Source organism: Nocardia sp. NPDC050717 (assembly GCF_040654275.1).
Taxonomy (GTDB): domain Bacteria; phylum Actinomycetota; class Actinomycetes; order Mycobacteriales; family Mycobacteriaceae; genus Nocardia.
Window position 1 is genome coordinate 1 of record NZ_JBFAHR010000023.1, and the last position, 55947, is coordinate 55947.

General features: G+C 71.1%; 56 protein-coding genes and 1 tRNA gene (1 of these 57 only partly in view). 22 read left to right on the plus strand and 35 right to left on the minus strand.

The features are described 5' to 3' along the window. Positions 1-105: 105 nt before the first annotated feature. Positions 106-192: transfer RNA gene (locus tag AB0H56_RS29745), tRNA-Leu, on the minus strand. Positions 193-819: 627 nt separating this feature from the next. Here AB0H56_RS29745 and AB0H56_RS29750 point away from each other — a divergent pair. Then, entirely contained in the window at positions 820-1434 is a 615-nt protein-coding gene (locus tag AB0H56_RS29750; protein WP_357169420.1) for a low molecular weight phosphatase family protein, read from the plus strand. Positions 1435-1567: 133 nt separating this feature from the next. Continuing rightward, positions 1568-1936 (plus strand): hypothetical protein, encoded by a 369-nt coding sequence (locus AB0H56_RS29755; RefSeq protein WP_357169423.1) that lies wholly within the window; start codon positions 1568-1570, stop codon positions 1934-1936. A gap of 24 nt (positions 1937-1960) precedes the next feature. Here AB0H56_RS29755 and AB0H56_RS29760 read toward each other — a convergent pair whose 3' ends face one another. The 11 genes from AB0H56_RS29760 to AB0H56_RS29810 form a co-directional block, all read right to left on the minus strand. Then, complete coding sequence (locus AB0H56_RS29760) at positions 1961-2830, minus strand: acyl-CoA thioesterase II (RefSeq protein WP_357169620.1); 870 nt, start codon at positions 2828-2830, stop codon at positions 1961-1963. Between the two features lie 41 nt (positions 2831-2871). Further along, positions 2872-4290, minus strand: coding sequence for a pyruvate kinase (pyk, locus tag AB0H56_RS29765; protein ID WP_110040408.1), 1419 nt, complete (start codon positions 4288-4290; stop codon positions 2872-2874). 146 nt (positions 4291-4436) lie between these two features. After that, a complete protein-coding gene (locus tag AB0H56_RS29770) occupies positions 4437-5108 on the minus strand; it encodes an amino acid ABC transporter permease (RefSeq protein ID WP_357169426.1) in 672 nt (223 codons plus the stop codon). A 3-nt stretch (positions 5109-5111) separates the two neighbouring features. Then, on the minus strand, positions 5112-5864 hold the full coding sequence (locus AB0H56_RS29775; protein WP_357169429.1) for an amino acid ABC transporter substrate-binding protein: 753 nt from the start codon (positions 5862-5864) through the stop codon (positions 5112-5114). A gap of 171 nt (positions 5865-6035) precedes the next feature. Beyond that, positions 6036-6572, minus strand: coding sequence for a TM2 domain-containing protein (locus AB0H56_RS29780; RefSeq protein WP_280217108.1), 537 nt, complete (start codon positions 6570-6572; stop codon positions 6036-6038). 135 nt (positions 6573-6707) lie between these two features. Beyond that, the gene (lgt, locus tag AB0H56_RS29785; RefSeq protein WP_357169622.1) at positions 6708-7832 is read right to left on the minus strand and encodes a prolipoprotein diacylglyceryl transferase; all 1125 of its coding nucleotides are present in this window, start codon (positions 7830-7832) and stop codon (positions 6708-6710) included. 109 nt (positions 7833-7941) lie between these two features. Next, a complete protein-coding gene (gene trpA / locus AB0H56_RS29790) occupies positions 7942-8742 on the minus strand; it encodes a tryptophan synthase subunit alpha (RefSeq protein ID WP_357169432.1) in 801 nt (266 codons plus the stop codon). Then, positions 8739-9998 (minus strand): tryptophan synthase subunit beta, encoded by a 1260-nt coding sequence (trpB, locus tag AB0H56_RS29795; protein ID WP_357169435.1) that lies wholly within the window; start codon positions 9996-9998, stop codon positions 8739-8741. Before trpB ends, trpA begins: the two co-directional genes overlap by 4 nt. Next, positions 9995-10816 (minus strand): indole-3-glycerol phosphate synthase TrpC, encoded by an 822-nt coding sequence (trpC, locus tag AB0H56_RS29800; RefSeq protein ID WP_110040403.1) that lies wholly within the window; start codon positions 10814-10816, stop codon positions 9995-9997. The genes trpB and trpC overlap by 4 nt, the downstream gene beginning before the upstream one ends. Before the next feature lie 172 nt (positions 10817-10988). Beyond that, positions 10989-11699 carry a TIGR02234 family membrane protein gene (locus tag AB0H56_RS29805; RefSeq protein WP_357169438.1) on the minus strand — a complete coding sequence of 237 codons (711 nt, stop codon included), beginning with the start codon at positions 11697-11699 and terminating at the stop codon, positions 10989-10991. Next, on the minus strand, positions 11696-13234 hold the full coding sequence (locus AB0H56_RS29810; RefSeq protein WP_357169441.1) for an anthranilate synthase component I: 1539 nt from the start codon (positions 13232-13234) through the stop codon (positions 11696-11698). The genes AB0H56_RS29805 and AB0H56_RS29810 overlap by 4 nt, the downstream gene beginning before the upstream one ends. Before the next feature lie 134 nt (positions 13235-13368). Here AB0H56_RS29810 and AB0H56_RS29815 point away from each other — a divergent pair, with 134 nt between their 5' ends. From AB0H56_RS29815 to AB0H56_RS29830, 4 genes are all read left to right on the plus strand, one after another. Further along, a complete protein-coding gene (locus AB0H56_RS29815) occupies positions 13369-13644 on the plus strand; it encodes a hypothetical protein (RefSeq protein ID WP_110040400.1) in 276 nt (91 codons plus the stop codon). Positions 13645-13751: 107 nt separating this feature from the next. Continuing rightward, positions 13752-14222 carry a peroxiredoxin gene (locus AB0H56_RS29820; RefSeq protein WP_110040543.1) on the plus strand — a complete coding sequence of 157 codons (471 nt, stop codon included), beginning with the start codon at positions 13752-13754 and terminating at the stop codon, positions 14220-14222. Positions 14223-14292: 70 nt separating this feature from the next. Further along, on the plus strand, positions 14293-14853 hold the full coding sequence (locus AB0H56_RS29825) for a permease (RefSeq protein WP_280221105.1): 561 nt from the start codon (positions 14293-14295) through the stop codon (positions 14851-14853). A 207-nt stretch (positions 14854-15060) separates the two neighbouring features. Then, positions 15061-15471 carry a MarR family transcriptional regulator gene (locus tag AB0H56_RS29830; RefSeq protein ID WP_357169625.1) on the plus strand — a complete coding sequence of 137 codons (411 nt, stop codon included), beginning with the start codon at positions 15061-15063 and terminating at the stop codon, positions 15469-15471. Here AB0H56_RS29830 and hisI read toward each other — a convergent pair. Further along, positions 15468-15812 (minus strand): phosphoribosyl-AMP cyclohydrolase, encoded by a 345-nt coding sequence (gene hisI / locus AB0H56_RS29835; protein ID WP_357169446.1) that lies wholly within the window; start codon positions 15810-15812, stop codon positions 15468-15470. The genes AB0H56_RS29830 and hisI overlap by 4 nt on opposite strands. Then, positions 15809-17110 (minus strand): helix-turn-helix domain-containing protein, encoded by a 1302-nt coding sequence (locus AB0H56_RS29840; protein ID WP_357169449.1) that lies wholly within the window; start codon positions 17108-17110, stop codon positions 15809-15811. The genes hisI and AB0H56_RS29840 overlap by 4 nt, the downstream gene beginning before the upstream one ends. Before the next feature lie 148 nt (positions 17111-17258). Between AB0H56_RS29840 and AB0H56_RS29845 the strand changes: the two genes are divergently transcribed. From AB0H56_RS29845 to AB0H56_RS29875, 7 genes are all read left to right on the plus strand, one after another. Next, the gene (locus tag AB0H56_RS29845) at positions 17259-18017 is read left to right on the plus strand and encodes an ABC transporter ATP-binding protein (RefSeq protein ID WP_357169452.1); all 759 of its coding nucleotides are present in this window, start codon (positions 17259-17261) and stop codon (positions 18015-18017) included. Continuing rightward, positions 18014-18739, plus strand: a complete 726-nt coding sequence (locus AB0H56_RS29850; RefSeq protein ID WP_357169454.1) for an ABC transporter ATP-binding protein — start codon at positions 18014-18016, stop codon at positions 18737-18739. The genes AB0H56_RS29845 and AB0H56_RS29850 overlap by 4 nt, the downstream gene beginning before the upstream one ends. After that, entirely contained in the window at positions 18736-19614 is an 879-nt protein-coding gene (locus AB0H56_RS29855; RefSeq protein WP_357169457.1) for a branched-chain amino acid ABC transporter permease, read from the plus strand. Before AB0H56_RS29850 ends, AB0H56_RS29855 begins: the two co-directional genes overlap by 4 nt. Then, positions 19611-20657: a branched-chain amino acid ABC transporter permease gene (locus tag AB0H56_RS29860; protein WP_357169460.1), complete on the plus strand. Its 1047-nt coding sequence runs from the start codon at positions 19611-19613 to the stop codon at positions 20655-20657. Before AB0H56_RS29855 ends, AB0H56_RS29860 begins: the two co-directional genes overlap by 4 nt. Then, positions 20647-21897, plus strand: coding sequence for an ABC transporter substrate-binding protein (locus AB0H56_RS29865; RefSeq protein ID WP_357169463.1), 1251 nt, complete (start codon positions 20647-20649; stop codon positions 21895-21897). The genes AB0H56_RS29860 and AB0H56_RS29865 overlap by 11 nt, the downstream gene beginning before the upstream one ends. Before the next feature lie 38 nt (positions 21898-21935). Further along, positions 21936-22688: a hypothetical protein gene (locus tag AB0H56_RS29870; RefSeq protein WP_357169466.1), complete on the plus strand. Its 753-nt coding sequence runs from the start codon at positions 21936-21938 to the stop codon at positions 22686-22688. An 85-nt stretch (positions 22689-22773) separates the two neighbouring features. Then, positions 22774-23916 (plus strand): acyl-CoA dehydrogenase family protein, encoded by a 1143-nt coding sequence (locus AB0H56_RS29875; protein WP_357169469.1) that lies wholly within the window; start codon positions 22774-22776, stop codon positions 23914-23916. Here the strand turns inward: AB0H56_RS29875 and AB0H56_RS29880 are convergent, their stop codons facing one another. Continuing rightward, positions 23917-24855 carry a TIGR03564 family F420-dependent LLM class oxidoreductase gene (locus tag AB0H56_RS29880; RefSeq protein ID WP_357169472.1) on the minus strand — a complete coding sequence of 313 codons (939 nt, stop codon included), beginning with the start codon at positions 24853-24855 and terminating at the stop codon, positions 23917-23919. Between the two features lie 146 nt (positions 24856-25001). On the opposite strand from AB0H56_RS29880, the gene AB0H56_RS29885 reads away from it, so the two are divergent. Beyond that, a complete protein-coding gene (locus AB0H56_RS29885; protein WP_357169475.1) occupies positions 25002-25580 on the plus strand; it encodes a hypothetical protein in 579 nt (192 codons plus the stop codon). Positions 25581-25586: 6 nt separating this feature from the next. Here the strand turns inward: AB0H56_RS29885 and hisF are convergent, their stop codons facing one another. The 4 genes from hisF to AB0H56_RS29905 form a co-directional block, all read right to left on the minus strand. Further along, positions 25587-26390: an imidazole glycerol phosphate synthase subunit HisF gene (hisF, locus tag AB0H56_RS29890; RefSeq protein ID WP_357169478.1), complete on the minus strand. Its 804-nt coding sequence runs from the start codon at positions 26388-26390 to the stop codon at positions 25587-25589. Between the two features lie 5 nt (positions 26391-26395). Beyond that, positions 26396-27217, minus strand: coding sequence for an inositol monophosphatase (locus AB0H56_RS29895; protein WP_357169481.1), 822 nt, complete (start codon positions 27215-27217; stop codon positions 26396-26398). Positions 27218-27225: 8 nt separating this feature from the next. Beyond that, positions 27226-27957, minus strand: coding sequence for a bifunctional 1-(5-phosphoribosyl)-5-((5-phosphoribosylamino)methylideneamino)imidazole-4-carboxamide isomerase/phosphoribosylanthranilate isomerase PriA (gene priA, locus AB0H56_RS29900; RefSeq protein ID WP_110040385.1), 732 nt, complete (start codon positions 27955-27957; stop codon positions 27226-27228). 77 nt (positions 27958-28034) lie between these two features. Beyond that, positions 28035-28637, minus strand: coding sequence for a maleylpyruvate isomerase family mycothiol-dependent enzyme (locus AB0H56_RS29905; RefSeq protein WP_357169484.1), 603 nt, complete (start codon positions 28635-28637; stop codon positions 28035-28037). 222 nt (positions 28638-28859) lie between these two features. Here AB0H56_RS29905 and AB0H56_RS29910 point away from each other — a divergent pair, with 222 nt between their 5' ends. From AB0H56_RS29910 to AB0H56_RS29930, 5 genes are all read left to right on the plus strand, one after another. Then, complete coding sequence (locus AB0H56_RS29910; protein ID WP_357169487.1) at positions 28860-30107, plus strand: DUF2786 domain-containing protein; 1248 nt, start codon at positions 28860-28862, stop codon at positions 30105-30107. Positions 30108-30396: 289 nt separating this feature from the next. Then, positions 30397-30786: a hypothetical protein gene (locus tag AB0H56_RS29915; protein ID WP_357169490.1), complete on the plus strand. Its 390-nt coding sequence runs from the start codon at positions 30397-30399 to the stop codon at positions 30784-30786. A 214-nt stretch (positions 30787-31000) separates the two neighbouring features. Continuing rightward, positions 31001-31786 carry a helix-turn-helix domain-containing protein gene (locus tag AB0H56_RS29920; RefSeq protein ID WP_357169493.1) on the plus strand — a complete coding sequence of 262 codons (786 nt, stop codon included), beginning with the start codon at positions 31001-31003 and terminating at the stop codon, positions 31784-31786. Positions 31787-31837: 51 nt separating this feature from the next. Beyond that, entirely contained in the window at positions 31838-32809 is a 972-nt protein-coding gene (locus AB0H56_RS29925) for an alpha/beta hydrolase (RefSeq protein WP_357169496.1), read from the plus strand. Beyond that, positions 32802-33155, plus strand: coding sequence for a cupin domain-containing protein (locus AB0H56_RS29930; RefSeq protein WP_357169499.1), 354 nt, complete (start codon positions 32802-32804; stop codon positions 33153-33155). The genes AB0H56_RS29925 and AB0H56_RS29930 overlap by 8 nt, the downstream gene beginning before the upstream one ends. An 18-nt stretch (positions 33156-33173) precedes the next feature. Here AB0H56_RS29930 and AB0H56_RS29935 read toward each other — a convergent pair whose 3' ends face one another. From AB0H56_RS29935 to AB0H56_RS29985, 11 genes are all read right to left on the minus strand, one after another. Beyond that, the gene (locus AB0H56_RS29935) at positions 33174-33665 is read right to left on the minus strand and encodes a nitroreductase family deazaflavin-dependent oxidoreductase (protein WP_357169502.1); all 492 of its coding nucleotides are present in this window, start codon (positions 33663-33665) and stop codon (positions 33174-33176) included. 52 nt (positions 33666-33717) lie between these two features. After that, complete coding sequence (gene hisH / locus AB0H56_RS29940) at positions 33718-34347, minus strand: imidazole glycerol phosphate synthase subunit HisH (protein WP_357169505.1); 630 nt, start codon at positions 34345-34347, stop codon at positions 33718-33720. After that, positions 34344-34958, minus strand: a complete 615-nt coding sequence (hisB, locus tag AB0H56_RS29945) for an imidazoleglycerol-phosphate dehydratase HisB (RefSeq protein ID WP_110040540.1) — start codon at positions 34956-34958, stop codon at positions 34344-34346. The genes hisH and hisB overlap by 4 nt, the downstream gene beginning before the upstream one ends. A 26-nt stretch (positions 34959-34984) precedes the next feature. Continuing rightward, a complete protein-coding gene (locus AB0H56_RS29950) occupies positions 34985-36112 on the minus strand; it encodes a histidinol-phosphate transaminase (RefSeq protein ID WP_357169508.1) in 1128 nt (375 codons plus the stop codon). Further along, positions 36109-37446: a histidinol dehydrogenase gene (gene hisD, locus AB0H56_RS29955; RefSeq protein ID WP_357169511.1), complete on the minus strand. Its 1338-nt coding sequence runs from the start codon at positions 37444-37446 to the stop codon at positions 36109-36111. The genes AB0H56_RS29950 and hisD overlap by 4 nt, the downstream gene beginning before the upstream one ends. 162 nt (positions 37447-37608) lie before the next feature. Then, complete coding sequence (locus tag AB0H56_RS29960; RefSeq protein WP_357169514.1) at positions 37609-39216, minus strand: serine/threonine-protein kinase; 1608 nt, start codon at positions 39214-39216, stop codon at positions 37609-37611. An 88-nt stretch (positions 39217-39304) separates the two neighbouring features. After that, positions 39305-41047: a penicillin-binding transpeptidase domain-containing protein gene (locus tag AB0H56_RS29965; protein WP_357169517.1), complete on the minus strand. Its 1743-nt coding sequence runs from the start codon at positions 41045-41047 to the stop codon at positions 39305-39307. Between the two features lie 44 nt (positions 41048-41091). Beyond that, positions 41092-43167 (minus strand): acyltransferase family protein, encoded by a 2076-nt coding sequence (locus tag AB0H56_RS29970; RefSeq protein ID WP_357169520.1) that lies wholly within the window; start codon positions 43165-43167, stop codon positions 41092-41094. A gap of 130 nt (positions 43168-43297) precedes the next feature. Then, complete coding sequence (locus AB0H56_RS29975) at positions 43298-44170, minus strand: arylamine N-acetyltransferase (RefSeq protein ID WP_357169523.1); 873 nt, start codon at positions 44168-44170, stop codon at positions 43298-43300. A 136-nt stretch (positions 44171-44306) separates the two neighbouring features. Next, positions 44307-45296: a TAXI family TRAP transporter solute-binding subunit gene (locus AB0H56_RS29980; RefSeq protein ID WP_357169526.1), complete on the minus strand. Its 990-nt coding sequence runs from the start codon at positions 45294-45296 to the stop codon at positions 44307-44309. Between the two features lie 50 nt (positions 45297-45346). Continuing rightward, on the minus strand, positions 45347-47452 hold the full coding sequence (locus tag AB0H56_RS29985) for a TRAP transporter fused permease subunit (RefSeq protein WP_357169529.1): 2106 nt from the start codon (positions 47450-47452) through the stop codon (positions 45347-45349). A 115-nt stretch (positions 47453-47567) separates the two neighbouring features. Here AB0H56_RS29985 and AB0H56_RS29990 point away from each other — a divergent pair, with 115 nt between their 5' ends. Both AB0H56_RS29990 and AB0H56_RS29995 read left to right on the plus strand, forming a co-directional pair. Further along, a complete protein-coding gene (locus tag AB0H56_RS29990; protein WP_357169628.1) occupies positions 47568-48119 on the plus strand; it encodes a hypothetical protein in 552 nt (183 codons plus the stop codon). Positions 48120-48198: 79 nt separating this feature from the next. Further along, positions 48199-49380: a winged helix DNA-binding domain-containing protein gene (locus AB0H56_RS29995; protein ID WP_357169532.1), complete on the plus strand. Its 1182-nt coding sequence runs from the start codon at positions 48199-48201 to the stop codon at positions 49378-49380. Between the two features lie 71 nt (positions 49381-49451). On the opposite strand, the gene AB0H56_RS30000 is transcribed toward AB0H56_RS29995, so the two are convergent. Both AB0H56_RS30000 and AB0H56_RS30005 read right to left on the minus strand, forming a co-directional pair. Beyond that, positions 49452-50210, minus strand: coding sequence for a DeoR/GlpR family DNA-binding transcription regulator (locus tag AB0H56_RS30000; RefSeq protein ID WP_357169535.1), 759 nt, complete (start codon positions 50208-50210; stop codon positions 49452-49454). 4 nt (positions 50211-50214) lie between these two features. Then, positions 50215-52176 (minus strand): PTS mannitol transporter subunit IICBA, encoded by a 1962-nt coding sequence (locus tag AB0H56_RS30005; protein WP_357169538.1) that lies wholly within the window; start codon positions 52174-52176, stop codon positions 50215-50217. Between the two features lie 198 nt (positions 52177-52374). Here AB0H56_RS30005 and AB0H56_RS30010 point away from each other — a divergent pair, with 198 nt between their 5' ends. Next, positions 52375-53433 carry a zinc-dependent dehydrogenase gene (locus AB0H56_RS30010; protein WP_357169541.1) on the plus strand — a complete coding sequence of 353 codons (1059 nt, stop codon included), beginning with the start codon at positions 52375-52377 and terminating at the stop codon, positions 53431-53433. Positions 53434-53443: 10 nt separating this feature from the next. Here the strand turns inward: AB0H56_RS30010 and AB0H56_RS30015 are convergent, their stop codons facing one another. The 3 genes from AB0H56_RS30015 to AB0H56_RS30025 form a co-directional block, all read right to left on the minus strand. Continuing rightward, positions 53444-54211 carry a phosphotransferase gene (locus tag AB0H56_RS30015; RefSeq protein WP_357169544.1) on the minus strand — a complete coding sequence of 256 codons (768 nt, stop codon included), beginning with the start codon at positions 54209-54211 and terminating at the stop codon, positions 53444-53446. A gap of 95 nt (positions 54212-54306) precedes the next feature. Then, complete coding sequence (gene nadC, locus AB0H56_RS30020) at positions 54307-55167, minus strand: carboxylating nicotinate-nucleotide diphosphorylase (RefSeq protein WP_357169547.1); 861 nt, start codon at positions 55165-55167, stop codon at positions 54307-54309. 190 nt (positions 55168-55357) lie between these two features. Further along, on the minus strand, positions 55358-55947 hold the 3' portion of the coding sequence (locus tag AB0H56_RS30025; RefSeq protein ID WP_357169550.1) for an L-aspartate oxidase. 1150 nt of this gene lie beyond the right edge of the window; 590 of the gene's 1740 nt are visible here — the last part of the coding sequence; its start codon lies beyond the right edge, outside the window; the stop codon is at positions 55358-55360.

The window sequence follows — 55947 nt, forward strand, 5'->3', positions numbered from 1 at the left end:
AGATACAAATTTCCCTCCCCGCGGTTCAACCCGACAAGACCTTGGCGCCCACCCCCCGCCACCTAACCCCCCCCGCGGCGCGCCCCCGTGGCCGCCCCACCGCCGTGGTGCCGAGTGTGGGACTCGAACCCACACGTCCTTTCGGACAACGGTTTTTGAGACCGTCGCGTCTGCCAGTTCCGCCAACCCGGCGCACCGCGGTCACTATAGCGTCTCGGCGCGCCGCGAAGCGAACCGCCCGGCCTGCGGCGACCGCCCGGCTCCGGGCCACGGCTCCGGCACCCCCGCACCCCGCCCCCGACGGGCTGTCGCGGCACGACGAACAGGCCCCGGTCCATGCCGTCCCCGCAGGGTGCGCGCCGGTACCCGAGAGGTCTCGATCACCCCGGCCGCCGATACCGCTCCGAGAATGGCCCGCAATTCCGCGCGATGACGGCGGCACCGTTTCCGGGGCGAGCGCGATTTCCGGCCCCGGCGGAATCGACTCGGTCCGCGACGACAGACCTCACAGGCGGGCCGCCGCCACCTCGCCCGGCCACATCCGCACGTGGGCCGGACGGCCTCCACCCGAGGTCCGCACACGGCGAGTGCCCGCAGTTATTACCGAATCGAATTATTACGCCGCGAATGAGTGACAATGGACACAGAACGCGAAGAGGTTTCCATTCCTATCTCGCGGGTATCACGGTCACGCACAACGGATTTCCTCGTTGTGATTCATGTACGGCATTCAACCGAGAGGTGAATAAGTAGCACCGCGCCTGTGATCGTTCCAAGCAAGGCCTATTGCGCGACAATCGACCCGATTACGGTGTCGGTATGCACGTGCTGTTCGTCTGCAACTCCAATGTCTGCCGCTCGGTGATCGCCGAACGGCTCACCCGGGCGTTCGCGGCGGACAACGGGTTGCCGGGCCTCACCGCCGAGAGTGCGGGCACGCGTGCGCTGGTCGGCTTTCCCCCGGAACCGCTGGCCGCGGAGACCATCGCGGGACTCGGCGGCGACACCACCGGTTTCACGGCGCGCAAGCTGAAGCCGGAAATGGTCGATCGCGCCGATCTGGTGCTCGCCATGACCGAGTCCCTGCGCGATCAGGTCGCCGAACTCGCCTTCGGCGCCGCGCCGCGGACCTTCACCCTCATCGAGGCGCACCGCATCGCCCGGGTCACCGGTGCGAAATCCATTGCCGCGCTGCACCAGGCACGCAACAACCTGGCCTACGTCGGCCGGGAGAACATCGCCGACCCGATCGGGCTGTCCGCCGACGCCTTCCTCGAGGTCGGCGACCGCATCGCCGAGCTGCTGTTCCCACTGCTCGCCGCGCTGGCCCCACACGAGCAGACCAAGCTCAACGACGACGGACCCGGCCTGGTCATCGAACCGGCTCCGGCGCGCCCGCTGTCGGCGTTTCTGGCCGCCCAGCGGCGGCGCTGAACCCAAGCCCTGTTCGCCACGGCCGCGCGGCGATACACTTCGGCGCGGACATGTTGCTTCCCTTGCTGGTTCGACACACGACAGGACGAGAGACTTGCCGAAACGCATTTCGGATGTTTCGCTCCATGTGTACGTGACCCCGGAAACCCGCGACCGTGTCGTCGCCAGCGTCCGGCGGGTGCTCGACGACCATCTGCAGGACCGCGACGTCTTCGCGTGGCGGTTCACCCTGCCCACCGAGGCCGCCGATCCGGTCCACCTGGACCTCGAATCACAGTGGCGCGCCACGCATCCCGGCACCGAACCGAGCACAGAGGCCACCTTCGAGATCGCGCTCAGCCTGGTCGGCGATCCGGTCGACCTTACCGACGACGAGATCGCCGACCTCGAGCACGGCCTGGTGCTGGCGGTGTACGGCGCGGCCAGCCACGCCGTCCCGTTCCGGCTGCGCGCCCATCAGCGCACCGACCTGGAACTCGAACTCGACCACGAGCACCACTGACTCCCCGGCGCCGAAGCGCCGGGATCAGCGAGCCGGGAAGTGCCGGATGACGCCTTCCTGGACGGTGGTCGCGAGCAATTCGCCGCTGCGCGAATAGAACCGGCCGGTCGCCAGCCCGCGCGAACCCGCGGCCACCGGCGACTCGGTCGCGTACAGCGTCCAGTCGTCGAAGCGGAACGGCCGGTGGAACCAGATCGAATGGTTCACCGTCGCCGCGAGGATCCGGTCCAGGCCCCACGACAAACCGTGCGTGGTGATGATCGAATCGAGCACGGTGGTGTCGGAGGAGTAGCCGAGCGCGGCCACGTGCAGCAGCGGATCGTCGGGCAGGGTGCCGTCGGTACGCATCCACACACGATTGTGGTTGAGCTTCTCGCCGGTGCCCTTGAGGATCCACGCCGGATCGTTGGTGTAGCGCATGTCGATCGGGTGCGGCGCGTTGATGAACATCTCCAGCTTGTCCTCGAAGCCGGCGAAGCTCTCCTCGATCCGCGGCAGCGTCTCCGGATCGGGCACCTGGGGGCCCTCGTGCGCGTGCTCGAGGCCCTTGCCCCAGTCCTGGAACGCCGCCAGCATGACGAACAGCTCCTGGCCGTCCTGGCTGGCGGTCACCGTGCGGTTGGCCAGCGCCCGACCGTCACGGTGCCGCTCCACGTGGTATTCGATCGGCTTCTTCACGTCACCGCCGCGCACGAAGTGCGCGTTGATCGCGTGCAGCGGCCGTTCTCCGGCGGTGCGACCCGCGGCGACGATCGCCTGCGACACCAACTGCCCGCCGAAGGTGCGGCTCCACACCTTCTCGGGATGGTTGCCGACGAAGACGTCCTCGCCGACCGATTCGAGATCGAGCAGGTCGAGCAGCACCCGCAGATCGGGTGACTGCTGCCCTGACACGGTATCGACCTCGATCGATCCGCCCGCCGAACTACTCACGACTAGTGGTCCTCCTCGCCGATGCGATGCACGTGGATCAGGTTGGTGGAACCGACGGTACCCGGCGGGGAACCGGCCACGATGACCACCAGGTCACCCTTGCGGTACCGATCCAGCGACAGCAGCGCCTGATCGACCTGATGGATCATCGCGTCGGTGGTCTCCACCATCGGCACGATGAAGGTCTCGGTGCCCCAGGTGAGGGTCAGCTGGCTGCGCACCTCCGGGAGCGGGGTGAAGGCCAGCAGCGGCAGCGGGGTGTGCAGCCGCGCCAGCCGGCGCACGGTGTCACCGGACTGGGTGAAGGCCACCAGCGCCTTGGCGTTGAGGCGCTCGCCGATGTCGCGGGCGGCGTAGGAGATCACGCCGCGCTTGGTGCGCGGGACGTGGGTCAGCGGAGGCACCCGGTTCGTCTCGGACTCCACGGCGGTGACGATGCGGGCCATCGTGCGCACCGCGTCGATCGGCCACGCGCCGACCGAGGTCTCACCGGACAGCATCACCGCGTCGGCGCCGTCGAGCACCGCGTTGGCGACGTCGGAGGCCTCCGCGCGGGTCGGGCGCGAGTTCTCGATCATCGACTCCAGCATCTGGGTGGCGACGATGACCGGCTTGGCGTTCTCGCGCGCCATCTGGATGGCCCGCTTCTGCACCAGCGGCACCTGCTCGAGCGGCAGCTCGACACCGAGATCGCCGCGGGCGACCATCACCGCGTCGAAGGCGAGCACGATCGCCTCGAGGTTGTCGATCGCCTCCGGCTTCTCCAGCTTGGCGATGACCGGCACCCGGCGGCCGACCTTGTCCATGATGTCGTGCACGAGTTCGATGTCGGAGGGCGAACGCACGAACGACAGCGCGATGAAGTCCACGCCCAGCTTCAGCGCGAATTCGAGGTCCTCGATGTCCTTCTCGGACAGGGCGGGCACCGACACGTCCATGCCGGGCAGCGACAGGCCCTTGTTGTTGCTCACCGGGCCGCCCTCGGTGACCCGGCAGACGACGTCGTTGCCGTCGATGCTCTCGACCGTCAGGCCGACCTTGCCGTCGTCGACGAGCAGACGGTCGCCCGCCTTGGCGTCCTGCGCGAGCTGCTTGTAGGTGGTCGAGACGCGGTCGTGGGTACCGTCGACCTCGTCGACCGTGATCCGCACCTGCTCGCCGTTGGCCCAGGTGGTGCGGCCCTCGGTGAACCGGCCGAGCCGGATCTTGGGGCCCTGCAGATCGGCGAGGATGCCGACCGCGCGGCCGGTCTCGTCCGAGGCCGCGCGGACCATCTTGTAGTTGTCGGCGTGGTCGGCATGCTCGCCGTGGCTGAAGTTCAGCCGGGCCACATCCATGCCGCTTTCGACGAGTTCCCGAATACGGTCCTGGGTGGCAGTGGCCGGCCCGAGGGTGCACACAATCTTCGTCCGTCGCATCACGACAGCAAGCCTAGTACTGTCCCGCCGCTCCGCGTACTTCGCCGGGCGGGGGGTGTAAGGCCCCTACTCGACCGGACCGGCGGATATCGACGGGACACGGGCCGGGCGTTCCCGGCGAGTTACCCAGGTGTTCACGAAATCCGTTGTCACCGAACGGCGACGTGCTTCGACAGCCGGGTCTCCAGGCGCGTCTGGCCGACGCCGAGGATCAGGCAGATCACCCAGTAGTACAGGGCGGCGACGCCGTAGAGGGCGAAGAAGTCGAAGGTGGGCGCGGCCGCCAGCTGGGCGGTGCGCAGCAACTCGGTGACCAGGATGGTCGAGGCCAGCGAGGTGTCCTTGACCAGCGAGATGAGCGTGTTCGACAGCGGCGGCACCGCGATCCGCGCGGCCTGCGGGAACACCACGTACCAGAGCGTCTGCGGATAGGTCATGCCCAGCGATGCCGCGGCCTCCCACTGCCCGTGGGCGACGCTCAGGATCGCCGAGCGCACCACCTCGGCCGCGTATCCACCGACATTGAGGCTGAACGCGATCACCGCCGCCGGGAACGGGTCGATGACGATCCCGAACTGCGGCAGCGCGTAGAACACGATGAACAGCTGCACCAGCAGCGGCGTGCCGCGGATGATCGAGATGTAGAAGCGGGCGGGCGCCGACAGCACCCGCTTCGCCGACATCCGCGCCAGCGCGACGCCCACCGCGATCGCCAGGCCGATGACGAAGCTGATCGCCGTCAGCGGCAGCGTCGCGGTGACGGTGGCCTTCAGCATCGGCCACAGGTTGTGCCAGATCAGCTCCCTGGTCGCGGCATCCATCCGCTATTTGCTGACGTCGGTGCCGAAGTACTTCTCCGACAGCCGGGCCAGGGTGCCGTCGGCGCGCAGCTGCTCGAGCGCCTTGTCGATGTCGGCGATGAGCGCGGCGTCGTCCTTGCGCGCGGCGAAGGCCTGCTTGCTGGTCTCGCCGGTCTTGCCGGCGATCTTGATGCCGGTGTCGCCGGTCTTCTTGGTGTACTCACCGACGGCGAGCGTGTCGTTGACGGTGGCGTCGACCCGGCCGGACTTCAGCAACTGCACCGCTTGCACGAAGCCTTCGACCGCTTCCACCTTCGCGCCCGCGTCCTTGGCGACCTGGCCCCAGTTGCTGGTCGCCGACTGGGCGGTGGTCTTGCCCGCGAGGTCGGCCAGCGTGGTGATGGTGGTGTTGTCGGACTTGGTGACGATCACGCCCTCGGAGGTCGTGTACGGCTGCGACAGCGAGTACTTCGCGGTGCGTTCGGGATTGACGGTCACCTGGTTGGCGACCAGGTCGAACCGCTGGGACTCGAGGCCGGCGAAGATCGAATCCCACGGGGTCTGCACGAATTCCACCCGCTTGCCGAGCTTCTCGCCGACGGCCTGCGCGACCTCGACGTCGTAGCCGGTGAGGGTGCCGTTGTCCTGGTAGCTGAACGGCGCGTACGTGCCCTCGGTGCCGACCTTCAGCACGTTCGGGTCGTCGGCGGACGAGCAGGCCGACAGGCCCGTCGCGGCGACGACAGCGAGTACGGCGGCGGCAAGCAGTTTGCGCACGTTCCATCCCTTTCTCCGCTGCGCGTATCGGGCACGCGCAGGCCACGCGACGCTACGGCGCCGCGGCAGACCGACACAGAGTATCGCTCATCGTGATCGCAATTCCGGTGGGGAAACGCGAAACGGGTGCCCCGCTACCCGGCGGGACACCCGTGACAGGCGTGTGGACGATCAGTCGCGCAGCGGACGGCCCTGCGCGTCGGGCACCTTGCCGGTGAGCATCATGATGCCGTCGATCAGCGGCCAGATGGCGCCGATGCCACAGGTCAGCCAGACCACCGCGATCTGGGCGATGCCGAGGCCGGTGTAGCCGAGGTAGAAGCGGCCGACACCGAAGCTGCCGAGGAAGATCTCCAGCAGGCCGGCCATCAGCTTCTGCTTGTCCGAGAACGGCACGCCGTACATGTCGCGGCCGTACGGCGCTTCCGGGTCGGCCGGGTTGTAGCCCTGCGGCATGGCACCGTAGGGCGCGGCGCCGTAGGCGGGCTGCGGCTGACCGTACGGGTCGGCGGGCTGGCCGTACTGCGGCTGCGGCTGGCCGTACTGCGGCTGACCGTACCCGGGCTGCTGGCCGTAGCCCGGCTGCTGCGCGTACGGGTCCGAGGGCTGACCGTACGCGGGCTGACCGTACTGGGGCTGCGAACCGGAGTCCTGCGGCTTGTTCAGGTCAGGGCCGTACTGCGGGTTGGGGTTGTAGGGGTCGGTCACTCATGTCCTCCATCATTCGTGCGGGTACCCGTCGTGGCCCCCGGCGCACCGACAGCGCGCGACACTCACTCGATTTATCGCGACGGGCGTCGGGAATGTTGCCCGACGCCCGCCGATTTCGCCACCCCGTGGTGGTCAGGACTTCTTCAGTACCGTGGCGGCGTCGTCCTTGTCGCCGGACTCGGCCTCGCTGACGGCCTCGTCCTCACCCGTGCCCGGTGCCTCGTCCGCGGAACCGGCCGACGCCGTCGCGGAATCGCTCTCGGCGGGTTCGGCGGCGGCTTCGTCCGTCGAATCCGCCTGCGTGGCGGCGGGTTCGGCCGCCGCGGCGTTGTCGGCCGCACCGGCGGCGCGCAGCGCCGAGAACTGCCACGGCCACGGGCGCGGTTCGCCGTCGGGCTGCAGCTGGGCGGGGGTCTCGCGGCCCTTGGTAGCCAGCGCGAAATACGCCATCGCGCACAGGAAGACGATGGCCGAGGTGAAGGAGTTGATCCGGATGCCGAGGATGTGGGTGGCCTCGTCGCTGCGCATCAGCTCGACGAAGAACCGGCCGAAGCTGTAGCCGGCCACGTAGAGCGCGAACAGGCGGCCGTGGCCGATCTTGAAGCGCTTGTCCAGCTGCACCAGCAGGATCACCACCAGCACGTTCCAGACCAGCTCGTAGAGGAACGTGGGGTGCACGACCTCGAGCACCCGGCCGGTGGAGACGCCGTTCATCATGTCGCGCGCGCCGGTCTCGGCGTCGAAGCGCTCGTAGATCTCGAGACCCCAGGGGACCTCGGTGGTGCGGCCGTAGAGCTCCTGGTTGAAGTAGTTGCCGAGGCGGCCGATCGCCTGCGCGAGCAGCACGGCGGGCGCGATGGCGTCGCCGAGCGCGGGCAGCGGGATCTTGTAGATCCGGCAGCCGATCCAGGCGCCGACGCCGCCGAGGAACACCGCGCCCCAGATGCCGAGGCCGCCCTGCCAGATGTAGAGCGCCTCGATCGGATGCTTGCCGGGGCCGAAGTACTTCTGCCAGTCGGTGGCCACGTGGTAAAGCCGCCCGCCCACCAGGCCGAACGGCACGGCGAACATGGCGACGTCGAGGACCGCGCCCGGCTTGCCGCCGCGCTGTTGCCACCGGCGTTCGCCCCACCAGATGGCGACGACGATGCCGAGGATGATGAACAGCGCGTACGCCCGCAGCGGGAAGGGTCCGAGCTGCCAGACGCCCTGCGGCGGACTCGGAATGTAGGCCAGGACTGAGTTCACGGCCACCAGGCTAGTGGACGGGCTTACGGCCGCGTGGCCGCGACCCTGACGGCGGATGCCGGGACGGTGACAGCGGAGAGCCCGCCCCGCTTGTCGGCGGGACGGGCTCGCGGCGCGACTAGGAGCGGACGGTCGCCGAGCGCACGCCCTCGGCGAGCTCCGAGGTCAGCGCGCGCACCGCGTCCAGGCCCTCGGCGGCGGCCGTGACCAGGGCCGAGCCGACGATCACGCCGTCGGCGTAGGCGGCGATCTCGGCGGCCTGGGCGCCCGAGCGGACACCGAGGCCGACGCCGATCGGGATGTCGGAGTGCGCGCGGATGCGGGCACACAGCGCCGGGGCGGCCGAGGAGACCGCGTCGCGCGCGCCGGTGACGCCCATGGTGGAGGCGGCGTAGATGAATCCGCGCGAGGCCTCGAGCGTCTTCACCAGGCGTTCCTCGGTGGAGGACGGCGCGACGAGGAAGATGCGGTCCAGGTTGTGCGTGGCCGAGGCGACGAACCAGTCGTCGGCCTCGTCGGGGATCAGGTTGGGCGTGATGATCCCGGCGCCACCGGCCGCGGCCAGGTCGCGGGCGAAGGTGTCGACGCCGTACTTGAGCACCGGGTTCCAGTAGCTCATCACCACGGCCTGCCCGCCGGCGGCGGTGATCGCCTCGACGACGGAGAACACGTCGCGCACCCGCACGCCGCCGCGCAGCGCCTGCTCGGCGGCGGCCTGGATGGTCGGGCCGTCCATCACCGGATCGGAGTAGGCGACGCCGACCTCGATGATGTCGCAGCCCGCGTCGACCATGGTCCGGCAGACCTCGATCGACCCGGCCAGGTCGGGATAGCCCGCGGGCAGGTAGCCGATCAGGGCGGCCCTGCCCTCGCCGCGCGCCGCCGCGAACGTGTTCGCGAGACGAGACTGCTGACTCACTGCGCGTGCTCCTCGGCGTCGTCGTCGAACAGGCCGAACCAGCGGCCCGCGGTGTCCATGTCCTTGTCGCCGCGACCGGACAGGTTGACCAGGATGATCGCGCCCGCGCCGAGCTCCTTGCCCAGCTTCAGCGCGCCGGCCACCGCGTGCGCGGACTCGATCGCCGGGATGATGCCCTCCGAGCGCGACAGCAGCAGCAGCGCGTCCATCGCCTCGGTGTCGGTGATCGGCGCGTATTCGGCGCGGCCGATGTCCTTGAGGTGGGCGTGCTCGGGGCCGACGCCCGGGTAGTCGAGGCCGGCCGAGATCGAATGCGATTCGATGGTCTGGCCGTCCTCGTCCTGGAGCAGGTACGAGTACGCGCCCTGGAAGGCGCCGGGGGTGCCGCCGGTGAAGGTGGCCGCGTGCCGTCCGGTCTCGACGCCGTCACCGGCCGCCTCGTAGCCGATCAGCCGGACACCCGCGTCGGGGATGAAGGCGTGGAAGATGCCGATGGCGTTGGAGCCGCCGCCGACGCAGGCCACGACCGCGTCGGGCAGCCTGCCCGCGCGCTCGGTGATCTGCTCGCGCGCCTCGATCCCGATGATGCGCTGGAAATCGCGCACCATCAGCGGGAACGGGTGCGGGCCCGCGGCGGTGCCGAAGCAGTAGTAGGTGTCGTCGGCGTTCGAGACCCAGTCGCGCAGCGCCTCGTTGATGGCGTCCTTGAGGGTCTGCGAGCCGGTGGTCACCGAGACGACCTCGGCGCCGAGCAGCCGCATCCTGGCCACGTTCAGCGCCTGGCGGGCGGTGTCGACGGCGCCCATGTAGATGACGCAGTCCAGGCCGAGCAGCGCGCACGCGGTCGCGGTGGCGACGCCGTGCTGACCGGCGCCGGTCTCGGCGATGACGCGGGTCTTGCCCATCCGCTTGGCCAGCAGCGCCTGCCCGAGCACGTTGTTGATCTTGTGCGAGCCGGTGTGGTTGAGGTCCTCGCGCTTGAGGAAGATCCGCGCTCCCCCGGCGTGTTCGGCCAGGTTGGCGCACTCGAAGACCGGGGACGGGCGGCCGGTGTAGTCGCGCTGCAGCCGGTCGAGTTCGTCGAGGAAGCCGTGGTCGGTGCGGACCTTGTCGTACTCGGCGGTGACCTCCTCGATCACCGCCATCAGCGCCTCGGGGACGTGCCGTCCGCCGTAGACGCCGAAGTGGCCGCCCGCGTCGGGCTCGTAGTCGCTGTGCTGGGCGACGCCGGCGCTGGCCTGGGGCAGGGCGCTCACCGGATGCTCCGCCGGGCCGGCTTCGGGCAGGACGGGTGGGTACCGGCGGTCACCAGCTCCGACACCGCGGCACGCGGGTTGCCGCTGGTCACCAGGCCCTCGCCGACGAGCACCGCGTCGGCGCCCGCGCCGGCGTAGGCCAGCAGGTCGGCGGTGCCGCGGATACCGGACTCGGCCACCCGGATGACCTCCGAGGGCAGGCCGGGCGCGATCCGCGCGAACACGTCGCGGTCGACCTCGAGGGTCTTGAGGTTGCGGGCGTTGACGCCGATCACCGACGCGCCCGCTTCCAGCGCGCGATCGGCCTCTTCCTCGGTGTGCACTTCCACGAGAGCGGTCATGCCCAGTGATTCGGTGCGGTCGATCAGCGAGGACAGCACGTCCTGTTCGAGCGCCGCCACGATCAGCAGGATCACGTCGGCGCCGTGCGCGCGGGCCTCGTGGATCTGGTACGGGCCGACGACGAAGTCCTTGCGCAGGACCGGGATGTTCACGGCCGCGCGGACCGCGTCGAGGTCGTCGAGCGAGCCGCCGAAGCGGCGGCCCTCGGTGAGCACGCTGATGATGCGGGCGCCACCGTCTTCGTAGGCCTTGGCCAGGACGGCGGGGTCCGGGATGTCGGCCAGCGCGCCCTTGGAGGGGCTGGCACGCTTCACCTCGGCGATGACACCGATCCCGTCCTCGTGCAACGCGGCGGCCGCGTTCAGCGGCGCCTTGGCGGCTGCCGCTGCGGCTTTGATCGCCTGAAAATCGAGGAGGGCTTCGCGAGCGGCAACATCCGCCCGAACCCCGTCGAGAATCGAGTCGAGTACCGTCATCTGGCTCGAATCCTTTCTGGGGAGACGAACTTCTCACCTGAGAGTCCCCTCAGGCGCTGTCTCACCGATGCTGGACAAGAATAAATGGCCGCCGCCCGTGTCACTGCGGCGGGGGTGCCGGGCGTCACTGCCGCCCGGCGGGCCGGGGCCACCACGGTGGAGCTGCGGCGGGTCACGGCGTGCGCCCGGGCGACGTGCCGTCGTCGCCGGGCTCCTCGGGGGTGTCGGTCGGGTCGGTGCCCGCGTCGAGCGCGTCCCACAGGACCCGGTCCGACAGCGGCGCTGCGGTTCCGGTCTCGTCGCGCTGCTTGCTCACCTGCGCGCTGGCGTCGGCGCGCCGGAACACCGGGTTGTCGTATTTGCCGGACAGCTGCGCGCTCTCCTCGGGTCTGCGGGTCAGCAGCACCCCGGCGATCAGCGCGCAGGCCGCCGCCACGATCGACAGGATCGCGGGCGCCAGGTGCACGTCGGCGCCGCTGACGACCGCGCGCACCGGCAGCTCGGCCAGGGTGCCCGCGCGCTCCTCGGTCCGGCCCGCCCCGGCGGCCAGCGCGAAGCCGGGCACCGCGGCGACCGCGGCCACCACCGCGATCACCACCCCGAGCAGCTGCCGCAGCACGCCCTTGACCGCGAACACCGCCGCGATCGCGGCGACCAGCACCAGCGCCAGCGGGGTGAGCGCGCCGAACCAGGTGGCGCCGTCGAGGTCGTCGGTGCGCGGTTCGGTGAGGCCGTCGGCGGAGTGCACGGTCACCCAGGTCATCCGCGAGGACGCCCACAGGCCCGCCGCGGCCAGCGCGAGCAGTGCCACCGGGACGACCGGCTTGGCGGCCCGCACGGGCGCCGGTGCGGGGGACGGTGTCGCGGCGGCTTCCTCGCTCACTCGCCGCCGCCCTCGTAGGTCCGCAGGGTCTGCGCGGCCGCGATCGCCTTGAGCACCGCCATGGCCTTGTTGCGGGCCTCGGTGTCCTCGTAGACCGGGTCGGAATCGGCGACCACGCCGGCACCGGCCTGCACGTAGGCGGTGCCGTCCTTGAGCAGCGCGGTGCGGATCGCGATGGCGGTGTCGGCGTCACCGGCGAAGTCGAGGTAGCCGACCACGCCGCCGTAGATGCCGCGCCGGGTCGGCTCCAGCTCCTCGATGAGTTCCATCGCCCGCACCTTCGGCGCGCCGGAGAGCGTGCCCGCCGGGAAGCAGGCCTGCACGGCGTCGAGCGCGATCTTGCCCTCGGCGAGCTGACCGGACACCGTGGAGACCAGGTGCATCACGTGGCTGTAGCGCTCGACGTGGCGGTACTGGGTCACCCGCACGGTGCCGGGGCGGCACACCCGGCCCAGATCGTTGCGCCCGAGGTCGACGAGCATCAGGTGCTCGGCGTTCTCCTTCTCGTCGGCCAGCAGGTCCTTCTCGAGCAGGATGTCGTCCTCGGCGCTCTGCCCGCGCCAGCGGGTGCCCGCGATCGGGTGCGTCGTGGCGATGCCGTCCTTGACGGTGACCAGCGATTCGGGGCTGGAGCCGACGATGGAGAACGCGGTGCCGCCGTCGCCGTCGGGAATGTGCATCAGGTACATGTACGGGCTCGGGTTGGAGGCGCGCAGCATCCGGTAGACCGCCAGCGGCGAGCCGCTGTAGTCCATCTCGAAGCGCTGCGAGAGCACCACCTGGAAGGCCTCGCCCGCCTCGATCTCCTTGATCAGCCTGCGCACGCCCGCGCCGAACTCCTCGGTGGTGCGGCGGCGCAGGAACTGCGGCTCCGGCTGGTCGAACACCGACACGGTCGAGGGCGCGGGGGCGGCCAGCGCGGCGGTCATCCGGTCGAGGCGAGCGACGGCGTCGTCGTAGGCGGCGTCGGCGTTCTCGTCGGTGCCGTTCCAGTTCACGGCGTTGGCGATGAGGGTGATCGCGCCCTCGTGGTGGTCGAACGCGGCCAGATCGGTGGCCAGCATGAGCACCAGTTCGGGCAGCTGCAGATCGTCGTCGGCCAGCTCGGGCAGCCGCTCGATGCGGCGCACCGCGTCGTAGCCGAGATAGCCGACCAGGCCGCCGGTCAGCGGGGGCAGTCCGGGCAGGCGTTCGGTGCGCAGGAGCTCGAGGGTCTCGTGCAGCGCGCGCAGCGGATCGCCGCCGGACGGGGCGTCGGCGGGCACCGCGCCCAGCCAGGCCGCCTCGCCGTCGACGACGGTGAGCGCCGACGGACTGCCCGCGCCGATGAACGACCAGCGCGACCACGATCGCCCGTTCTCGGCGGACTCGAACAGGAAGGTGCCCGGCCGGTCGTCGGCCAGCTTCCGGTAGGCCGAGAGCGGAGTTTCGGAGTCCGCCAGCACCTTTCGGGTCACCGGGACCACCCGGTGTTCGGCGGCGAGCAGCCGGAACTGGTCGCGGGTCGTGGTGGTTGGTGTCGACGCGCCCTGCATTTCCCCATCATCCCAGGCGCGGCGCGGCACCCTCGCGCTGGCCCGACCCCCGCGCCGCCACACCGGGTGATCGACATCACTACACTCGCGCGCGTTCCATGTCGCATGCGGTAATCCCCTTTCCGAGAGGAGCAATGTTGTACCCCTCGCACCAGGGCGCACAGGACGGCCGGATGGTCGCCCCGTCGCAGCAGCACTACGGTCCAGGTCAAATGTCCGCGGCGAGCGCGCTGACGTCCTTCGTCACCTACGCCAAGGCCATGGAAGACCTGGACGAGAAGCGTTTCCCGGTCGAGTACGCCGGGCACCGCGACCGCATCCGGGAGCTCGAGCCGATGTTGCGCGTCCACGGCATCCTCGACGTGATGGAGATCCGCAACCCCGAGATCGCGGCGCTGCTGCAGCGCTGACCCGGCGTCGTCCGTCGGGGGCGGCACCGGGCACGACCGAGCAGATCCCCGTTCGTGGGCGGACGGGGATCTTTCGTCGGACCGGCACGGTCATTAGGGTGGCGACCATGCAGCCAGGCCAGCGCGCTCCCCAGTTCGCGCTCCCCGACCAGTCCGCCCAGCTCCGCACGCTCGACAGCTTGCTCGCCGACGGCCCCCTCGTGTTGTTCTTCTACCCCGCCGCGAACACCCCGGTGTGCACGGCCGAGGCCTGCCACTTCCGTGATCTGAGCGCCGAATTCGCCGCGGTGGGCGCCTCGTGTGCCGGCATCAGCACCGACAGCGCCGAGGTGCAGGCCGGGTTCGCCGCCAAGCAGCGGCTCGAGTACCCGGTGCTATCCGACGCCGACGGCGCGGTGGCCGCGGCCTTCGGCGTCAAGCGCGGCCTGCTCGGCAAGCTCGCCCCGGTCAAGCGGCACACCTTCGTCATCGACACCGACGGCACCATCCTGAAGATCGTCACCGGTGAGCTGCGCGCCGCCGTGCACGCCGACGAGGCGCTGGCCTTCCTGCGCGAGCGCGCGAACGCCACCGAATAGCCACCACGCGCCGGAAAACGCCGGGCGCCGGATCGGCGCCCGGCGGCGTGCCCGCCTCTACCCTGGGGACATGACAACCGGCGAGGTGCAGTCGAACGGTCAGAAGTCCACGGCCGTCGTGTGGCGGAATCGGGCGATCATCACGGTCGCCACGGCGATCGTGCTGGTGATCGCCTATTTCATTCTCGCGTCGTTCATTCCGCGCTGGTGGGCGCAGCGCATCGGCTCGATGGTGCACGGCAGTTTCTCCTCCGGCATCTGGTGGGGCCTGGTCTACGGGCTGGTCTTCACCCTGGTGCCCCTGCTGTTGCTGTTGCTGGCCGTTCGCATGTGGAAACGCAAGGGCGGCAAGTTCATCGCGGGCGCCGCGGTCGTCATCGCCCTGGTCGGGGCGATTCCCAATCTCATGACGCTGACCATCGTGCTGGGCGGCAACAACGCCGCGCACGCCGGTCAGCGCATCCTCGATGTCGACGCGCCCGCCTTCCGCGGCGCCTGCCTCGTCGGCGCCCTCCTGGCCGGCGTGATCTTCCTGGCGGTCCTGGCTCTCATGGGCAAACGGGGCCTCAACCGCCGCAAGGCCGCCAAGGCCGTGCAGGTCCCCGAGCCGCCGATCACGCCCGCCGAGTAGCCGCACGCGCGATAGTTCTCCCGGCGGTGCTGTGAGTGACCTCACGACCACCGCCATCTCGCGGACGCCACAGCGACGTCGTGGCAAACTCGGTCCGGTGCGCGCCCCAGTACACCCGCCCTGTTGTCCGGCCGTCAGGCAGTGCCGGTGAGCACCCAGTGGCTCGATCCCGTCGAACAGCGCGCCTGGCAGGCGATCGTCGCGCTCATGGCCCGGATCCCCGGCGCGCTCGACACCCGGCTGCAGCGCGAGTCCGGGCTGACACACTTCGAGTTCCGGGTGCTCAGCCTGCTCTCGGAGGAACCGGGGCACCGGCTCCAGCTGAGTGATCTCGCCCACAAAGCAAATGCGTCGCTATCGCGACTGTCGCATGTGGTGTCCAAGCTGGAACGACTCGGCTGGGCGCGCCGCGACACCACCGCGGGCAGGCGCGGGGTCAACGCGGTACTCACCGACGCGGGATTCGAGACGGTGCTCGCGGCCACGCCGGGCTATGTCGACGCGGTGCGCAGGCTGGTGCTGGACGCGCTCGACCCCGACCAGATCGCCCAGCTGGCCGACCTCGGGGAAACGGTCTCGACGCGGCTCAACGCCGTGCTCGCCGCGGAGGACTGCTAGTCCGCGGCCAGCAGCACGTCGGTGTCGAAGCAGGTGTGCGTGCCGGTGTGGCACGCGGCGCCCTCCTGGTCGACGATCAGCAGCACGGTGTCGCCGTCGCAGTCCAGCCGCACCTCGTGCACGTACTGGGTGTGGCCCGAGGTCTCCCCCTTGACCCAGTACTGCTGACGCGACCGCGAATAGTAGGTGCCCCTGCGGGTTTCGAGGGTGCGGGCCAGCGCCTCGTCGTCCATCCAGGCCATCATCAGCACGTCGCCGGTCGACTTCTCCTGCGCGACGGCGGCGATCAGACCCGCCTCGTTGCGCTTGAGACGTGCGGCGATGGCGGGATCCAGACTCATGCGTCGTTTATAACAGCCGCGCCCGGCCGTCCGGACTGCCCGGTCTGCAGTTCGATCGCCACCAGCAGCTCGACCAGATCGTTGACGCTGCGCACGTTGCGGCCGGTGAGCTCCTGAATGCGCCCGATTCGGTACTTGGCGGTGTTGAGGTGGATGCGCAGGGTGTCGGCCGCTTCGCGCAGGTTCATGTCGGCGGCGGCGAAGGCGCGGATGGTCTCGGCGAGCGAGCCGCCGCGGGCGCGGTCATCGGCCAGCGCGGCGCCGACGCGGGGGTCGACGAGCTGACGAGTGGTGTCGTCGGCGCGCAGCAGCAGGTAGCGGAACGGGGTGAGCTGTGGCAAAGCGAGCACGCCGCCGTCCTCGGGCAGCAGCGCGAGCGCGGCCTGGGCCTGCCGGTAGGCGCGCGGGATCTGCGCGACCTCGGTGACGGCGGTGCTCACGCCGATGGCCAGTGAGATCCCCTCGGCGGCCAGGTCGGCGCGCATCGCGCGCAGCCGTTCGCACAGCTGCTCGGCCGATCCGTCGCGGCCGAGCGCCGGAATCGCCACGATCTCGCCGCCACGCACCACCGACAGCGTGCGCAACCCGTTCACGCCCACCCGCGCGGCCGCCGCCGACACCAGACGCGCTGTCTCGCCCTGGGTTTCGGCCGGTTCGAGCACGACGGCGGTGACGACGAGCAGCGGCGTGGTGCGATCGGCGCCGATGCCGTGCGCGGTGGCCACCGACAGATGCGGCCCACCGGTGGGCAGGGTGCCCTCGAGCAGCGCGTCCATCAGCGCCCGGCCGTCGCGGCCGGATTCGGCGGCCACGTACTGCTGGAATTCCAGATAGGCGTCGGTGGCCTGATTGCTGATCAGGTCGGTGTAGCGGGCCAGCGGGCCCGCCAGCGACAGCACCGCTTCCCGCCCTGCGTCGCTGTCGCCCGCGTGGGCGAGCAGCGACTTCCAGATGGCGCGCTGGCCCAGGCGGAACGCGGCTATGTAGTCGACCAGCGGCAGTCCCGATCTGGCGCGCCGGGCGGCGGCCTGCCTGGCGTAGGTGACATCGGCGGGGGTGACCCGCTTGCGCTCGAGCAGGGCGCCGAGGCCGGTGCGGCTCAGCCGGGCCAGCTGGTCGTGGACATCGGCGAGGAAACCGGGGTCGTCGGTGCCGTAGCCGGGCAGCTCCTCCCGGATCTTGGCCATCACGTCGTCGGCGATGTCGTCGGCGTGGTCGTAGGCGCAGCCGACGATCCGCACGCGCTCGGCCTGCACCGAGCCCGGCTGCACGGCGAGCGACTGTGATCCAGCTGACATATCCGGGAAGTGTGCATGTCCGGTTTGCCGGTGTCAACCGGCGACGGCGCGGCGCCCGCCGTCCTGTCCGCCGTGGACGAGATCGGCGGCGAAACTTGGTCCGCAACGTCCGATGTGACCCGTGAACTGCGAATTTAATCTCGACGCCATGCTCGAGATAACCAACCTGACGGTGCGCTTCGGCGGCATCACCGCCCTGCGGGAGGTCGGGTTCACGGTGGCTCCCGGTGAGATGGTCGGCCTGATCGGACCGAACGGCGCGGGCAAGACCACCCTGTTCAACTGCCTCACCCGGCGCCACCGCCCGACCTCGGGCACGCTGCGGTTCCGCGACACCGACCTGGCCACGGTGCGTCCCGACGCGCTGGCCGGCCTCGGCATCGCCCGCACCTTCCAGAACCTCGGCCTGTTCCCCCGCATGTCGGTGCGCGACAACGTCCTCGTCGGCGCGCACCACCGGGCCGGGGCGGGGTTCCTCGCGGCGGGCCTGCGCGGTCCGGCGGTGCGGCGCGAGGAACGCGCGCTGCGCGCCGAGGCCGACGAGTTGCTCGCCCGCCTCGACCTGACCGCCGTCGCCGATCATCCGGCCGCGGGCCTGCCGTTCGGCACGCTCAAGCGGATCGAGCTGGCCAGGGCGCTGGCGGTGCGGCCGCGGCTGCTGCTGCTCGACGAGCCGGTGAACGGCCTCAGCCACGGCGAGGTCGACGAGTTCGCCGACCTGCTGCGCGGCCTGCGCGCCGATCTCGACCTGACCGTGGTGGTCGTCGAGCACCACATGGGTTTCGTCATGGGCACCTGCGACCGGGTGGTCTGCCTGGAGTTCGGCGCGGTCATCGCCGAGGGCGAACCCGAAGCGGTGCAACGGGATCCGGCCGTCATTCGCGCCTACCTGGGAGCGGCGGCATGACGGATTTCCTCTCTGTCACCGACCTGCACGCCGGGTACGGCGCGGCGAAGGTTCTGCACGGCGTGAGCTTCGGGGTCGCCGAGGGCGAGGTCTGCGCGATCCTGGGCCCCAACGGCGCGGGCAAGACGACGCTGCTGCGCGCGCTGTGCGGGATGGTCAAGGTCCGCGGCGCGCTGCGGCTGGGTGAGACCGAGGTGACCGGCCGCGCCCCGGAGGCGATGGCGCGCCTCGGCGTGGCCCACGTGCCGGAGGGGCGCGGCACCTTCGCGCCGCTGTCGGTCGAGGAGAACCTGCGGCTCGGCGCCTACATCCGCCGTGACCGCGCGGCCGTGGAGGCCGACCTGCGCCGCGTCTACGACTACTTCCCGATCCTGCGCGACAAGCGGCGCGACCCGGCGGGCGGATTGTCCGGCGGCCAGCAGCAGATGCTCGCGATCGGCCGGGCGCTGCTGCTGCGGCCCCGGGTGCTGCTGCTCGACGAACCCTCGCTCGGGTTGTCCCCGCTGGTGACCCAGGAGCTGTTCGGGATCGTGCACACCATCAACGAAGAGGAACGCACCACCGTGATCGTCGTCGAACAGAACGCGCATCTGGCGCTGGGCATCGCCCACCAGGCGCATGTGCTCGAGTCAGGGCGGATCGCGTTGTCGGGTACCGCGGCTCGGATCCGGGCCGACGAGCAGGTCACCCGCTCCTACCTGGGAATCCGGGTGCGGCCGTGACCGAATTCGCCCAGCAGCTCGTCGAGGGACTCTCGGCGGGCGCGATCTACGCCGGGCTGGCCCTGGCACTGGTCCTGATCTATCGCTTCACCGGGATCGTCAATTTCGCCCAGGGCGAGCTGGCCATGTTCTCGGCGTTCCTGGCCTGGCAGCTGAGCCAGACGATGCCGTTCTGGGTGGCGCTGCCGCTCACCCTGGCGTTGTCCTTCGGCGCGGGCATGCTCATCGAACGGGTGATCATCCGCCCGGTCGAGGGCGCGCCGGAGATCACCCTGGTGATCGTGACGGTCGGCCTGTTCTTCACCGTCAACGCGGTGGCGGGCTGGATCTGGTCGTACCAGGTGAAGTCGTTCCCGAATCCGTTCCCGGAGGGCGCTTTCCGGGGTGCGGGCGTGAGCGTCGGCTACGGCAGTCTCGGGATTCTCGCCGTCGTCGGCGTGGTGATGGGCCTGCTGTATCTGCTGTTCCGCTACACCGGGATCGGCCTGGCCATGCGGGCGGTGGCGTGCAATCCGGCCTCGGCCCGGCTGGTCGGGATCCGGGTCGGCACGGTGCTCGCGCTCGGCTGGGGTCTGGCCGCGCTGGTCGGCGCGGTCTCGGGCGTGCTGTCTGCGCCGCTGCTGTTCCTCGAACCCAACATGATGGGCGGGGTCCTGCTCTACGCCTTCGCGGCGGCCACCCTCGGCGGGTTCGACTCGCCCGGTGGCGCGGTGGCCGGCGGCCTGATCGTCGGCGTCGCCGAAACCCTCACCGGCGCATACGTCGACGCGATCGGCACCGAACTCAAGATCGGTGTGCCGCTGGTGATCATCCTGGGTGTGCTGCTGGTGCGCCCTCAAGGTCTGTTCGGACACGCGGCGGTGGAGCGGGTATGAGCGAGTTGAACACAGTCCCGGCCACGACGACCCAGGCTGCGCCACCGGCGCCGTCGTCCGCCCGCGGCCTCGGCCGCCTGCCCTGGCCGCTGCTCGCCACGGCGGTCGTGGTGCTGGTGGCCTGCGCGGCGCCGTTCCAGCTGGTGCCCTTCCACACCTTCCAGCTGGCCATGGCCATGATCTACGCGGTCACCCTGCTCGGGTTGAACCTGCTGGTCGGGCACACCGGGCAGATCTCGCTCGGCCACGGCGCGTTCTTCGCGGTCGGCGCGTACACCGCGGCCGTCGCGATGTACCAGTGGGACACACCGTATTTCGCGACGCTGCCCCTCGCGGCCGCGGTGACCTTCGTCCTCGGCTTCGCGCTCGGCATCCCGGCGCTGCGGCTGCGCGGGCTCTACCTGGCGCTGGTCACCTTGGCGATCGCGGTCTTCCTCGTCCCGCTGCTCAAGCGATTCGACGGGCTGACCGGCGGCTCGATGGGCATCACCGTCACCAAGCCCCAGCCACCGGCGTGGACCGGCCTGGCCGAGGACCAGTGGCTGTATTTCCTGGCACTGGCCGTCACCCTCGCGAGCTTCGCGCTGGTCGCCGGCATGCTGCGGTCGCGGGTGGGGCGCGCGCTGCACGCGGTGCGCGACAACGAGATCGCGGCCGAGGTGCTCGGGGTGAACCTGGCCCACTACAAGACCCTGGCCTTCGCCTGGAGCGCGCTGCTCGCCGGGGTGGCCGGATGCGTCTACACCTGGGTGATCGCCTTCGTCTCCCCGGACTCGTTCGCGCTGACGCTGTCGGTGACGCTGCTGGCCGGGCTCGTCGTCGGGGGGCTGGGCACCACCTGGGGACCGCTGCTGGGCGGCCTGTTCGTGCTGTTCGTGCCGAGCTTCGCCCAGGACGTCAACCAGGCGGCGCCCGGCGTCATCTTCGGACTGCTGATCATCGCGGTCATGTACCTCGCGCCCACGGGCCTGGCCGGGCTGGCCGGCCGCCTGGCGCGACAGCTCGGACCTCTGGTTCGGAAAGGGAAATCACATGCGCACTAAGGCGTTCCACGCCCTCGGCCTGGCGGCGGCACTGCTCGCGACGCTCACCGCGTGCGGCGGCCGCGGCGCCGACACCGGCACCGTCGGCTCGGGCGAGTGCCGGGGCCAGCAGACCACCGGCATCACCGACACCACGATCAAGCTGGGCGGGGTGTACCCGCTGTCGGGCCCGGCCTCTGCCTACGGTGAGGTGCCCAAGGGCATCAAGGCCTACTTCGACTACATCAACGCCGAGCAGGGCGGCATCAACGGCCGCAAGGTCGAGTACCTGGTGCGCGACGACAGCTATCAGCCGCCCAAGACCGTCGAGGAGACCCGCCGCCTCGTCGAACAGGACCAGGTGTTCGCGATCTTCCAGACCCTGGGCACGGCGACCTCCTCGGCCGTGGTCGACTACCTCGGCCAGCGACAGGTGCCGCAGGTCTTCGTCGCCACCGGCGCGACGAAATTCGGCACCGACACCGAGCATCCGTGGACCATCGGCTGGCAGCCCAGCTACCACACCGAGGGCAGCGCCTACGCCGAGTACATCGAGAAGCAGCGCCCGAACGCCACCGTGGCCGTGCTCTACCAGAACGACGATTTCGGCAAGGACCTGCTCGGCGCGTTCACCGAGGGCATCGCGGGCAGCGGCGTCAAGGTGGTCGCGCAGCAGAGCTTCGAGGTCACCGACCCCACCGTCGACCCGCAGGTCCGCAATCTGGCCAACTCGAAAGCCGATGTGCTGCTGAACTTCTCGACCCCGAAGTTCGCCTCGCAGGCACTGGCCGCCGATGTGCGCAACACCGAGTGGAACCCACTGCACGTGGTGACCCAGGTGTCGAACACGATGGCCACCCTGCGACCGGTCGGCCTGGAGAACGTGCGGGGCGCGGTGACCGCCGCCTTCCTCAAGGACGCGGCCGACCCGCGCTGGTCCGGCGACGCGGGCATGCAGACCTACCGGGCGAAGCTGGGGCAGTACGGCCAGGGCGCCGACCCGGAGAACCAGCACACCATGGGCGGCTGGGCCATGGCCGAGAGCTTCCACCAGACGATGGCCGCCGCGAAGTGCCCCACCAGGGAGGGTCTGCGCGACGCGATGCGCTCCCTCGACGGCGCCGCCGCGGGCCTGCTGCTGCCCGGAATCACCATGAAAACCGGTGCGGGCGACGGCTTCCCGCTCGAATCCGTCGGCATCCAGACCTTCACGGGCACCCACTGGTCGCTCACCGAGGGCCTGTTCAGCGCAGGCAACTAATTCCCCCGAAGTACACCACCGATCGATGAGGATCACCGATGAAGATGTCCACCACGCTCGCGACCGCCGCACTGACGGCCCTTGCCCTCGGTATCGGCACCGGGACCGGCCACGCCGCACCGGCACAGCCGCAGACCGAAGTGCACTACGAGGTCAGCAGGCAGGGCGATGCCGCCGTCGTCACCACCGGTGACGGCAAACTGACCGTCGTCGACGGCCAGCTGGTGCTCACCACCGCCGCCGACGTGCCGGTCGCGGCGCTGCCGCTGTCGTATCGCCTCGACGACAAGCTGTTCCCGATCGCGGCGACCGTGGAGGGCGACAGGGCGACCCTGACGCCCGCCCGCGAAGGCGGTACCCCGGTGGCGGCCGCGACCGACCTGGTCAGCGCGGACGCGGCGGCGAAGCAGATCGCCGAATCGTTCACCCCACGTGACCAGACCGCGCTCGGCGTGCTCAGCCAGCGGCTCGGTATCGGCAGCGCCGTGGCCGCGATCGTCGGCGCCGTGGTGGGCGGCGGGGTCGGCTGCCTGGTCGGCGGCGCGGCGGGCGCGGCGATCGCCAGCCCGGTGATCGCGCTGCTGGTGCCGTGGGTCGGCGCGACCGTCGCCGGGTGCGTGCTCGGCGCGGCCACCCTCGGCGCGGTCGGCACCATGGTCGGGCTGATCACCGTCGGCGGACCGCTGGCGCTGTTCTCGGCCTACCAGTACTTCTCGACGATCCTCGCGCCGTGCCCGGCCGAGCTCGGCGCCTACTGCAAGGACCCCGCGGTCCCCGCGCCCGCGAAGTAACACGGTCCCACCGCATCTCGCCGTCCCGCCCGCACCGCCGGGCGGGACGGCTCGTGGCCGTACATCGGCCGGTCAGGAGTTCGTCATGCGCAGAACAGTGTTCGACGCCGGGCACGACGCGTTCCGGGCGCGCCTCCGCGCCTTCATCGACGCCGAGGTCGTACCCAGCTTCGGCAAGTGGTACGACGAGGGCCTGGTCCCCCGCGAATTCTATTACCGGCTGGGCGAACTCGGCGTCTTCGGGATCGAGGCGCCGGTCGCCTACGGCGGCGCCGGGCAGTCCTCGTTCGGGTATCGGGCGGTGCTGGCCGAGGAGATCGCCAGGGCCGCCGTCTCCTTCGGCGGGTCGAGCGCGCACGTCACCCGATGTCTGCCGCTGGTGCGCACCCTGGCCACCACGGCGCAGCAGCAGCGCTGGTGGCCCGGAATCATCACCGGCGAGACCATGTTCGCGCTCGCCGTCGCCGAGCCCGGCGCCGGGTCCGAGCCGGCGGACATGCGGACCACCGCGCCGCTGGGCACCGACGGCGTGTACGTGGTGAACGGGTCCAAGACCTTCGTCACCGGCGGGGTGCACGCCGATCGCGTCATCGTGTGCGCGCGGACGGCGGCGCCGCGGGCCGACGATCCGTCCTATGGGCTCTCGCTGCTGGTGGTCGACACCGCCGCGCCCGGCTTTCGCGTCGGCCGCCAGCTGGACACGCTGGGCCGCAAGGTCAGCGACACCGCCGAACTCACCTTCACCGATGTGCGGGTCCCGGTCAGCGAGGTGCTCGGCACCCCGCACCGCGCGGTCGAGCACCTGGCCGCGCAGCTGCCGCGCGAACGGCTCGGCATCGCCGTCAGCGCCTACGCCCAGGCCAAGGCGGCGATCCGGTTCGCCCGCCTGCACACCGCCGACCGCGCCCCCCGGCCCGGTTTCCAGAACACCCGGTTCGAGCTCGCCGCCTGCCGCGCCGAGGTCGACGCCGTCGAGGCGGTCGTCGACCGCGCCCTCACCGCCCACGATCAGGGCGAACTCGACCCCGCCGACGCCGCCTCGGCGAAACTGTTCGCCACCGAGACCGCGGGCCGGGTGATCGACCGCTGCCTGCAACTGCACGGCGGCACCGGCTATCTCACCGACTCCCCCATCGCCCGTCTCTACGCCGACCACCGCATCGACCGCATCCTCGGCGGCACCGGTGACGCCCTGCGCGCACTCCTCGCCACCGACATGGGCCTGTAGTCAGCCCGCGCGCTGGAGTTCGCCGAGCAGGCGCCAGGTGCGCTGCTGGTCTTCCGGGGTGGTGAGGTCGGTCTGGGAGAAGACGACGTCGGTGGCGCCCGCGGCGAAGTAGTCGGCCACCCGGGCGGCCACGGTCTCCTCGTCGCCGAGCACCACGAGGTCGGCGGCCCGTTCGACGCCGGACAGCGCGATCACCCGCTGATAGGACGGAATGGTGTCGTAGAAGGCGGTATTCGCTTCGGCGGCCGCGCGGGCGGCGGCCAGGTCCGCGGTGACGACTCCGGGGACCAGGGCGACGACACGCGGTCGCGGCCTGCCCGCGCTGTCCGCCGCGGCACGCAGCGGCTCGACGATGTGCTCGGCCAGCGCATCGGGCCCCACCAGGAAGGGCAGGGTGCCGTCGGCCAGTTCGCCGGTGGCCCGCAGCGCCTGTGGTCCCATCGCCGCGACCAGCACCGGCACGGTGGGCCGCGCGCCGGCGACCGCGGCGGGCATCGGAGTGGCGGCGGTGACCGTCTCGCCGTGGAAGTCGACCGCGCCGGTGTCGAGCACCGAGCGCAGGGCGGTGAGGAATTCGCGCAGCCGGGTCGCGGGCCGGTCGAACGTGCCGCCGAACGCCCGCTCGGACAGCTCGCGCGCGCCGAGCCCGAGCCCGAGCGTGAACCGCCCGCCGGTGGCCGCCTGCGCGGTCTGCGCCTGACTCGCCACCAGCAGCGGATGCCTGCCCGGCACCGGCACCACCGAGGTCCCGACCTCGATACCGGGCACCTCGCGCCCGATGAGCGCCGCCACCAGCAGCGCGTCGTGCGAAAAGGTCTGCCCGAGCCACACCGAACGCACCCCCGCCGCGGCGGCGATCCGAGCCTGTGCGACGGCCGCGTCCACGGCGTTCCCGGACCGGTCGAGAGCGAAGGGTGACAACGCGATTCCGATACTCATGCCTGTGGCAACGCCCGGACCGCCGGCACCCGTACCGATCCGCGCACGCTGATTCCATCCCCGGACGACCGCATCGCCCCCGTCGTCCCCTCCGGTGGACCGTTGTCTACGATCGGTCGAGCAATTTCATATCTATGGGGGGATTCATGAATCCACAGCAGCCGTTCCAGCCTTCGGGACCGGTGGAACATCCGCGGCACCAGGGCTTTTCGCACCAGGGCGCGCCGATCGAGATCACCTACACCTGCGACGGCGACACCGCCCGCCGGCTCAATCGCGGTGCGGCACTGGTCACCTGGCGCCTTCCCGCGAAATGGGGATTCCTGCTCGCGATACCCGCCTTCCTGCTCTTCCGGGGCACGATCTCGATCCTGTCCGACGGCGGCGAGGCGGTGCTCGGTGAGATGGCGCGCGCGTTCTTGCTCGTGCTCGCGTTCGAGCTGGTCGTGGTCACCGTCATCACCGGCATCCAGCTCGCGCGGGTGAATCCGAAGTTCACGGCCGTCGCGGGGCCGGGCCATCGGATGAGCGTGCGGTACACCGGCGACACGATGCATCTGTGGCAGACCAGCGGGCAGGTCAGCAATCGCTACGCCGACATCAAGCGCGTTCTCACCCAGGATGACGTGGTCTTCGTGCAGCCCAACCGAACCGAGGGTTTCGTCCTGCCTCGCGAGCTCGTGCCCGATGCCGCGCTCGCCCGCCTGCGCGGCGCCGCGGCCTGAGCGGTGTCAGCGGACGGTGATGCCGTCCGCGCGCATCGCCGACTTCACCTGGCCGATGGTGAGATCGCCGAAGTGGAAGACGCTGGCGGCCAGGACGGCGTCGGCGCCGGCGTGCACGGCAGGCGGGAAGTGTTCCACGGCGCCCGCGCCGCCGCTGGCGATCACCGGGACGGTGACCGCGGCGCGGACGGCGGCGATCATCGGCAGGTCGAACCCGGCCTTGGTGCCGTCGGCGTCCATCGAGTTGAGCAGGATCTCGCCGACGCCGAGTTCGGCGCCGCGGATGGCCCATTCGACCGCGTCGATACCGGTGCCGCGCTTGCCGCCGTGCGTGGTGACCTCCCAGCCGGACGGGGTGTCGGGCTGTCCGTCGGGCACGGTGCGCGCGTCCACCGACAGCACGATGCACTGCGAGCCGAAGCGCTGCGACATCTCCGAGAGCACCTCGGGGCGGGCGATGGCGGCGGTGTTCACCGACACCTTGTCCGCGCCCGCGCGCAGCAGCCGGTCGACGTCGGCGACGGTGCGCACGCCGCCGCCGACGGTGAGCGGGATGAAGATCTGCTCGGCCGTGCGGGTCACCACGTCGAGCATGGTGCCGCGGTCGCCGGTGGAGGCGGTGACGTCGAGGAAGGTCAGCTCGTCGGCGCCCTGGGCGTCGTAGGTGGCGGCGAGTTCGACCGGGTCGCCCGCGTCGCGCAGATTCTGGAAGTTGACACCCTTGACCACGCGGCCCGCGTCGACGTCGAGGCACGGGATCACGCGGACGGCCAGGGTGCTCGGCGCCGCGGTGTCGGTGCGCGCTGTCATCGTGTTCATCCTCGTTCTTCGTCGCTGACCGTCAGGATCATGTCCAGGAGTTCTTCGTGCACGCCGGGCGCGGCCGCCAGCACCGAGCCGGAGGTGATCGTCCACGGGGCCCCTGCCAGGTCGGTCACGACGCCGCCCGCGGCCCGCACCAGCGCTACCCCGGCGGCGTTGTCCCAGGGATGATGGCCGAACACGACCGCGCCGCCGAGCGTGCCGGAGGCGGTGAACGCCAGGTCGATACCGGTGGCGCCGTGCATGCGCACCCGCGAGGAGAGCCTGCTGAGCGCGCCGAGCAGGTCGAACCGGAACTGACCGGGGATGCGTCCCGCCGAGTCGACGTTGAACGCGCCGAAGCCGATCATCGCGTCGGCCAGTTTGCCCGGCCGCAGCGGCGGCAGCACCACGCCGTCGAGCCGCACCGGCCCGCCGACGACCGCGGCATAGCGGCGGCCGAGCAGCGGCAGCCAGGTCAGCCCGATCACCGGCTCGCCCTCGTGCACGAGCGCGAGCAGCGTGCCCGACATCGGGTGGCCGGAGGAGTAGTTGAAGGTGCCGTCGATCGGATCGAGCACCCAGGCCGTGCCCGAGGTGAGCGCGGGGCCGCCGAATTCCTCGCCGTGCACCGCGATGCCGGTGCGCTGGTGCAGCTCGGCGGAGATGGTGCGTTCGAGTTCGAGGTCGAGTTCGGTGGCGAAATCGTTGCGGCCCTTGGCGACCGCGCTCGGCGCGCCGATGCCCTCGACGAAGCGGGGGACGGTCCTGTCCAGGACCTGGGTGGCGATGGCCAGCAGGTCGGTCAGCTCGGCGGTGCTCGGTGCGGCGGTCATCGTGGGCGTCAGCGCACCGCGGCCAGTGCCTCGGGCAGGGTGAACCGGCCCGCGTACAGCGCCTTGCCGATGATCGCGCCCTCCACGCCGTCCTCGGCGAGGCCGGCGATCGCGACGAGGTCGTCGAGCACCGAGATCCCGCCCGAGGCCACGACCGGCGCCTCGGCAGCGTTGGCCACCTGGCTCAGCAGGTCGAGGTTGGGGCCGGTCAGGGTGCCGTCCTTGGAGACGTCGGTGACGACGTAGCGCGCGCAGCCGTCGCGTTCGAGGCGCTCGAGCACCTCCCACAGGTCACCGCCGTCGGTCACCCAGCCGCGGCCGCGCAGGCGCCATTCCCCGTCGATCTGCTTGACGTCGAGGCCGACGGCCACCCGGTCGCCGTATTCGCCGAGCACGCGGGCGCACCACTGCGGGTCCTCGATCGCCGCCGTGCCGATGTTCACGCGCGCGCAGCCGGTGGCCAGGGCGGCCTTCAGCGAGTCGTCGTCGCGGATCCCGCCGGACAGTTCCACCTTGACGTCGAGTTCACCGATCACCTGGGCGATCAGTTCGCGGTTGCTGCCCTTGCCGAACGCGGCGTCCAGGTCGACCAGGTGCACCCACTCGGCGCCCGCCTGCTGCCAGGCCAGCGCGGCATCGCGCGGGGAGCCGTATCCGGTTTCGCTACCGGCCTCCCCCTGCACGAGGCGCACGGCCTCCCCATTGGCGACATCGACCGCGGGCAACAGCACAAGACTCACGTGATCAGACTAGTAGGTCTGGAGTCCTGCTCCGCGCACCGGTCCACGCCGCTGAGCGCTGTGTCACTCCCGCGCGGTCAGCGCGAGCGGCGGCGCAGTTCGGGAACCCCGCCGCCGGTGAGCTCGTCCAGCACGACGGCACGGCCGACGACGGCGAGCGCGATGGCCTCACCGGGCCCGCGGACCTCGGGCCCGTCACCCCACGACCAGTCGACATCGGTGGCGACGAAACGCAGTCCCCTGGTGCGCCTGCCCGGGAAGGCGAACGGGTCGGGATAGGACAGCACGGCGGTGAGCCGGTCGGCGGGAATGGCGCGCGGGCGGTGCAGCGGGCGGCGGATGTCCTGCTGATGCACCAGCAGGTCCGACAGCATCAGCCGCGGCGAGTAGCGCGACAGCCGCCCCGAGTCGTGTTCGAACATGTGCACCAGCTGCGCGGTCGGCAGGTGGGCGAAGGAGGCCGCGAGCGCGTTGTTGATGCGGTCGACCGAGCCGCGATGGCGCACCGCCGCGGCCGCGTAGTCGAGGGGGCCGAGGGTGTCGGTCAGCAGATGGCCCACCACATCCCGCACCCGCCAGCCGGCGCACAGCGACGGCGTCTCCCATTCCTCTTCGGTCAGTCCACGGAGTAGTTCGGTCAGTTCCGCGCGTTCCTGGGCCAGCATCCCCCGATAGCTCATGCCGATCACTGTAGGCCGCCGCGGCGGCGCCGAACACTGTTCTCGGCGGGATTCCCTTGTCCGGGAATCGAATCCGCCGGTCCCCGTCGGCGGTCGCCGCTGCGGACCGGGCGTGCGCGTTCCACGCCGGGCGCGGTCGTCGATCGCGCGGGCGCGACAATGGGTGCCGACCGCATCGGGCCGAGTCCGGTGGCAGCCGGCGATCGAGAGGACACCGGACAGGTGGGCAAGCAGAATCGGCGACGACGCACCGGCCGCCGGGCCGTACCGAACCCCGCCGTCCTCCTCGACGCCGACGCGCTGGCGGACCCGGTGCGGATCGCCGAGGGCGTCGCGACGGCGGCGGCACAGGACGACGCGGCCGGGACCCGCCGGTTCGTCGACCAGCTGGCCGGCTCCGGACAGCTGAGCGCGGCGGTCACCGAGGGCGTCGAGCTCGCGAGCCGCCGTCTGCTCGCCCACGCCGTCGAGCACGGCTGGCTCCCGGACGACCTCCATCAGGCGGCCCGCAGGCGACTCGACACCTTCGCCCTCGCCTATCTGACCGATCTGATGGCCGTGCACCGTGCCGGGCTCGCCGCCGACGCCGTGGACGAGACCTGGCGGGCCCAGCTCGACGCGCTCGGCGCGACGGTCTGGTGGACGGGTCCGCATCTGCCCGCGTGGGCCGACCGCGCCCTGCTGACCGCCGACGAGGCCATGACCGCGGTCGTGCGGACGCTGTCGCTGCTGCTGCGGCTGCCACGGCTCGCCCCGGGCCGAACGCTGCCCGGCGCGCCCCGACGCGGTGGGGCGCCGACACGGCACGTCGACGAGAAAACCCTCGGCCGGGTCCGCGGGCTGCTCGCGAAGGCCGAGTCCACGGCGTTCCCCGAAGAGGCCGAGACCCTTTCGGCCAAGGCGCAGGAGCTGATGACCAAGTACGCGATCGACCGCGTGCTCCTGAGTGCCACCGCGGCCGAGCCCGATCCGCCCACCGCGCGGCGCATCTGGCTCGACACCCCCTACACCGACGCCAAGGCGCTGCTCGTCGACCAGGTGGCCCGCGCCAACCGGTGCCGGGCGATCTTCGTCGCCGACTGGGGCTTCGTCACCGTCGTCGGCGACGAGCCCGACCTCGACGCCGTCGACCTCCTCGCGACCTCCCTGCTCGTCCAGGCCACCAGGACGATGATCGAGACCGCCGCCGACACCGAGGAATCCCGGACCAGGGCCTACCGCAAGGCCTTCCTCACCGCCTACGCCACCCGCATCGGCGACCGCCTCACCACCGCGGCCGCCACCACCGTGGCCGAATCCCCTTCCCCCAGCACCCTTCTCCCGTTGCTCGCCACCCACGACCACCGCGTGGAAAGAGCCTTCGCCACCTACTTCCCCACCACCCGCACCCGCGGCATCACTCTGCGCAGCGCCGAGGGTTGGGCAGCGGGCACCCAGGCCGCCGACCAGGCCCACCTCGACCGCGCCTGAAACCCGCGAGCCCGCGCGGGCAACACCGAAATTGCCGAATCATTGCGATCCCGGTTGCCGATGATGCGCGACCATTGATGTGATCCGCGAGACAATGCGGATACCAGCGGAAACATCCCGTTTTCCAAGAATTAACAGTGATTATCGCCATGCCGTTTCGATTAGCTGAATCGTCGCTGCATCGATTAATTTTCGAGCTGTCGATCGGCACGAAGGTCCTTACCGAGTGCATCGCCATCTCGCACCATCGTGTTACCAGCCTGTGATTCACAGGTCGAAAGGAATTCTCATGACTCGCAAGACCCTCGCCGTCGCCGCCGCTCTCGCCGTCACCGTGCTCGGCCCGGCCGCCGCCGCGAACGCGTTCACCGGCTCGGCCGCCGCCGCTTCCGGTTCCGCCGCCCTGGGCGCGGCGGGCTCGGCCGCCGCCGGAGCCGCTGGTGCGGGCACCGCCGGGGCCACCGGTTCCGCCGCCGCTCCCGCGCTGGCCACCGGTTCCGCCGCCCTCGGCACCGGCTCGGCAGGCCTCGGCACCCTCGGCACCGGCTCGGCCGCGGCCCTGGCCGGCCTGGAACTGCTCGACACCGGCAGCTCGGCCTTCGAGGGCCTCACCAGCGGTGGCCTCAACATCATCGATTCCCTCCTCGGCGCGCGCGAACTCAACGCTCCCGCCGAATGATTCGAATGCGCTGAATTCTCCGGCCACCCCTCAGGTCGGAGCGAATGCGGTGACGCCCCGGACAGGCGTCACCGCATTCGCCTTTTCGCATTGATGCGATTATTCCTTCATCGAATTCGCCGAGTCGATTGCGAAGAATTTGCGCAATTCACGGCAGTTCTCCCGCCGGGCCGATCCGTTGCGGCCGGCGAGCCGCCCCTCGTACGCTGGTCGGGTGCGGCCGATCATGTCCGATCAGGAATTGGACGGTGGATGGGAGCTGGTGCGCGCGCGGTCCCCGAGGTGGGCGGGCGCATCACTGGCCGGGTTCCGCGATCGCGCCGCGACCGGCTCGGACATGCGGATCGTCGCGCTGCCCGCGGTGACGATGGTGGTGCAGGTCGGCGAAAGCGGCCTCACCGACACCGGCACGGGCGCGGAACACGGCGGGCTGGTCGCCGGTATCGCTCCGGGGACACCACACGTCCGCTCGGACCGGGTCGATTGCGTCGAGGTCCGGCTCTCGCCGATCACGGCCTACTCCCTGCTCGGTGTGGCGCCGCGGGACCTGCACGGCGGAGTGACCGGGCTCGCCGAGATCTGGGGTGTACGGGCCGAGCGGCTCCAGGCCCGGCTGTCCGAAACATCCCGGTGGGAGACACGATTCGAGATTGTGACCCGCTTCCTCGCAGACAGTGCGAGCCCACACCGGCCGGACCGCGAAGTCGTCGCGTGCTGGCAGCGGATCCTGGCCGACGGCGGCACCGTGCGAGTCGCCGACCTGACCGAACTCACCGGCTGGAGCCACAAGCGCCTGTGGTCGCGGTTCACCGATCAGATCGGGGTCACGCCCAAACGCGCGGCGATGGTGGTTCGCTTCCGCCGTGCCTTCGACCGGCTGGTCGCCGGGGAATCGGCCGCCGACGTCGCCATCGACTGCGGCTACGTCGACCAATCCCATCTGCACCGCGACATCGTGACGTTCGCGGGCACCACGCCGGGGGCGCTCGCTTCGCGCTGAGGGAAATTTCCTCCAAGACGCCGACGGTGGCCGCCGGTCACAGTGAGTGCCATGACCGCCACCGCATTGGCCACGCGCCTGCGCACGATCGAGCACCGCGTCGCCGGCACCTCCGGGCTGCGGACCACCGAGCGGACCCTGCCGCTGCGCAGTCCCGCCGTCCGGGTACGCGTCCGCACCACCGACGGGCCCGGCGAGCCCGTGGTCTGGATCAACGGGATCGGCGCCCCGGCGATGGCCTTCGCGCCCCTGCTCGCGCTGCTACCCGGTCACCGGCACATCCTCGTCGACCTGCCCGGCCACAACCTCGCCCCGCCGTATCGCTGGCAGGACGGTCCACTGCGCGACCTGGCGGTCGAGGTGGTGACGGGGACCCTCGACGAGCTGGGCATCGCGCGCGCCGTGCTCGTCGGCAGTTCGCTCGGTGGCCTCTTCGCCCTCTGGACCGCCCTCGACGCCCCACACCGGGTGACCGGCATCGCGGCCGTCGGCGCACCGGCGACGGCGCTGCCCGGCACCCGTCCCACCGCCGCGATGGTCGCCACCGCGCGTGCCCGGCGCGGCCGGATCGACGAGTGGCTGATGCGGCTCCCGGCGCCGCGCGTGCTCGCCCGCGCCGCCCTGGCCGAGGCACTCGGCGCCGACACCGCGCGCCGCCTGTCCGACGATCTCGTCGACCTGCACCGTCTTCCGCTGCGGTTGCCCGGGCAGGCCACGTCCTATCGCGCTCTGCTGCGCCGCTTGATCGAGGACGGCGCAGCCCGGCCGGAGACCGTGCTCACCGACGCCGAACTCGCGCGGATCGACCGTCCGGCGCTGTTCGTCTGGGGCGAGCGCGACGTCTTCGCGCCCCCCGAGCGCGCTCGCCCGTCGATCGCGAAGATCCCCGGAGCGCGCCTCGCCGTCGTCGCGGGCGGGCACGGTCCCTGGCTCGACGACACACCGTCCTGTGCCGCCCTGCTCGGCGACTTCCTCGCCGGGCTCCCCGTACCGACCACCGAAAGCGAGCTTCCCGATGCGTAGTCACGACCCCGTCGCCGTCGCCACCCGCCTCGATCCCTTCGACTTCCGGACCCTCGCCCCATTCAACGAGGGCGAGTTCTGCCTGTACTTCGGCGACCACCTCGACGCCTCCGACTGGGAGCTGCATCCCGACACCGACGAACTGCTCATGGTGTTGCGCGGGCGCGTGACCGTCGAGATCCTCACCGACGACGATCGCCGCCGGATCCCGCTCACCGCAGGGCAATTCGTGATCGTGCCCAAGGGGCACTGGCATCGTCACCTCGACGTCGACCAGGTCGTGGAGATGTACTACACCCCGGGCGCCACGATCGAGTCCACGGCGCAGGACCCGCGCGTCGGGTGAGGCGGCGGCGCCACCGCGTCAGTTCCCGGACCTGGGCCGCAGCACGACGACGGGGATCTCGCGATCGGCCCAGGCCTGATAGTGGTCGAAGTCGGCGTAGAGGTCGACGAGCAGCGGCCACAGGCGGGCACGCTCGGCGGGATCGGCGGTCACGGCGTGGACCGGATGGCGGGTCCGGCCGATCTGCACGTGGGTGTCCGGGGTGGCACACAGATTGCGGTACCACTGCGGATGGGTGGACAGCCCGCCCTGCGACGCCACGATGACGATGTCGGCGCCGTCGACGAGATACAGCAGCGGCGTGGTGTAGACCGTGCCGGACTTGCGACCCCGGTGCTCGAGCAGCAGGGTCGGCACCGGCTTGCGGAATCCCGCGCCCACCCGCCACTTCGCGCCGACCCGACCGCCGGTGCGCCGATAGACCCACACCTGCGTCTTGCCCATGATCTTGAAGATCTTGGGCAGCAACGGAGAATCGAGATGTTTCGGACGCGGCGGTGTAGCGGTCATTCCCAGACCATACATCCGCGCCGATCTGTCCGGTCTGGATGGCGGCAGCCGCCTACAGTGCCCCGATCCAGTTGCGCAGCAGGTGAGCACCCGCGTCGCCGGACTTCTCGGGGTGGAACTGGGTGGCCGAGAGCGGGCCGTTCTCGACCGCCGCGAGGAACGGGACACCGTGCTCGGCCCAGGTCAGCTTGGGCGGCGCGATGTGTTCGGCCTCGGGCAGTTCCCACTGCTGGGCGGCGTAGGAGTGCACGAAGTAGAAGCGGGTGTCGGCGTCCATGCCGGCGAACAGGGTGCTGTCGGCGGGTGCCTTGACCGTGTTCCAGCCCATGTGCGGGAGAACGGGGGCGTCGAGGCGGGCGACGGTGCCCGGCCATTCCCCGCAGCCCTCGGTCTCCACGTCGAACTCCACGCCGCGGTCGAACATGATCTGCATGCCGACGCAGATGCCGAGGACCGGACGTCCGCCTGCCAGCCGCTGACCGATGATCCGGTCACCGCGCACCGCGAGCAACCCGGCCATGCACGCCGCGTACGCGCCGACACCGGGCACGACCAGCCCGTCGGCGGCCAGCGCGGCCTGCGGGTCGGCGGTGACCTCCACCTGCGCACCGGCCCGGACCAGCGCGCGCTCGGCGGAGTGCAGGTTGCCGGAGCCGTAGTCCAGCAGCACAACGGATTTCACAGCACACCCTTCGTCGACGGAACGCCGCTGACCCGCGGGTCGATCTCGACGGCGGCCCGCAGCGCCCGCGCCACGGCCTTGAACTCGGCCTCGGTGATGTGGTGCTGGTCGCGGCCGTAGAGCACCCGCACGTGCAGGGCGATGCGCGCGTTCTGCGCGATCGACTCGAACACGTGCTTGTTGAGCACCGTCGAGTAGGACGCGCCGGGGCCGGCGCTCGGAATGATGGTGTGCACCAGGTGTTCCGGTTCGCCGGTGAACACGCAGTACGGCCGCCCCGACACGTCGACGGCGGCGTGCGCGAGGGTCTCGTCCATCGGGATGAACGCGTCGCCGAAGCGGCGGATGCCCTTCTTGTCGCCCAGCGCCTTGCCCAGCGCCTGGCCGAACACGATGGCGGTGTCCTCGACGGTGTGGTGCGCCTCGATCTCGATGTCGCCCTCGGCGCGTACGACCAGGTCGAACCCGCCGTGCTGGCCCAGCGCGGTCAGCATGTGGTCGTAGAACGGGACGCCGGTGGAGATCTCGGTCTGCCCGGTGCCGTCGAGGTCGAGTTCCACCAGGATCGACGATTCCTTGGTGACCCGTTCCACCCGTGCGGTTCTGCTCATGATGTGTTCCTCCACAGGGGAATTCGTCAGGGGGTGAGGTCGGTGCCCGCGATGTCGCGGCTCACCCGCAGGAACTCGTCGTTCTCCGCGGCGAGCCCGATGGTGGCGCGCAGGTACCCGGGGATGCCGACGTCGCGGATGAGCACGCCCGCGTCGAGGTAGTGCTGCCAGGCGGCGGCCGCGTCGGTGAACCGGCCGAACAGCACGAAGTTCGCGTCGCTGGGGATCACCCGGAAGCCCTGCTCGGTGAGCGCCGCCGCGACCCGGTCGCGCTGGGCCGCCAGTTCCGCGACGCTGCCGAGGGTTTCGTCCGCGTGCCGCAGCGCGGCCCGCGCCGCGGCCTGGGTGACCACCGACAGGTGATACGGCAGCCGCACCAGCAGGATCGCGTCGATCACCGCGGGCGAGGCGGCCAGGTAGCCGAGGCGACCGCCCGCGAAGGCGAACGCCTTGCTCATCGTGCGGGTGACCACCAGCTTCGTCGGGAACCGGTCGATCAGCGTGATCGCGCTCGGCGCCACCGAGAACTCGCCGTAGGCCTCGTCGACGACGACGATGCCGGGCGCCGCGGCCAGCAGCCGCTCGAGCTCCGCGATCGGGATGCTGTGTCCGGTCGGGTTGTTCGGGCTGGTCACGAACACCACATCGGGGCGGCGTTCGGCGATCTGCGCGACGGCGTAGTCGATGTCGAGGGAGAAGTCGCCGCTGCGCTTCGCCTCGATCCACTCGGTGTCGATGCCCTCGGAGATGATCGGGTGCATCGAGTACGAGGGGACGAAACCCAGCGCGCTGCGGCCGGGTCCGCCGAAGGCCTGCAGCAGCTGCTGCAGGATCTCGTTGGAGCCGTTGGCCGCCCACACATTCGCGGTGTCGACGGCGACGCCGGTCTGGCGGGTCAGGTACTCGGCCAGATCGTGGCGCAGCGCGACCGCGTCGCGATCCGGGTACCGGTGCAGGTCGGCGGCGGCGGCGCGCACCGACTCGGCGACGTCGTCGATCAGGGCCCTGCTCGGCGGGTGCGGGTTCTCGTTGGTGTTGAGTTGCACCGGCACCGTCAATTGCGGTGCGCCGTACGGGGATTTGCCGCGCAGGTTCTCGCGCAGTGGCAGCTGGTCCAGCGTCGCCGACGCGCCGGGCACGGTGGGGGCGCTCATGACAGCGCCTCGAAACGGGCCCGCACGGCCTGGCCGTGCGCGGGCAGGTCCTCGGCGTTGGCCAGGGCCACGACGTGGCCCGCGACATCCTTCAGCGCCGCCTCGGTGTACTCCACGATGTGGATGCCCCGCAGGAAGGTCTGCACGCTCAGGCCCGAGGAGTGCCGCGCGCAGCCCGCGGTGGGCAGCACGTGGTTGGAGCCGGCGCAGTAGTCGCCCAGGCTCACCGGTGCCCACGGCCCGACGAAGATCGCGCCCGCGCTGCGCACCCGCGCCGCCACCGCGGCGGCGTCGGCGGTCTGGATCTCGAGGTGTTCGGCGGCGTAGGCGTCGACGACGCGCAGGCCCTGGGTGATGTCGTCGACCAGGACGGTGCCGGACTGCTTGCCGCTCAGCGCTTCCCGCACCCGCGCGTCGTGCTTGACCACGGCGAGCTGGGCGTTGAGCGCGGCGTCGACGGCGTCGGCCAGCGCCACCGAGTCGGTGACGAGCACGCTCGCGGCGAGCACATCGTGTTCGGCCTGGCTGATCAGGTCGGCGGCCACGTGCACCGGATCGGCGGTGGCGTCGGCGAGCACGGCGATCTCGGTGGGGCCTGCCTCGGCGTCGATGCCGACCAGGCCGCGGCACAGCCGCTTGGCGGCGGTGACGTAGATGTTGCCGGGGCCGGTGATGAGGTCGACCGGGGCCAGCGCGGCCCCGTCGGTGTCGGTACCGCCGTAGGACAGCAGCGCCACGGCCTGCGCGCCGCCGACGGCCCACACCTCGTCGACGCCGAGCAGCGCGGCCGCGGCCAGGATCGTCGGGTGCGGCAGACCGCCGAACTGGGCCTGCGGCGGCGAGGCCACGACCAGCGAGTCCACGCCGGCGGCCTGGGCCGGGACCACGTTCATCACGACCGAGGACGGGTAGACGGCATTGCCGCCGGGCACGTACAGCCCAACCCGCTCCACCGGCACCCACTTCTCGGTGACGGTGCCGCCGGGCACCACCTCGGTGACGGTGTCGGTGCGCCGCTGATCGGCGTGCACCTTCCTGGTGCGCTCGATCGCGACCTCGAGCGCGGCGCGCACGGCCGGGTCGAGTTCCGCGAGCGCCCTGGCCAGCTCGGTGACCGGCACCCGCACCGCGGCGGGGCGCACACCGTCGAACTTCTCGCTGTAGTCCAGCGCGGCCTCGACGCCCCGGTCGCGGATGTCCTCGACGACCGGCCGCACATGATGCAGCACCGAGTCGACGTCGACCCCGCCCCGCGGCAGCGCGGTGCGCAGCTCGGCGGTGGACGGAGTACGACCGCGCAGATCGACGCGGGCGAGCTCGATGCGGGAAGTCATATCGGCGTGCGGTCCTGTCTGTGCTGGGCTCAGGTCAGCTACCAGACTATCGGTCGCCCGCCACCGCTTTTCCGGCACATCCCGCCGAAGACGACGGACCCGGCGCGATGATCGCGCCGGGTCCGTCACCGGATCGTCGTTCGTGCGACGCACGCCACAGAATCAGCGGGTGTCGCCGTCGATGCGCAGACTGCCGCCGGAGTTCACCACCCGCATGACCATGGCCTTGGTCTGGCCGTTGATGGTGATGCTGGCCAGGCGCATGTCGGTGGAGCCGTCGGCGTTGTTGCCGCTGACCGCGGTGATGCTGGCGAACGAGGTGATGGTGCGATCGGCCCAGTACTGGCGGAACGCGGTCTCGCTGCCGTAGACCTTCTGGGCCGCCGGGGTGAGCAGCGACCAGGACCCGGCGGGGTCGCTGAAGAAGTTCTCCACCAGCAGGCCCGCCGAACCGATGTCGACGGTTCCGGTGTTGGTGGTCTGCCCGAGCGCGGCCGGTGTGGCGGCGCCGCTGGCAGCGGGACCGGCCGAGGTCTGGACCGACGTCGGCGGATTCGCCTGCACCTGCGGCGATTCCGAGTCCGAGCCGTTCATCGCGCTGATGGCGACGGCGATCGCGGCGACCACCGCGCCGACGCCGGAACCGATCAGCACCGCGCGGCCCTTGCCCGCGGGCTTGCGCGGCGCGGGGGCGGGCTGGGCGGCCGTCGGCGGGTGCGCCGCGGTGTCGTGGCGCACCTGCGGACGCGGCGCGTTGTTCGAGCGGATCTGCCTGGTCGTCGCGGTGGACGCGCCCGCGTGCGAGGTCCGGTTCCCGGACTGGCGGATCACCTGGGTGGCGGCGGCCGAGTTGCGCCGGCCGTAGGCCTCGCTGGCCGGGACGAACCCGGCGGGCACGGCGTCGGCGTCGGCGAAGGCCGCCAGCGCGTGCCGCGACTCGGTCATCGTCGGCCGGTCCAGCGGTTCGGGGCTGAGCAGGTCGAGCAGGAAGTCGGTGGCCGGGCCCGCGTTGCGCGGCTCCCGCACCTGGCCGTTGGCGGCGGCGTAGAGCACGGCCAGCGGATTGGCGTTGGCGCCGTAGGGCGGTTCGCCCTCGAGCGCGTGGAACAGCGTCGCGCCGAGCGCGAACACGTCGGCGGCGGGCGTCGGGTCGGCGCCCCGGGCCACCTCGGGGGCCAGATACGCGGCGGTGCCGCAGATCAGGCCCGTCTCGGTGAGGGTGACGTCACCGGCGGCGCGGGAGATGCCGAAGTCGGTGATCTTCACCTCACCGTGCTCGCCGAGCAGGATGTTGCCCGGCTTCACGTCGCGGTGCACGAGGCCGGCCTGGTGGGCGGCGATCAGCGCGGACGCGACCTGCTCACCGATGCGGGCGACCTCGGTCAGCGGCAGCGGGCCCTTCTGGCCCAGCTCCGCCGCGAGGCTCACCGACTTGAGGTACTCCATGACCAGGCACGGATCACCGTTGTGCTCGGTGATGTCGAAGACCACGATGGCGTTGGGGTGCTGGAAGCGTGCCGCGTTGCGGGCTTCCCGAATCGCGCGCTGGCGCAAGACATCCCGCTCGCCCTCGGGCAGGCTTGGCTTGATGTGGATCTGCTTCACAGCCACGGAGCGTTGGAGGCGTTCGTCGACAGCACGCCATACAACGCCTGTGCCGCCGCTACCAATACGCTCGACCAGGCGGTAATGCTCCGCGATCTTCTGACCGGTATCGATGGCGCCTACTCCGAACCTTCTCGAAATTGTGACATCCCGCGTATTGACCATGGATATGGCCCGCGGACGAGTGTAGCTGCCCCGACGCGGGCAGCGTGCGGCAGCGTGGGTATTGCCCGCCCACCGAGCGTGACATAGATCATTGTTTCGCCCGCAGCATCCGTCCGGCGGCCTCGACCGCGGGTCCCGAGCTGCCCGCGTCGGCGACGAAGACCGCGAAGGCGAGGTCGCCGTCGATGCCGACGAACCAGCCGTGCGCGTGCTTGTCGTCGAGATATTCGGCGGTGCCGGTCTTGCCGAGCAGGCCCGGGATGTCGCGCAGCGCGGTGGCGGTGCCGGCGCTCACCGTCTCCCCCATCATGGTCTCTATCTGCGACGTCACCGCGGCGGGCACTGGCGTCGGAGGCTTGTCGGCGTTGCCGGGCTTGCCGCGCACGATGGCCGGGGCAGGCGCGGAGCCGTGCGCGAGCGAGGCCGCGACGAGCGCCATGCCGAACGGCGAGGCGGTGACGCTGCCCTGCCCGATGCTCGACTCGACCTGCTGCGCCGAATTCTGCGCGGGCGGAACCTTCCCCGTGACAGTCGTCAAGCCGGGTGTCACATAATCCACGCCGAGACCGAGTTGCGCGGCGGCCGTGGTGAGCCCGTCGGGAGGCAACCGCACCCCGAGTTCGGCCATCGTGGTGTTGCACGAGCGCACGAAGGCGGTGCGCAGCGGCACCTGCCCGAGCTCGAACTCGTCGTCGTTGGGGATGGTGCGGCCCTCGACGGTCGCGCGGCCGGGGCAGGGCAGCACGGTGTCGACACTCACCCCGCCCGCCTGCAGCGCGGCCGAGACGGTGACGGTCTTGAAGGTCGACCCCGGCGGGTAGAGGCCGGTCAACGCGATCGGTCCCTGCGCGTCGGCGGGCGCGTTCTGCGCGACCGCGAGCACCTCGCCGCTCGACGGACGCAGCGCGACGATGGCGGCGGGCTGCGTCAGCGGGGTCAGGGCGGCCTCGGCGGCGTTCAGCAGGTCGATGTCGACGGTGCTGGCGATGTCGGCGGTCGGGGCGGCGTCGGGGCCCGCGATGCGCTGGGTGCCCTGCGGAGTCTGCGCGCGCACGGCCCAGCCCGCGGCCGCGTCGGCCTGCTGCTGCCAGAGTTCGGCCAGACCGGCGGTGGTGGGTCCGGCCAGGGTCTTGTCGACGGTGAGCAGGCGGTGCTGCGGGGCGAGGGTCACCCCACGCACCTCGCTCAGCGGCTGCTGGACGGGCGCGATGTCGGCCGCGCGCAGCGCGACGGCGGTGATCGATTTCCCCTGTGCCGCGGCCAGATCCGCGCGCAGGCCCGCCTCGGTGACGCCGTGCGGCGCGAGCAGCGCGGCGAGCGCGGGCAGGTCGGCCTCTGGCGCGACCTGCACGAGGGTCACCACCTGCTGGGTCATCAGTTCGCCGCCGGTCGCGTCGAGCACGCGCGCGGGCGCCGGATAGACCGGGCTGTAGCTGAGCGGGCCGAGGTCGAGGCCGGGCGCGACGGTGGTGGGGTTCCAGTCGATCTTCCAGCCGTTGTCGTCGGCGGCGGTCCCGGTGCTGGTGTAGGTCCACTCGTCGCGGCCGTTCGGCCCGAGTTTCCAGGTGGATTCGAGGGTGAAGCCGTTGTCGTCGGTGCCCGACACCCGGACGGTGTCGTTCTTGCCGAGGTTCTCGAACAGGGTGGTCAGGGCGGGTCCGGCCTGCTCGGGCGCATCGGTGAGTGCCGCGGCGGCGGCCGCGTCACCGCTGCTCAGCGCGGCCGCGAAGGCCTCGGCGACGGTCTGGGGTTGATCGGGTCCGGACGAACAGGCGACCGGCAACAGAGCGAGCGCGAGGAGCAGGACCGGTGTCTTGCGGAGGATGCGCACGCGACCGAGGGTAGCCGCACCGCCGACGTGGGCGGCCCCGCGCGCTACCACCAGCCGGTGATCGCGGCGATCTGCCTGCCGAGCTCGGGGGCGAGCGAGCGGGCGTAACTGGCGGTCAGATGGTGTTCGTCGCGATAGATCAGGACGTTGCCCTCGACCACCCGGCAGCGCTGCGGCCTGCAGACCGCGTCGGACAGGTCGAGCAGGTGGACGTTCGGATACCCGGCCGCCGGTTCCCGCGCCGGATCGACGGCGTCGAGCGCCGCCGCGCGGTCGAGACCGCAGCTGTCGGCGTCGCCGCGGTGCGCCAGGCAGTCGGTGGCGCGGTAGAGCACACCGTCGCGGCGCAGGCGCGGGGTGTCACGCAGCGCGAGCACGTTCATCCCGCGCTCCTGCAGGGCCGACCACACCTCGAGGTATTCGCCCGGCACCTCGTCGCCGAGGCCGTCCTTGCGATAGCGGGTGGACAGGGTCAGCACCCAGTCCGGCGGCTCGGCGACGAGCCGGTCGAGCACCTCCCGCGACCATTCGTGACATTCGGGGAACGGCCAGTCGGCATAGGAGGGCTCGTCGGCGAGCACGACCGGGCAGCCCTCCTTGAGGTAGGAGACGATCCGGATCCCGTGCTCGGCGCCGAGCAGTTCCATCGCGGGAATCCAGTGCTCGGAATGCGATCCGCCGACCACGGCGATGGTGCGGGCACCGGCGGGGTCACCGTAGACGCAGGTGCGGACCTCCCGGTTGGGCGTGATGCAGCCGTCGGTGGTGGGCGGCGGGGTGTCGGCCTGCCCCTCGAACACGGTGGGGCGCATCGGTTCCCGCGGGTAGTCCGCGCCGGAGAGCAGCGCGGCGGCACCCGGATAGCGGCCGGTGTCGAGCGCCTGCGGCGGCACGGCCGGATTGGCGCGCAACACGACCTGCCAGCCCACCGCCGAGATCAGCACGGCGACCGTGAGCACGGTGACCACCAGCCCCGCCGCGGGCCGCGGCGGCCGCGCCACGACCTCCTGGCCGCGCGGCGGCAGGCGCAGGGGCGTCTCGATCAGGTGGGTGGTGGCGTAGGCCGCGACCAGCGAGACCCCGATCACCGCCAGGCCGTCGGCCAGTCCGGCGTAGGCACGGCCGGATTCGGCGAGGTAGAAGATGAGGATCGGCCAGTGCCACAGGTACAGCGGATACGCGATCGCGCCGAGCTCGGTGCAGACCCGGCCGCCCAGCACCCGGTGCGGCCACGCCGACGCCCCGGCGACGCCGAACCCCGAGGCGATCACCAAACAGGCGGCGGCCACCGGCCACAGCGCGGCGACGCCGGGGAACTGATGGGCGCCGTCGAAGAGCGGACCGCACGCGAGCACCATCAGCAGGCCGAGCGCGGCCGCCGGACCGGCCAGCAGCCGGGGCAACCGCAGCCACGGCGCGGCGACGGCCAGCGCGGCGCCGGCCAGCAGCTCCCAGGCCCGAGCCCCGCTGTCGTAGTAGGTCCAGGCCTGGTGGTTCGCCGACCCGAAGGTGGCGTAGGCGAACGAGAGCGCCCCGCCACCGACCAGGGCGACCAGCAGCGCGGGCCGCCCGATCAGCCCACGCCCGCGCAGCCGGGCCCACCCGGCCAGCACCACCAGGATCAGCAGGTAGAACTGTCCCTGCACCGACATCGACCAGAGGTGCTGCAGCGGGCTCACCGACGGGTCCGGCGCGAGATAGTCGAGTTCGGCCGTGGCGAGGTACCAGTTCTGGAAGTAGAACATCGAGCTCAGCGTCTGGGCGGCCGTCTCCCCCAGCTGGGTGTAGGGCCGCAGCGCGATCGTCGCGAGCGCGATGGCGGCCAGGACGACCACCAGCGAGGGCGTCAACCGGCGCCCGGTGCGCCGCAACGTCTCGCCCACCGCGATCCCGCCGCGCCGTTCCACCCCGCGCACGACGGCGCCGGTGAAGAAGAAGCCCGAGAGCACGAGGAACACGTCGACGCCGCCGGAGACCCGGCCCGCCCACACGTGGAAGGCGACGACGAGGGCGATCGCCACCCCGCGCAGCCCGTCCAGGTCCTGTCGCCGTCCGGCGGCGGCGTCGCGAACGACCGCCGTCTCCGGCGCGCGCGTGGACGCGGACTGAACTTTCGGCACGAAGGACCCCAACACATCGGACCCCGTGTCGATATCGGGGTAATGTTTCCCGGCAAGTAACCACCAATTTGCCGTAGTGACACCGGGGAAGCAAACCGCCGTGCCGTGTCAGGGGTCGATCAGCGTGGGGTCAGACGGTTCTCCACGGCAGCGCCACGAGGGTCTCCGCGTCGGATTCGTCCAGGTCGATGTCGAAGATCTCGGCCAGCACCTTCGGCAGTTCGCCGGGTTCGAGTTCGCGTGATCGCGCGGTGCCGTCGGGGTATTCGGTGGTCAGGGTCACGTCGTCGAGAACGTGATGCACCTCGGGCAGGAAGCGCTGCAGGAAGGGCCGGGTGGTGAACGGCGAACGCGGCGAAGTGGACACGAAGTGATTGCCGACGGCCCAGTCGATGCGGTACTGCGGGTTCTCGGTGAAGGTGTAGCGGTCGATCCAGCCTTCGTGGCTGCGCTGGAACAGCACCCACAGGTCGCCGTCGGTGTCGTCGACGCGCCGTTCCAGGCGGTAGTGCCAGTCGCCGAGCGTGAATTCGCCGCGCCCGTCGACCAATTCGTACGGCGCGAGCGGACCGAAGCCGAAGCCCACGTCACAGATCCACACGCGATCGTCCTCGGGCGTGGTCACCCGCAGCAGCGCGTGGGTGGCCGGGCGCAGCGCCCCGGTGGCCAACGCGCCATAGGTGACCCGTCCACTCAGCCCGGAGACACCGAAGCCGAAGCGTTCCAGCGCGGCCGCGAACAGTCCGGCGTTCTCGAAACAGTAGCCGCCGCGACGGCGGCGGATCAGCTTGTCCTGCAACGCGTCCAGGTCCAGCCGGATCCCGCGACCGAAGATGATCTCCAGATTCTCGAACGGGATCGTGGTGGTGTGGGCGTGAACCAGGGCGTGCAGGGTGTCGACGGTGGCCGTGCGCGGCCCCTCGTAGCCGATCCTGGACAGGTAGGCGTCGAGGTCCAGGTCTTCACCCAGCCAGCGGTCATCGCGGTGCACGGCATCGGTCATACGACGCACAACCGCCGCGCGGCGACCCTTGTTCCCGATTCACCCGGCGCGTCGAGCCTGCCGCCCGTGCCCCACGGACTCCTGCCGTGACCGGCCGCCCGGCCCACCGAACCGGGCGGCACGCTTCGACGCCGGATCAGCCGAGCGCGACCTCGGACCCGCGGTGCAGCTGCACCGGAGCGGTCTTGCTCGCGGTATCGGCGTTGATGCCCTTGGCGGCCGGGTTCGCCTGTTCCAGCTGGGGTTTGCGATCCAGCAACGTCTTGGTGAGCACGCAGGCCAGGTTGGCGTCGAGGTCCTCGCGGACGACGAGCAGGTTGGGCACCACGATGGTGGGCACGTCGGCGGCGAGGCCGTAGGTGGCCGCCGGGATGGGCGCCGTCTCGTAGACCGGGTTGATCTCCTTCAGCTTCGGCAGCACCCCGGTGATGTCGAGGAAGCGCACCTTGTCCCTGGCGGTGGTGAACAGGTCGGTGATGCCGGGCGTCGGCAGGCCACCGGACCAGAACATGGCGTCGATCGAGCCGTCCTTGAGCCCGTCGACGGTCTTGGTCAGGTCGAGCCGCTGGGCGGAGACGTCGGTGTCGGGGTTGAGCCCGGCGGCCTGCAGCACCCGCTGGGCGATCACCTCGGTGCCCGACTTGGGCGATCCGGTGGACACCCGCTTGCCGCGCAGGTCGGCCAGGGAGTTGATGCCTGCGTCGGTGCGCACGAGCACCTGGGTGTAGTTGTCGTAGAGGCGGGCCAGCGCGCGCACGGGCTGCGCGGTGGTGAAGCTGCCCTTGCCCTGGACCGCGTCGGCGGCGGTGTCGGCCAGCGAGAATCCCACCTGGTAGGTGCCGCCGACGACCTGCTGGATGTTCTGCACCGAGGCGCCGGTCTCGGCGGCGGTCGCCTTGACCTTGCCGTCGGTGGCGGCCGAGACCTGTTCGGCGTAGGCGTTGCCGAGCGCGAAGTAGACCCCGGTCGCGTTGCCGGTGGCGATGCCGATCCTGGTGTCCTGCTTCACCTCACAGGTCACCTCGCCGCCGCCGTCGGCCGTCGGGGTGTCCTGGCGCCCACCGCAGCCGGTGAGCAGGGCGGCCGCGGCCGACACCGCGACCAGGGTGACAACTGTTCTGACCATGAGATCCCCTCTCGTCGACGGCCACGCTGCCGCCCGCTGATGTCCACGGATCACGGTGTGTCCGTGGCTGTTCGACGCCGCATCCGGTCGACCGCGCCCGCGAGCACGGCCACGACCAGCACCGCGAGTCCGATCGCGGTCGCGGTCGGAGCCGGGTACAGCAAGGTCAGCCCGGCCGCCGCGGCCAGTCCGCGCGGGATCGGCCCGATGGCGCCGACACCGAACAGCCAGCCGCCGGTCGCCGCCGCCAGCGCCGCGACGCCGACACAGGCGGCCGCGCTCACCCAGAGCACGTCGAGCAGCGCGCCGCGCCCCAGCAGGTGCTGGCCGGAGTCGGTGAGCACGAACATCAGCGGCACCAGGAAGGCGGGCAGCGCGTAGCGCAGTGCCGCCCACATCGTCGGCACCGCCTTGGCCCCGGTGACCGCGGCCGCGCCGACCGCGGCCAGCGCGGTCGGCGGCGTCACCTCCGAGAGCACCGAGAAGTAGAAGACGAACATGGCGGCCGCGGGCGCGGCGACATCAAGATCCAGCAGCGCGGGCCCGATGATCACCCAGCCGATCACGAACGACGCCGTCACCGGCACCGCGAGGCCGAGCAGCGACAGCGCGACCGCGGCGAGCACCGCCGTGGTCGCCAGCACCACCGCGGGGTCGTCCGACAGCACCGAACCGGCCTTGACCAGCAGCGACGCCAGTTGCGCGCCGAGTCCGGTCTTGGTGGTCATCGCCGTGATCACGCCCGCGGCGGCGCACACCGCCACCACGGGCAGCGCCGAGCGCATGCCGTAGGCCAGGGCCCGCAGAGCGTCGAGGACGAAGGCGCCGACCTCCCGCCGCGACCAGCCCTGCCGCGGTGTGCCGGAACCCTCCTCCCCCGCACGGGTTTCCGCCCTGGCGCGCAGGATCCGGTCCGGGACGGCCAGGATCAGGGCGAGCACCATCGCGTAGACCACGGCGCGGGTCGCGCTCATCCCGGCCAGCAGCAACACGACGATCACGATCAGCGAGGAGAAGTGATAGCCGAAGCGCCCCAGCAGCTTCCACCACGGTGTCGGCAGCGGCCCGTCGGCCAGGTCGGCGGGCGCGCGGCCCTCGGCGTGGATGCGGCGGGCGTCGATCTCGACCGACAGCAGGATGCCGAGGTAGTAGAGCAGGGTCGGGATCAGGGCCCAGCCGAGCACCGTCACGTACGCCACGTCGAGATATTCGGCGACGATGAACGCCGCGACACCGAGCGTCGGCGGGGACAGGATCGCGCCGACACCGGCGGCGGCGAGCATCCCGCCCGCCTGTTCGGGCCGATAGCCAGCCCGGCGCAGGATCGGCCAGGTCACCGCGCCGGTGCTCACCGCGGTCGCGGTGCCCGAGCCGGAGACGGTGCCGAGCAGGAAGCCGGAGACGACGGCCGTGCGTCCGGCCGCGCTGTGCGAGCGGCGGAACAGCGAGACCGAGAGGTCGACGAAGAACCGTGCGGCGCCGGAGAATTCGAGCACCGCGCCGTAGAGGGTGAACAGCACGATGTAGCTGGCCGCGACGTCGAGCGGCGTGCCGTAGAAGCCGCTGCCGGAGTTGTACAGCGCGTCGACGATCTGGTCGACATCGAGCCCGGCGTGCGCGATCGTCCAGTTCTGCGGCAGGAGACCGCCGTAGTAGCCGTAGGCGAGGAACACCAGGCAGACCGCGGGCAGGATGATCCCGGTGGTGCGCCGGCAGGCCTCGAGCACCAGTACCAGCAGCAGTCCGCCCATCACCACGTCCAGCGGCGCCAGCATGCCCTGCCGGTCGAGGAACGCGTCGTAGCCGCCACCGCCCTCGCCGAGGGTGAACGGCAGCACCGGATACAGGCACACGATCGCGGTGACCACGGCCAGCACCCAGTCCAGCGGCGCGGGCCCGTCGGCCTTGTCGAGCCTGCCCCACCCGGACCGGTAGGCCAGGAAGACCAGCGGAAGGGCGACGGCGAGGAAGACGACCAGGTAGTACTGGGAGCCCTGCGGCAGCGGCCGGAACACCTGCCACAGCGCGAGCATCGCCAGCCCGAACGACACCACGGCCACCAGCCGCGCCGGAAATCCCCCGAGCGTGCGCGCGGGCCGTTCTTGATCATCCACGCCCAGTTCGGCCGAGGTCACGACCGGTGGCGCTGCACTCATGAGCGGACGATAGCAACGGGATTCGCGCGTGGGAGTGAAATCGACCACACCCTGTTCTGCACAAAATGGACACTTCGAACCCGTCCACGCCGACGGGAATACTGCGGTGGTGGCAATGCGCAGAATCTCGGTGGTCGGGACGTCGGGCTCCGGCAAGAGCACGTTGGCAGGCGAGATCGCGCGCCGGCTCGGGATACCGCACATCGAACTGGACGCCATCCATCACCAGGCCGGCTGGACGCCCATGCCCGCCCCCGAATTCCGGGCCGCGGTCGCCGAACGGATCGCCGGGGACACCTGGGTGGTCGACGGCAACTACCGGACCAAACTCGGTGACCTGGTGTGGCGACGCGCCGACACCGTGGTCTGGTTCGATCTGCCACGGTCGCTGGTCATGCGCCAGATCGTCACCAGGACGGTCGGTCGTGCGGTGACCCGGCGTGAGCTCTGGAACGGCAACCGCGAGGCGTGGCGTGACATGTTCTCGCGTGACCCGGCGCGGTCGGTGATCCGGTGGGCGTGGACCACGCACGCCACGAACCGGGCGAGACATCTTGCCGCGCAGGAAGATCCCGCCTACGGGGACGTGACGTTCGTCCGGCTCGACTCGCGCCGGGCGGTGGCCGAATTTCTCGACGGGCTCGACGGTCAGGCGACGAGCGGCTGAGGGGGCCGCGCGTGCCGAATGTGGGCGACGGCCATGTCCCGACGCGGTATCTGTCGGTGCCAGGGCCTACCATCCGCCCATGATTTCGATCGACACCGCGCAGCGCCGGGCGCGTCTGGCGACCCGGCATCGGCTCGCGCCCTCGGCCCGCTCGACCGATCCGGTCGAGATCGCGCGCTCGATGGTGGTGCTGCACGCGACCGACCCGGCGACGGTGTACCTGTCGGTGGGAGCGCGCGGGAACGGCCTCGCACCGGCCGATGTCGAGAAGGCCCTCTACGACGACCGCGCGCTGGTGCGGCTGCTGGCCATGCGACGGACCATGTTCGTGGCGCCGACCGAGCTGGTTCCGGTGTTGCAGGCCTCGTGTTGCGACGCGTTGGCGATCAAGCAGCGCAAGACCTACGGCCGCTACCTCGAGCGGGCGGGCGTCGTCGAGGGTGACGTCCAGGCCTGGCTGTCCGAGGTCGAGGCGGAGACGCACGGCGCGCTGCTGACGCTGGGCGCCGCGACCGGCGCCCAGCTGAGCAAGGCGGTGCCGCGGCTGCGCACCCAGATCGACACCGCCCCCGGCAAGCCGTATTCCAAGCCGACCAGCATCACCACCTGGGTGCTGGTGGTGCTCGGCGCCGAGGGCCGGATCGTGCGCGGGCGCCCGAACGGCGGCTGGACCAGCAGCCAGTACACCTGGTCGCCCGTGGAAACCTGGCTGCCCCAGGATCTTTCCCCCGTCCCCGCCGCCGAGGCACGCGTCGACCTGGTCCGCCGGTGGCTGTACACCTTCGGCCCGGCGCCGATGACCGACCTCACCTGGTGGACGGGCTGGACCCTCGGCGAAGTCCGAAAAGCCTTGGCGGCGCTCGACATCACCGAGGTGGCACTCGACGGCGGCGGCACCGGCATCCTGCTCACCGACGACCTCGATCCCGTCCCGGCTCCCGAACCGTGGGCGGCGCTGCTGCCCGCCCTCGACCCCACCCCGATGGGCTGGCAGACCCGCGACTGGTTCCTCGGCCCGCACGCGCCCGCCCTGTTCGACCGCAACGGCAACATCGGCCCCAGCATCTGGGCCGACGGCCGCATCGTCGGCGGCTGGGCCCAGCGCGCCGACGGCGAGATCGTCACCCGCCTGCTGGCGGACGTCGGCGCCGACACCGAGAAGCTCATCGCCGCCGACGTCGAGCGCACCACGGCCTGGTTCGGCGATGTCCGCGCCATCCCCCGCTTCCGGACCCCGCTCCAGCGCGAACTCACCAGCTGACCCGCGGGCCCCGTGTCGAGGTGGTCGGCGCGGTCGACGATGCGCTCAGGTGGTTCCGGCCGGCCCGGTGCTCAAGCCCGGATCACCGTGGGCCCCAGGGCTTCATAGCGTCGTGCCTCGGCGGCGGACAGTTCGGTCCCGGTGATCAGTGTCTCGAAGTCGGCGATCTCGGCGAACCGGCAGAAACTGCTCATCCCGAACTTGCTGTCGGCCGCGACCAGGACACGCCGCCGTGACCGCGCGACCGCCGCCCCCTTCACGGCGGCGACCGCCGGATCCGGGGTGGTCAGGCCGTACTCCACCGAGACGCCGTTGGTCCCGAGAAAGGCGAGGTCGATGGTGAGCTCGCCCAGCATGCGCAGCGCCCAGTGGTCGACGGTCGCCAGGGTGCGGCCACGCATCCGGCCGCCCAGCAGCAGCACCGTGATCCCCGGACTGTCGGCGAGCACCTCGGCCGCCAGCAGCGAGGCGGTGACGACGGTGAGCTCCCGCTCCGCCAGCTTCTCCGCGATCAGCCGCGGCGTGAATCCCTCGTCGAGATAGACGGTTTCGGCGCCGTGCAACTGCTCGACGGCGGCCGCGGCGATCCGGTGCTTCTGCGCCAGATCCACCCGGCTGCGGTATTCCAGGCTCGACTCGAAGGCCGCGCTCTCGAGCGGGATGGCGCCGCCGTGCACCCGCCGCAGCAGCCGGCGTTCGGCGAGCGCGCGCAGGTCGCGGCGGATGGTCTCCGCCGCGACCTGCAGTTCGTCGGCCAGGCCGAGGACGTCCACCCGGCCGCGGGCGCGGGCGTACTCGACGATCAGCGACTGCCTCGACTCCGAATCCACCTGGCTATTCTGCGACACCGGCCGGGGTGTCGACCGCACCGAGGACGGCCGCGATGTCCGCGCGTGTCGCCGCCGACCGCAGCCGTTCGACCTGTGCGGTGTCGGCGAAGACGGCCGCGACCCGCGACAGCAGCGCGAGATGGTCGTCCCCGGCGGCGGCGATGCCGATCACGAACTCCACCGGATGTCCGCGCCACTCGATGGTCTCCGGATACCGCGCCAGCGCGATCGCGCTGTGCCGGATGCCGTCCTTGGCGGCGAGGGTGCCGTGCGGGATGGCCAGGCCGTTGCCCATGAACGTCGACACCGTGCGCTCGCGCTCGTGCATCGCCGCGACGTAGTCCGTGCCGACCGCGCCGGCCGTCACCAGCAGCGCGCCCACTTCGTCGATGGCGCCGTCCGCGTCACGCGCCCGGCCCTCGAGCACGATGGACTCCTCGGCCAGCAGGCAGACCGCCGGTCGCGGTTCGGGCGCGTCCGCTCCTGAACCTCCTGTCCCGGAGAGCATCTCGACGATCTCGCCGTAGGCGGGACTGTCCATGAAGTTGTCGACGGTGACGTGCACGGCCGAGGGCGTGCGCCCGCGAGCCCGCTCGGCCAGATCGGCATGGGTGACCACCAGGTCATAGCTGTCGGTGAGATTCGCGATCGCCTGATTGACCACACTCACCTCGGTGAACCCCGCCGCGCGGATCTTCTTGCGCAGCACCGAGGCCCCCATCGCCGAGGAACCCATCCCGGCGTCGCATGCGAAGACGATCGTCGAGATGGTCGACGGCGCGGCGGTCTTCAGCGCGGTCGAGGCGATCGAGCGCTTGCCCTTCATCGCCTCCATGGTGGCCGTCGCGGCGGCGAGATCGGGCTCGGCCTCGGCCCGATCGGTCCGCAGCAGGACGGCCGCGATCAGGAACGCCACCACCGTCGCACCGAGCACCGACAGCGTGACGCCCAGGTAGCTGCCGCTCGCGGTCTGCGCGTACACCGCCAGGATCGAACCGGGCGCCGCGGGCGCGCGCAGCCCGGAGCCGAACACCACGTTGATCAGCACACCGGTCATCCCACCCGCGATCACCGCGACGATCAGCTTCGGCTTCATCAGCACGTACGGGAAGTAGATCTCGTGGATGCCACCGAAGACGTGGATCACCGCCGCGCCGGAGGCCGACGCCTTGGCCGCGCCCCGCCCGAACACCACGAACGCCAGCAGCAGTCCGAGCCCGGGCCCCGGGTTGGCCTCGAGCAGGAACAGGATCGACTTCCCGGTCTCGGCCGCCTGATTGGTGCCCAGCGGGGTGAGGATGCCGTGATTGATCGCGTTGTTGAGGAACAGCACCTTGGCCGGTTCGATGAACACCGAGGTCAACGGCAGCAGGCTGTGGTCGACGAGGAAGTCGACGACATTGCTCGCCAGTTCGCTGAACGCGGTGACCACCGGCCCGATCCCGAAGAAGCCGAACACCGCGAGCACCGCGCCGCTGATCCCGGCGGAGAAGTTGTTCACCAGCATCTCGAAGCCGGGCCGGATCCGATGCTCCCACAGTCCGTCCAGCTTCTTGATCAGCCAGCCGCCGAGCGGCCCGACGATCATGGCGCCGAGGAACATCGGGACCTCGGCGCCCGCGACCACGCCCATGGTGGCGATCGCGCCGACGACGGCGCCGCGGGTGCCGTAGATCAGCCGGCCGCCCTGTGCGCCGATCAGGATCGGCAGCAGATAGGTGATCATCGCGGAGACGATGCCGCCGCCGTCGTAGTCGCCCCAGCCGCCGATCTCGGCCACCCAGCTGTCGGCGCCCCAGGCGTCGGTGAGGGAGGTGATCCAGCCCTTCTCGATGAACAGGGCCGTGAGCAGGCCCCAGGCTATGAAGGCGCCGATGTTCGGCATGACCATGCTGGACAGGAACGTCCCGACCCGCTGCACGTGGACGCGCAGCCCGGTGCGGGCTTCCGGTGGGGAGACAGACATCGCTTTTCCTCGAAACCACTCGATCAGATATGACCCGAGCCACATTGGTCACCTCAGTAGAGCGCACAATCGGGCATCTTGACAAGCATTCGGGCATAACTGGGCAGTCATTTGTCTGGATTTGTGCCCGAATGGTCGCTACCGTGGTCTCAGCGACTCAGCTCACACCGGCCGGAGACGGCGGGAAGGAACGGCTCCATGAAGGCCCTGCGCTACTACGCCCCCGACGATCTCCGCCTGGAGGACATCCCCGAGCCGGAGTGCGGTCCCGGCGAGGTCAAGCTGCGCGTGCGCAACTGCTCCACCTGCGGCACCGACGTCAAGATCCGGCACAACGGGCACCAGAACCTCACGCCCCCACGCACTCTCGGGCACGAGATCGCCGGCGAGGTGGTCGAGGTGGGCGCCGAGGTGGCCGCCCGGTACGGCACGGACTGGCGGGTGGGCGATCGCGTCCAGGTGATCGCGGCGGTGCCGTGCGGCACCTGTCACGAATGCGCGAAGGGCTGGATGGCGGTCTGCCGGAACCAGACCTCGGTGGGCTACCAGTACGAGGGCGGCTTCGCCGAGTACATGATCGTGCCCGCGGCGGTGCTGCGGGTCGACGGGATGAACCGGATCCCGGAGAACGTCGGTTTCGCCGAGGCCTCCGCGGCCGAGCCGATGGCCTGCGCGATCAATGCCCAGGAACTGCTGGGGATCGAGTCCGGCGACACGGTGGTGATCTTCGGCGCTGGCCCGATCGGGTGCATGCACATCCGGATCGCGCGCGGCGTACACCGGTGCGGCCCGGTCTATCTCGTCGACGTGAACGCCGAACGGCTGACGCTCTCGGCGAAGGCAGTCCAGCCAGACGAGGTGATCGACGCGTCCCAGGTCGACGTGGTCGAGCGGGTGCTCGAACTGACCGGCGGTCGCGGCGCCGACGTGGTGATCACCGCGACCGCCGCCAACATCACCCAGGAACAGGCGATCGCGATGGCCGCCCGCAACGGCCGCATCTCCTTCTTCGGCGGCCTGCCCAAGACGAACCCGACCATCACCTGCGATTCCAATGTGGTGCACTACCGGCAGCTGCACATCCACGGCGCCAACGGCTCAGCGCCGGAACACAATCGGCGCGCGCTCGACCTCATCGCCACCGGCCGGGTACCGGTCGAGGATCTGATCACCCACCGCATCCCCCTGGAGCGGGTGCTCGACGCGTTCACGATCGTCGAGAACGGCGAGGCCATCAAGGTCACCGTGGAGCCGTGACCCGCGGCGGTCAGGAGGGCTCCGCGAGCCGGTCGAGCACCCCGATGACGCCGGCGCGGACCACCTCGGGGTCCCCGATGTCCATCCCGTGCGTCACCTCGTACCAGGGCCCGAGGCGATGCCACAGCAGCGCGCGCCCGCGCAGCTCGTCGGTGACGCGGTAGGCGGCGGCGATCGCCGCGGCGAACTCCGGCGGCGTGCCGTACAGCGGCCAGGCCAGATCGATGGCGGCGTCGCCGAGGTGGACGTCGCCGAAGTCGATCACCCCGGACACCCGCCCGCCGTCCACCAGCACGTGCTCCGGGCCGAGATCACCGTGCACGACGGTGTCGGCGGGTGAGTCCGCGAGGACCGCGAGGACCGCCGCCGCCGAATCCCGGTGCCGCGCAGGCAGCAAGGGCATCACGTCGGCGCGGAATCGGTCGCCCGCGGCCGCCCGATCGGCCCGGGTGCGCGTCGCGGGCGGCAATCCGTGCCGGATCGCCTCGGCGGCGGGACTGTCGTGCAGCGCGCGGAGGAACTCGCCGAGCGCTCGTCCGTACTCGGCGCCGGGCGACTCGATCGGCCGGCCGGGTACGAGATCGTGGCGCACGACCAGCGGGGTCTCACTCGACAGGTGCGGGACGGGCACGGGCAGTGGCAGCAGCGGTGCCAGCCACGGCATCACTCGGGTTTCGCGCCGGAGCTGCTCGGCGACCTCCGGGCGGCGCGGGCGGCGTTCCACCCAGCGGCCCGCGACCAGTACCGCACGGCTGTCCCATCCCTGCGCGAATTCCACGACCCCACGGTAGGCCACCGAGGAGCGGTCGACCTCCTGCTTTTTCCAGAGGCCAGGCCCGCGCGAGCGCTCAGGCGACGCGGCCGGCCGTCGTGTCACATGTCCAGACCGAGGTCGAGGACGCGGACCGAGTGGGTGAGGGCGCCGATGGCGAGGTAGTCGACGCCGGTGCGGGCGTAGTCGGCGGCCTGGTCGAGCGAGAGTCCGCCCGAGGACTCGAGTTTCGTGTTCGGGGCGGTGGCGTCGCGGCGCTGGACCGCGGCCTGGGTCTGCCACAGCGGGAAGTTGTCGAGCAGCACGAGTTCGACGTTCTCGGCCAGGACCGCGTCGAGCTGTTCGAGGCTGTCGACCTCCACCTCGCAGGCGATGTCGGGCGCCAGCTCCCGGACCGCGCGCAGGGCGGCGACCACCGAACCGGCCGCGACCACGTGGTTGTCCTTGATGAGTGCCGCGTCGCCGAGGCCCATCCGGTGGTTGACGCCGCCGCCCACCCGCACCGCGTACTTCTGCAGCGCGCGCAGACCGGGCAGGGTCTTGCGGCTGTCGCGGATCGCGCAGCCGGTGCCGTCGACCTCGTCGACCCAGGCGGCGGTGGCGGTGGCGATGCCGGACAGGTGGCAGACCAGGTTCAGCATGGTCCGCTCGGCGGTCAGCAGCGCGCGGGTCGGCGCCTCGATGCTCAGCACCGACGTGCCCGGCTCCACCCGGGTGCCGTCGGCGACGCGGTCGGTGACGGTGTAGTTCCCCGCGCCGATCACCTCGTCGAGTACCAGCAGCCCGACATCGAGACCGGCGACGGTGCCGACCTGCCGCGAGACCACCGAGGCCTTGCTCACCGCGTCGGCGGGCACGGTCGCGATCGTGGTGACGTCGGGTCCGTAGCGCAGGTCCTCGTCGAGGGCGGTACGGATCAATGTCAGCAGTTCCTCGCGGTCGAGGGCGGCGTCCAGAGCCATCACTGCACTCCTGTTCTCGGGTGCGTGTCGCACCGGTTGGATACGGCAAAGGTGGTGATCGTTTCGCCGATATTGCTTGTCGGGCCACCGTCCCCGAGGTCACCGAGACCGACGGCGACGACGTGGTGCCCGGTGCGGGCGAGCGGCCGAAGCTCGGCGAGACCGGCGGAACGGCCCGATGTCCGGCTCATCATGCCCCGGTGCCGACCGGCGCGGTGTCGACGGCCATGGTGGACACGTCGAGCCCGCCGTCGGCGTCCAGGCGCACCGCGGTGCTGCGCCGCTGCTCCTCGATCGGACCCGGATACTCCGCACGCGTGTGGCAGCCACGGCTCTCCGCCCGGTCCGCGGCCGCGGCCAGCAGCGCACGGGCGGTCACCGTCAGCGCGGCGTCCTCGATCCGGCGCAGCACGCGCGCGGCGTCGAAAGACCGCTCGCCGGAACCGGTTCCGGTGAGCCGGTCCGCCCGAGACCCCATGGTGAGCCGTGACGCATGGTCTGCCCCCGCTCGGGCGCTGTCGGCCTGCGCCCGAGCGCTCGAGGCGTCGGCCTGTGTCGGAGTCTCGTCGAACAGCGCGACCAGTGACCGCGCCGCATCGATGCGTGCCACTGCGGTCGCGAGTCCGGCACCGTCCCGGACGACGGAGGCGTGCTCGGTCATCGCCTGCTGGACCACCGACCGCGCCGCGAATTCCACACTCCACGAAGGGATCTCGTCGACATCGGCGTGCATGCCGAGTCGTTCGGCCGCCGCGGCGCCTGCCCGTTCACCGACGACCA

What these genes read in the sequence shown, in the direction of transcription:
- AB0H56_RS29750 (WP_357169420.1), top strand. Translation starts at nt 820, where the DNA reads ATGCACGTGCTGTTCGTCTGCAACTCCAATGTCTGCCGCTCGGTGATC.
- AB0H56_RS29770 (WP_357169426.1), bottom strand. Translation starts at nt 5,108, where the DNA reads ATGGATGCCGCGACCAGGGAGCTGATCTGGCACAACCTGTGGCCGATG.
- trpC (WP_110040403.1), bottom strand. Translation starts at nt 10,816, where the DNA reads ATGACGGTACTCGACTCGATTCTCGACGGGGTTCGGGCGGATGTTGCC.
- AB0H56_RS29810 (WP_357169441.1), bottom strand. Translation starts at nt 13,234, where the DNA reads ATGCAGGGCGCGTCGACACCAACCACCACGACCCGCGACCAGTTCCGG.
- AB0H56_RS29815 (WP_110040400.1), top strand. Translation starts at nt 13,369, where the DNA reads ATGTTGTACCCCTCGCACCAGGGCGCACAGGACGGCCGGATGGTCGCC.
- AB0H56_RS29820 (WP_110040543.1), top strand. Translation starts at nt 13,752, where the DNA reads ATGCAGCCAGGCCAGCGCGCTCCCCAGTTCGCGCTCCCCGACCAGTCC.
- AB0H56_RS29825 (WP_280221105.1), top strand. Translation starts at nt 14,293, where the DNA reads ATGACAACCGGCGAGGTGCAGTCGAACGGTCAGAAGTCCACGGCCGTC.
- AB0H56_RS29830 (WP_357169625.1), top strand. Translation starts at nt 15,061, where the DNA reads ATGGCCCGGATCCCCGGCGCGCTCGACACCCGGCTGCAGCGCGAGTCC.
- hisI (WP_357169446.1), bottom strand. Translation starts at nt 15,812, where the DNA reads ATGAGTCTGGATCCCGCCATCGCCGCACGTCTCAAGCGCAACGAGGCG.
- AB0H56_RS29840 (WP_357169449.1), bottom strand. Translation starts at nt 17,110, where the DNA reads ATGTCAGCTGGATCACAGTCGCTCGCCGTGCAGCCGGGCTCGGTGCAG.
- AB0H56_RS29845 (WP_357169452.1), top strand. Translation starts at nt 17,259, where the DNA reads ATGCTCGAGATAACCAACCTGACGGTGCGCTTCGGCGGCATCACCGCC.
- AB0H56_RS29850 (WP_357169454.1), top strand. Translation starts at nt 18,014, where the DNA reads ATGACGGATTTCCTCTCTGTCACCGACCTGCACGCCGGGTACGGCGCG.
- AB0H56_RS29860 (WP_357169460.1), top strand. Translation starts at nt 19,611, where the DNA reads ATGAGCGAGTTGAACACAGTCCCGGCCACGACGACCCAGGCTGCGCCA.
- AB0H56_RS29865 (WP_357169463.1), top strand. Translation starts at nt 20,647, where the DNA reads ATGCGCACTAAGGCGTTCCACGCCCTCGGCCTGGCGGCGGCACTGCTC.
- AB0H56_RS29870 (WP_357169466.1), top strand. Translation starts at nt 21,936, where the DNA reads ATGAAGATGTCCACCACGCTCGCGACCGCCGCACTGACGGCCCTTGCC.
- AB0H56_RS29875 (WP_357169469.1), top strand. Translation starts at nt 22,774, where the DNA reads ATGCGCAGAACAGTGTTCGACGCCGGGCACGACGCGTTCCGGGCGCGC.
- AB0H56_RS29880 (WP_357169472.1), bottom strand. Translation starts at nt 24,855, where the DNA reads ATGAGTATCGGAATCGCGTTGTCACCCTTCGCTCTCGACCGGTCCGGG.
- AB0H56_RS29885 (WP_357169475.1), top strand. Translation starts at nt 25,002, where the DNA reads ATGAATCCACAGCAGCCGTTCCAGCCTTCGGGACCGGTGGAACATCCG.
- hisF (WP_357169478.1), bottom strand. Translation starts at nt 26,390, where the DNA reads ATGACAGCGCGCACCGACACCGCGGCGCCGAGCACCCTGGCCGTCCGC.
- AB0H56_RS29895 (WP_357169481.1), bottom strand. Translation starts at nt 27,217, where the DNA reads ATGACCGCCGCACCGAGCACCGCCGAGCTGACCGACCTGCTGGCCATC.
- AB0H56_RS29905 (WP_357169484.1), bottom strand. Translation starts at nt 28,637, where the DNA reads ATGAGCTATCGGGGGATGCTGGCCCAGGAACGCGCGGAACTGACCGAA.
- AB0H56_RS29915 (WP_357169490.1), top strand. Translation starts at nt 30,397, where the DNA reads ATGACTCGCAAGACCCTCGCCGTCGCCGCCGCTCTCGCCGTCACCGTG.
- AB0H56_RS29925 (WP_357169496.1), top strand. Translation starts at nt 31,838, where the DNA reads ATGACCGCCACCGCATTGGCCACGCGCCTGCGCACGATCGAGCACCGC.
- AB0H56_RS29930 (WP_357169499.1), top strand. Translation starts at nt 32,802, where the DNA reads ATGCGTAGTCACGACCCCGTCGCCGTCGCCACCCGCCTCGATCCCTTC.
- AB0H56_RS29935 (WP_357169502.1), bottom strand. Translation starts at nt 33,665, where the DNA reads ATGACCGCTACACCGCCGCGTCCGAAACATCTCGATTCTCCGTTGCTG.
- hisB (WP_110040540.1), bottom strand. Translation starts at nt 34,958, where the DNA reads ATGAGCAGAACCGCACGGGTGGAACGGGTCACCAAGGAATCGTCGATC.
- AB0H56_RS29950 (WP_357169508.1), bottom strand. Translation starts at nt 36,112, where the DNA reads ATGAGCGCCCCCACCGTGCCCGGCGCGTCGGCGACGCTGGACCAGCTG.
- hisD (WP_357169511.1), bottom strand. Translation starts at nt 37,446, where the DNA reads ATGACTTCCCGCATCGAGCTCGCCCGCGTCGATCTGCGCGGTCGTACT.
- AB0H56_RS29960 (WP_357169514.1), bottom strand. Translation starts at nt 39,216, where the DNA reads ATGGTCAATACGCGGGATGTCACAATTTCGAGAAGGTTCGGAGTAGGC.
- AB0H56_RS29975 (WP_357169523.1), bottom strand. Translation starts at nt 44,170, where the DNA reads ATGACCGATGCCGTGCACCGCGATGACCGCTGGCTGGGTGAAGACCTG.
- AB0H56_RS29980 (WP_357169526.1), bottom strand. Translation starts at nt 45,296, where the DNA reads ATGGTCAGAACAGTTGTCACCCTGGTCGCGGTGTCGGCCGCGGCCGCC.
- AB0H56_RS29985 (WP_357169529.1), bottom strand. Translation starts at nt 47,452, where the DNA reads ATGAGTGCAGCGCCACCGGTCGTGACCTCGGCCGAACTGGGCGTGGAT.
- AB0H56_RS29990 (WP_357169628.1), top strand. Translation starts at nt 47,568, where the DNA reads ATGCGCAGAATCTCGGTGGTCGGGACGTCGGGCTCCGGCAAGAGCACG.
- AB0H56_RS29995 (WP_357169532.1), top strand. Translation starts at nt 48,199, where the DNA reads ATGATTTCGATCGACACCGCGCAGCGCCGGGCGCGTCTGGCGACCCGG.
- AB0H56_RS30005 (WP_357169538.1), bottom strand. Translation starts at nt 52,176, where the DNA reads ATGTCTGTCTCCCCACCGGAAGCCCGCACCGGGCTGCGCGTCCACGTG.
- AB0H56_RS30010 (WP_357169541.1), top strand. Translation starts at nt 52,375, where the DNA reads ATGAAGGCCCTGCGCTACTACGCCCCCGACGATCTCCGCCTGGAGGAC.
- nadC (WP_357169547.1), bottom strand. Translation starts at nt 55,167, where the DNA reads ATGGCTCTGGACGCCGCCCTCGACCGCGAGGAACTGCTGACATTGATC.